This is a genomic window from Ruegeria sp. CDSA193, from assembly GCF_059611885.1.
In genome coordinates, this window is the sequence record NZ_JBXWPN010000014.1 from 1 (window position 1) to 57,066 (window position 57,066).

Sequence of the window (57,066 nt, forward strand, 5' to 3'; positions counted from 1 at the left end):
GAAGCCGAAGCCGAAGCCGAAGCCGAAGCCGAAGCCGAAGCCGAAGCCGAAGCCGAAGCCGAAGCCGAAGCCGAAGCATCTCTTATGTCGCCTGATCAGACCGTCGCAGAACCGCCGGTCGAAAAACGCGGCGGCTTTATCCCGGCTCTGATTGGCGGTGCGATTGCTGCGGCGGCCGGGTTCGCTCTGGGTCAAAGCGGCGCGTTCTCCTCGGGTGAGTCCGACGCAATCGCCGCGCTTGAGGCGAAGCTGACCGCACAATCCGATCAGATATCAACACTGTCGAAGTCTCTGACCGACGGGTCGGATCTGTCCCAGAAGATTGACACGCTGACCGGCCAAATCGCGCCAATCACCGCTGATCTGGATGGGGTGAAATCCAGAATATCCGATCTGACCAACAAGGTTGATCCGCTTGCCAGCCGTTTGGCCGAGTTGGAAAGTGGCGCGCTGACGCAGGGCGCTTCACCTGAAACCGGCGCGGCCATCGAGGCCGAGCTGAAAAAACTCCAGGACTCTTTGGCCGCGCAACGGGCCGAGGTGGAAAAGATGGTGTCCGACGCTCAGACGCTCGAGGCCGAGGCTGCAGCAAAATCGCTGGCGGCGACCAATGCAGCCCTTCTGTCACGGGTGCATGAACAGTTGAATACGGGTCAACCTTATGGCGACCTGATCGCCGAACTGAAGGCCGCAGGCGTAACCGTTCCCGAGGCGCTGGCAGCACCGGCAACCGAAGGTGTCGCGACGATTGCAGCACTTCAGGACAGCTTTGCGCCCGCTGCGCGCACGGCGTTGGCCGATGCGCGGGACGCGGACAAGGGCACCGGAATTGTCGCGTTTTTGCAGCGCCAGACAGGTGCACGTTCGGTTACCCCGCAAGAAGGTGACAGCCCCGATGCGGTCCTATCGCGGGCTCAAGCTGCTTTGTCGGGCGGAGATGTCTCTGCTGCCCTGGATGAGCTGAAATCCCTGCCCGATGCAGCCAAAGCTGCATTTGAAGGGTGGGAACAGGCGGCCCAGACGCGGGTTTCTGCTGTGGATTCTGCAAATGCGCTTGCCTCAAGCGCGAACTCGAACTGAGGGGCCTGCTATGCTGTGGTCACTGTTTAAGATCCTTGTTTTTGTTGCGATTGTCGGCTTGTTGGCTCTTGGCGCCGGGTTCCTTATGGAAACCAAAGGCGGGGTGCAGATCACAGCGGGTGGCACGGAATACACGCTTGGTCCGCTTCAATCGGTCATTGCGCTAGGCGTGATGATCATTGCGATCTGGCTGTTCTTCAAGCTGCTGACCCTGCTGATCGCCACGCTGAAATTCCTCAATGGGGATGAAACAGCCCTGTCGCGTTATTTCGACCGCAGCCGGGAACAGCGCGGATATCAGGCATTAACCGATGGGATCATGGCGCTTGCCTCGGGTGAGGGGCGGATCGCGATGAACAAGGCTGCCAAGGCCGAAAAGCTGCTGAACAAACCCGAGCTGACCAACCTGCTGGTGGCCCAGGCCGCCGAGATGAATGGCGATACCCAAAAGGCATCTGAAACCTATAAGAAACTGGTAACGAATAATGCCACGCGTTTTGTGGGGGTGCGCGGTATCATGAAGCAGAAGCTGGCCGAAGGCGATGATGACACCGCCCGGAAGCTGGCCGAAAAGGCATTGGCCATCAAGCCACGCCATCAGGAAACGCAAGATATCCTGCTGGGCCTGCAGACCAAGTCGCAGGATTGGGCTGGGGCGCGATCAACGCTGACCGCCAAGCTGAAATCCGGGCATTTGCCGCGCGATGTGTTCAAGCGCCGCGATGCGGTGCTCGCTTTGTCCGAGGCAAAGGGCATTCTGGACGAAAGTTCGACCGTAGAACAGCAGGAACAGGCAATCGAGGCCAACCGCCTTTCCCCTGATTTGGTGCCTGCCGCAGCGATGGCTGCCCGTGCCTATATCGAAAAAGGCAAGCCGCGTGCCGCAACGAAGATTCTGAAAAAAGCATGGGAGGCACAGCCACATCCCGATCTGGCCCATGCTTTTGCCGATATTGCACCGGATGAATCACCGGCCGAGCGCATCAAACGCTTTGCGACGTTGACCCGCATACACGCGCAGAATCCGGAAACCTGCCTGATTCTGGCCGAGTTGAACATCGTCGCCGAAGATTTCCCCGAAGCCCGCCGCGCGCTGGGGGATGTGGTCGAAAAACAGGCTGATGCCCGCGCCTACACGCTGATGGCAGCGATTGAACGCGGCGAAGGGGCCTCGGATGTGGTTGTGCAGGGCTGGCTGGCAAAGGCGCTGAACGCGCCGCGCGGGCCGCAATGGGTCTGCGATAACTGCCATGACATTCAGCCGGAATGGGGTCCGGTCTGTCAGAACTGCCACAGCTTTGACACGCTCAGCTGGCAAACGCCTCAAACTCCAGAGATCGCCTCGGCCACCGGTGTTCACATGCTGCCGCTGATCGTTGGCGCGCTTGAGGACAAGGCCGACACCGATATGGATGAGGTCGACGAGGCCGATGAGCCTGAGGTTATTGAGGCAGAGATCGAACCGGTTCGGCCTGATATCGAACCTGCCATCGACGAAAAGACCTAACGCGCACTTTCCACGTCGAAGGCGTCGTTCCACAGCTTAAACAGCTCGGCCCGTCGGTTCTGATCTCTGGCAACCAATAGAGCCGGCGACAGGGCGATGAACCTTCGGGCGCTGGGCGTTAAACCCGTATCGGCGGTGTCCATCTGGGCGACGAGACCCGAGGTGGCCAGCAGGGTCTGCCCCTGCGACGACAGCAGAAAATCCAGGAATTCCGTGGCGGCCTGTTTGTTCTGCGCCTGGCGCGGGATCATCAGGGCACGTGACAGGACCAGAGTATAGTCCTCGGGCAGGATCACCCCAATGCCCGGGGCTTTGGCATTGGCCACATAAGACCCCAAAACGTTATAGGCGATCAAAAAGCGCCCATTGGCCACATCGCGGATGATTTCCGCAGAACAGCAAGTGGCCACCGCGTCGATACGTGCAAAACCTTCGATCAAAGAGCCGAAAGTCGTGGCCTCAAGGCTGTCTCCATAGGAAAACAGATAACCTAGACCCGAGGCCGCGATGTCATAGGTTGCCACGCGCCCACGCAGTAGATCCGGCTGGGTCCGCATCATGTCCAGCAGGGCGAACCGGCTGCGTGGGACGTTCTGATCCTGTAACAAGGTCTTGTTATAGACGATGACGGCGGGTTCGGTGGTGATCCCCCACAGCTCATCCCGCCAGCGTCGCGCGGCGGGCAGGGCATTGGTAAGGTCGGATTGAAACCGGTGTCCGCAGGCCGAATTCACCAGCCAGACCATCTGTTGAATCGCGGATGAGAACACGATGTCTGCAGGATTCTCACCTGTTTTACAGACCGTGCGGCTGTGTTGGAACAGAGCGTTAGATCCCCATTGTTCATAAGTGACCTGCAGATTGGGGTTCAGCGCCGTAAATCGTTCGAGCACGGGGGCGATGATCGCAATGTCGGTGGTTGACCGGATCAACATCGGATCCTGACCTGCGCCGAATTCTGCGATGGCTTCTTGGGCGCGCGAAAGCGAAGGAATCAAACTCAGCGCTACAAGGGCTAGGGCTCGGATCATGTGCTGCTCTCATCTGTTCTGGCCGGGAAACTCAGCGCAGCGCGAAACCCGGTTTCATCCCGCCCCATCTCAACTCGGCCGTCAAAGGCCTCAGCGGTGGATTTCACGATGGACAGGCCCAGGCCGGTGCTATCCTCGCCCGAACCTGTGCTGCGATTGAACCGGTCCCCCAGCTGATCGGCGATTATGGTCGCAGGCCCGGGCCCCTGATCGCGCACCCACAGAACAGCGCGCGCGCCCTCTTGCGCGGCGCCAATACGGACGGGTGGCAGACCATGACGCAGAGCGTTGCCAAGCAGGTTCTTGGCGGCTTCGCCGATCGAAAAGGCATCGCCATTCACAAGAACTGGCGTATCGCCGATTTCCAGACGCACCTCGATAGTGGGGGCCATCAATTCATGATCGCTGTGTTCCAGCACGTCCAGCGCCACTTCGCGCAGGTCGACGGGCAGCCGCGGGGCGCTGTCGATACGGTGGATCACCATGGCGCGCGACAGCAACTGATCCAGCAGCGTGCCCAGTGACCGGGTGCGCCCCAACAGCCGATCCAGCGCGCGCGTGCGGGCTGGAAGGTCGGGATCGTCCTGCGCAATCTCGGCCTGTACCCGGATTGCGGCCACGGGTGTGCGCAGCTGATGGGCGGTGTCGGCAATCAGGTTGCGCATCGTGTCCACTTGCCGGTCCAGCCGCCCCATGAACCGGTTCATCGCGCTTAGCATCACCTGCAACTCGCGTGGCAACCCGTCGCTGGCCATCGGCGTCAGGTCATAGGGATCGCGGCGGGTCAGATCATCGGACAGCGCCTCAAGCGGGCGCAGTGCCGAGCGGGTGACAAACCACGACATGATCAGCAGCAACAGCCCGGCCAATGCCATCGGCAGCAGGGCATCGCGCATCAGGCCCACGGTCATGGATTGGCGCGCGCGTAGGGTTTGGCCGACCAGAATTTCGACCTCGCCCGAAAAATCGCGCTCGGCAAACAGGCGGGTAACGCGGACGAAACGGGCGGGTTCCCCGTTCAGATCAGAGGCGAAATAGACCGGCGCAGTGCCAGTCTGTGGCGGCACCTCGATCACGGTGTCCCGGTCCAGCCCGGTTATGAACGGGCCATCCGGTACCTGAACCGCATAGAAAATACGGTCATCAGGCGCCTGTGCCAACAGTTGAAAGGCCGAGACTGGAAGATCGACAAAGGGTTGGCCATCTTGAATGCGAACGGATTCGGCAATGTCACTGGCCGCGCCCAGCAGCAGCCGGTCATAGGCCTGCCGCGCAGCAAGGCGACCATTGGCCCAGATCGACAGGCCAACCAGAAACCCGCCCAGAACCAGGATCAGAACCACCGCGCTTAGAACGCGGGCCGTCAGGCTGTGGGGCAGGCGCAGCCTAGTCATTCAGACCGATCCGATACCCCACCCCACGCTGGGTGGTAATGCTGATGGCGCTGCCGGTGAATTTTTTGCGGAGCCGTGCGATATACAGCTCGATCGCGTTTTCCCCCACATCGGCGTCTTCGAACCCGTAAAGCGAGTTATACAGCCGGGATTTCGACAGATACTGACCTTCGTGCCGGATCAGGGCGTCCAGGACCGCCGCCTCGCGCGCGGTTAGGTTCAGGCGTTTACCGTTCAGCGTGGCGCTGCGATCCTTGGCGGCATAGATCAGCGGACCCAGCGTGATCTGTTCGCTTTTGCGATCGGCATCGCGCCGGACAAGGGCGCGCAACCGCGCCTCAAGCTCGCGCTGGTCAAAAGGCTTGCCCAAATAATCGTCGGCACCTTTGTCCAAAGCGGCGACACGATCTTCGACCGAAGTCAGTGCTGTCAGCATTAGCACTGGGGTGCGGTCGCCGCTGTCTCGGATTTTGCCCAGAAAGTTCAGGCCGGACCCGTCAGGCAGGTTTATATCCAAAAGCATCGCGTCATAGGTTTGAACTGCGCGGAAATCACCTGCGGATTCGACAGTGGTCGCCAGATCGCAGACAACGCCCGACCGCGCTAGATGAGCTATTACGCCTTCGGCCAGATCTACGGCATCCTCGATCATCAATACGCGCATTGTCCCCCCGCGCCCTGCCCTGAATTTCTGTGACAGGTTCGTGACAGCATTATTCTGTAAACAGTACCAGCCCGCAAGGACAGTCCCTTGCAGGAACAGGTTTCGGTTGCAGGACGCAGCCCAAAAAGACCAGAGGAGGAGACACGAATGAAACTGTTTGGAACAAGCGGCGCGATTGCGGCTGCTGTTTTTGCCCTGTCCGGCGTGAGCGCCAGCGCACAGGAATGTATTGCCCCGGCCAACCCCGGCGGCGGTTGGGATTTCACCTGCCGTCAGGTCGGTAAATCTCTGCAGGATCTGGGTCTGATCGACCAGACCATGCAGGTTGTGAACCTGGCCGGCGGCGGTGGCGGTGTTGCCTTTGCCGAGGTCGTCAACAAGCGCGGCGAGGATAATGAGCTGATCGTAGCGGCCAGCGCAGCCACGGCGACTCGCCTAGCGCAGGGCGCCTATCCAGGCAACACCATGGATCAGGTGCGTTGGCTAGCGGCCATCGGTGCGGATTATGGCGTGATCGCCGTTGCAGCCGATAGCGCGGTTAACACGCTGCCCGACCTGTTGGATCAGATCAAATCCGATCCGACGTCTGTGTCCGTGGCGGGCGGTTCCGCCGTGGGCGGTTGGGATCACCTGAAGGTTCTGATCGCGGCCAATGCCTATGGCATCGAGGACGTACGGTCGGTCAAATACATCGCCTTTGATGGCGGCGGCGAAGCTGTGACCCAGCTGTTGGCCGGTTCGGTTCAAGCCTTTACCGGTGACATCTCGGAAGCCAAGGGTTTTGTCGACTCGGGCGATATCAAAGTCATCGCCGTTTTGGCGCCTGAACGTCTTCCCGGCGAATTCGCCGATTTCCCGACGGCCAAGGAACAGGGCATTGATGCCATCGGCGCAAACTGGCGCGGGTTCTACGCCCCTGGCGGAATGAGCGATGAGGCCTATGGCGATTGGGTTGGTAAGATCGGTGATCTTTACGCCTCGGATGAATGGAAAGAGGTCATGGCCGCCAATGGTCTGGCCCCGCTGGACCTGCAAGGCGCAGCTTTCCAGGATTTTGTTGCGCAATCCGTGGGTCAGATCCAGACCATCTCGAAAGAGATCGGGATCATCAAATAAAACCAGCACTCACCTGAGAGCGGGGTGTCGCGCCGGGCGCGCGGCACCCCGACCAGGCCCATACTTCCCTTACATAGGAGATACCCATGAGTGACCGCATTTTCGGGGTCTTCGGCATTCTTCTTGCCATCGGCTTTGCCCTGTCAGCGTTGGTGATCGAAGAGAGCTTTCTGTCAGACGCGGTTGGCCCCAAGGCCTTTCCACTGATTGTCGCCGCCATCCTTGGCCTGTCCAGCGCGGTCATCGCCCTGCGCCCGGATGCCGAGCCTGAATGGCCCGCGCTGGGCCGTCTGGTCGAAGTCGGCGCCGCCGTTGTTGTGATGATCTTCTACGCCGAGCTGTTGCCGGTTCTGGGATTTGTCATCTCTACCGCCTTTGCCGCCGCCTATCTGGCCTGGCGACTGGGGTCCGGCCCGATCGAGGCCGTTGTGGTTGGGGTTGGAACCTCGGTCGGCATCTACGTCATTTTCCATCTGGTTCTGGGCCTGTCGCTGGCCCGCGGACCATTGGGTTTCTAAGGGGAACGTCATGGAAACTCTTGCATCCCTAGGAGACGGGTTTGCCATCGCATTGACATGGCAGAACCTGTTGCTGGCCCTGTTGGGCTGTTTCCTGGGTACGATTATGGGCGCGCTGCCCGGTCTGGGCCCGTCGAACGGCGTGGCCATTCTGATCCCGCTGGCGTTCACGCTGGGGCTGGGCGCGACGCCGTCTCTGATCCTGCTGACCAGTGTGTACTACGGGGCCATGTATGGCGGGCGCATCTCGTCGATCCTGCTGAACATTCCGGGGGATGAGCCCGCGATGATGACCTGTCTGGACGGGCATCCAATGGCCAAAAAAGGCCTTGCGGGCGAGGCGCTCTCGCTGTCCGGTATCGCCTCATTCATTGGTGCGTTTCTGGCCACATGGGGCCTGATCTTTCTAGCGCCGCAGCTCGTCAAGATCGCGCTGTTGTTTGGACCGGCTGAATATTTCGCCCTGTTCGCGCTGGCCTTCATGACGCTGGGCGGCGTGTCCTCGACCAATCAGGCGAAATCGGCTTTTGCCGCTGCGCTGGGCCTTGGGTTGGCGACCATTGGTGTCGATACCCAGACCGGCGTACCGCGGTTCACCTTTGGTGAGGTGCACCTGTATGATGGGCTGGATTTCCTTGTCGCCATTGTCGGCCTGTTTGCCCTGTCCGAAGTGTTCATCTTTCTGGAAAACCGTCATGGCGGGTCGGATGCCGCTGGGCGCAAGTTGAATATCGGGCGGCTTTACCCGCCGATGTCAATGATCAAGCAATGCATGCCGACCATGCTGCGCACCTCATTCCTGGGCTTTCTGGCGGGGGTTCTGCCGGGGGCCGGGGCGTCTTTGGGCTCGTTTATTTCCTATTCGATGGAGAAACGGCTGGTCGACAAGGACAACACATTTGGCACCGGTGATCCGCGTGGCGTCGCCGCGCCCGAGGCCGGCAACAACGCCGCCGCCGGGGGGGCCTTGGTGCCGATGCTGGCGCTGGGCGTGCCGGGGTCAGGGACCACCGCCGTGCTGCTGGCGGTTCTGCTGGCGTTGAATATCACGCCCGGACCGCTGCTGTTTACCCAGAACCCGGATGTGGTCTGGGGCCTGATCGCTGCGCTCTTCATTGCCAACTTCATGTTGCTCGCGATGAATATCCCGATGGTGGGCCTGTTCACCCGCGTCCTGATGGTGCCTTCGCGTATCCTGATGCCCGTCGTGGCGATGGTCAGCTTTGTGGGTATTTACGGCATCTCGGGGTCCAGCTTTGATCTACTGGTGATGATTGGGTTCGGTGTCATGGGCTGGGTTCTGCGCAAGCTGGACGTGCCGCTGGTGCCGATCATTCTGGGCACGCTGCTGGGCAACTCGATGGAGAATAACTTGCGCCGCGCAGTCACCATCGACAATGGCAACTGGTGGACGCTGGTTGACAGCCCGCTGGCCATCGGCTTGTGGTCCATTGCCCTGATCGGATTTGTTCTGCCTCTGATCGTAGGCGCGCGTGTCAAAGCCAAGATGCATCAGCGCCGCGACGAAGAGGGCGCGATCAGCGACTGACCGCATTGGGCGTCACCGCAAACCGGTGGCGCCCGATTAGGTAAGATTTGGGGTCGCGTATCCTGATCTGAAACAAAAAATTGAAACATTTGGCAAAAACCGCGTTATTGATAGGCACAAAGCTGTTGTGCGAAGGATGCCAGAATGGAACTCAGTGACGAAATCCGCATCGCTGCCCCGCGGGACGTGGTGTATGAGGCGCTGAACAACCCCGATATCCTGCAGGAATGTATCCCCGGCTGCGAAGAGCTGACCCAATCTTCGCCGCAAGACCTTGAGGCAAAGGTGGTTCTGAAAATCGGCCCGGTGAAAGCGCGATTCGCGGGTCAGGTCACGCTGGATAAATCCAAGGCACCGGACGGATTTTCGCTGCAGGGCGAGGGCAAAGGCGGGGCTGCCGGGTTTGCCAAGGGCGGTGCCGATGTGACCCTGACCGAAGACGGGTCCGAGACGGTTCTTGCCTATACTGCTAAGGTGGATGTCGGCGGCAAGATCGCCCAGCTTGGCAGCCGTTTGATTTCCGGGACTGCCAAGAAACTGTCGGGGAAATTCTTTACCCGGCTCGGAGAGATCGTCTCAGAACAATCCGGCAGCTAGCCAGTTTCGCGCATTTCAGTTGACGGCGACCTCATTCGGCGCAATCACAAGAAAAACTGGCGGGCCAAACCCGAAGCAGGAGGCCAGAGTGATGGATTACGCGCAGCTGGAACGTCTTGAGAAGCGGGTTTCACTCAAGCCCAATGACCGACAGGCCATCCGGCAGCTTGTGACGATGCTGGAATATTCCAACCTGCCGAAACAGCATCTGGGCGCCTACAGCAAAGCGCAGCTAGAGGTGACGGGCGGGTTGAAAAAGGGCTGGCAGGCAGCCCTGGTCGACACCGGACGGCAGACCGCCGCCTATTCCGGTTGGATGAAAGCCCTGGACACACAGAATATCCAGTTGGCCGTGCCCATCGCCCAGATCTATGTGGGTCAAACCATCACCATCAATGGCGAGCATGGGAATTGCGGCCAACGCCTGAATTTCTTTGAAGAAACCAAGGTGATTTGTGGCCTGTGCCACGAGTGCTACAAGGTGCAGATCCTGCCTGAGAACCTTGAGGGGATGTTTCAGGTCTATTTCTTGCTGCTCAACCTGCAGCTGCCCAGGGACAATGCCAGAAAAAGCATGATCGAGCTGCGCGAAGCGGTCAAGTTTCCCTATAAGGCGTATATCTATTGTGAGTCGATCGCAGAGGCGAAAGAGTGTCTTGCGATTTTCCGTGCCGCACAGGCGGAATTTGAGATCACCGGGGTTCATTCGAAAATATCCCACGGATGTTCTGAATACAGTATGGAATACCCCGAATTTAAGTATTCCGAGGGTGCGGGGGACGACTTTGAAACACCATCCGATTGGAGCGGGATCGAAGAGGCGTATTTCACGGACATTCCGATGCCTGCCCCGGAAAGACCAAGCAATTCCAAACCGATCCTCAGCTTGCGGGACGTTTTTGCCTTTCGCACATGGGTCAGGTTCGCTGAGCTGATCGGTGATAAATCCTGCGAAAAATATGGAACACGTCTCGGCCCGGAGCTGCCTCAGCCCTTCGTCAAGCGTGTACAGGGGCAGGCGCGGGACCGGCACAGGGAAATGGTGGAGCTTTGCGCACAGGGTTAGCAGCTGTAGCCCATGTGTCAGTGCTGACGCGCGACCGTGGTCTAGACCGGAAAGTCCAATCCCAAATCCACGGTGCGCGCCGAATGGGTCAATGCACCTGAAGAGATATAGTCAACACCCGTTGCCGCGATTGAGGCGATGCGATCCAGTTTCACATTGCCTGAGGCTTCGGTCTTGAGCCTGCCATGCACCATCGCCACCGCCTCGCGCAGCATGTCATTGTCCATATTGTCCAACAGGACGACCGAGGCGCCTCCGACCTCAAGCACTTGGGCCAGTTGGTCCAGGCGGTCCACCTCAATCTCGACGGCCATCATGTGGCTGGCATGTGCCTTGGTGGCCTCCAGCACCTGACGCACCCCGCCAGCGGCTGCGATGTGGTTGTCCTTGATCAGGATCGCATCTGACAGAGAGTAACGGTGGTTGAAGCCGCCGCCATGCAGCACGGCCAGTTTTTCAACCAGACGCATTCCAGGGGTTGTTTTGCGGGTGCAGGTGACGCGGGCATTTGTGCCTTTAGTTTCAGCCACGAAGCCGGCGGTCTTTGTGGCGATCCCGGTCAGGCGACCGGCAAAGTTCAGGGCCACCCGTTCGCCCGACAGGATTGAGGCGGCCGATCCCTTGATGGTCATCAGCGTATCGCCTGCCTTACAGGGTTGGCCATCGGCAATATGCGTGGTGATGTCCAATGAGGGGTCGATCAGGCGAAACGCCAGCGCCGCGACTTGCATGCCGGACACGACCGCATCCTCGCGCGCGTTCAGGCAGGCATCATAGGTGGTATCCGCCGGGATCACCGCGCGGGTGGTGACGTCGCCATAGCTGCCAAGATCTTCCATCAGGGCAATGCGGATCATCGGTTCAAGGACAAGATCGGGAACGGTAGAGAAGCTCATGATTGCTCCTTGCAGGCCTGCGCGCGGATGGCGAGTGCTTGGGAAAAGTACATTTCGGACCTTTTGCCGGGTCCGGCCGAGGGGTCGGGAAAATCGGATCGTTCATGCGCGCCGCGGCTTTCTTTGCGTGCCAAAGCGCCCGCGGCGATCAAAGTGGCGGTGGCACACATGTTCAGGAAAGACGGGTTGTCGCTGTTTGCCGCCTCGAGCCGCGCGATGGTGCCAAGCGCTTTGGTCAGGCCCTTGCGATCACGGATAACGCCAACATTGCGAGTCATGGTCTGGCGCAGCTCGGCCACGGCGGCGGGGTCTGACGGAGTGCCGCCGTCCTCGAAACTGATTTCCAGCGGCGGCGTCGCGCCGGTTGCTGGCAAGGTTCCGGCGATGCCTTCCGCGCAGATGCGGGCGTAGACCAGCGCCTCAAGCAGACCGTTCGAGGCCAGACGGTTGGCGCCGTGCAACCCGGTCGAGGATGCCTCACCGCAGACCCATAAGCCGTCGATACTGGCGCATCCGCTGGTGTCGGTCGCGATGCCACCCATGTGGTAATGCGCTGCGGGGGCGACGGGGATGGGCTCCTGCGCCGGGTCGATTCCATTGCGGGCGCAATATTCCGCGACCGAGGGGAACTGAGCCTTGATCTCCTCGCCCAGAACCTCGCGCGTGTCCAGCATGGGGCGGTTGCCCGCCTGAACCTGAGCATAGATGGCGCGGGCGACGACGTCGCGCGGGGCAAGCTCGGCATCCGGGTGGATGGCCTGCATGAACCGCGCGCCATGACGGTTGACCAGAATGGCGCCTTCACCGCGCAGCGCTTCGGTTGCCAGCGGCGCAGGGTCTTCGCCGACATCCATGGCGGTGGGGTGAAACTGCACAAATTCGGCATCCGAAATCAGCGCCCCCGCGCGCGCAGCCATACCGATGACCTGCCCACGGATACGCGGCGGGTTGGTGGTCAGCGCATAGAGCCCACCGGACCCGCCCCCGGCCAGCAACACGGCAGCCCCGCGCAGCATCACTGGGGCTGACCCGCCCTTATCCGCACGCTGAATGCTGACGCCGGTAACACGCCCATCCTCGACATCCAGCCCTAGGGCCATGGTGCCCTCCAGCACCTGGATCGAGGGTGTTTCCCGGACCTGCTCGATCAGGGCGGCCATGATCTGTGCGCCTGCCTGATCGCCCTTGACCCGGACGACGCGGGCAAAGCTGTGCGCGGCCTCGCGCGACAGCACGTAATCGCCGCCCGCGGTCCGGTCGAAAGGCGTGCCCAGCGTGGTCAGGTCCAGAATATAGTCGCGCGCCTGACGCGTCACCAATTCGGCCACCTGCGGGTCAACGGTGCCCGCACCGGCATTTACGGTGTCGTCCGCGTGGCTTTCCGGGCTGTCATGGGCGTCCATCGCCGCAGCCACTCCCCCCTGCGCCCAGGCGGAACTGGCACCGTCGCCCAACGCTTCAGGAGAGATCACCACCACCGGATGCGGGGCCAGTTTCAGCGCAGCATACAGCGCGCCCAGCCCGGCGCCCACGATGATAACGCGGTCGGTGGTGAGGGTTTCCATCTCGGATCAGAGACCCAGCTTTCGCGACAGGTCGATCATCGCCTGCACCGAATGGCGCGCTTTTTCCGCGATCTCGGCGTCAACCTCGACCTGACCTTCCATCGTGTGCAGCACATAGAGGATTTTTTGCAGCGTGATCTTCTTCATGTAGGGGCACATGTTGCAGGGGCCGACAAAGTCGACCTCGGGCAGTTCATCGGCGATGTTCGAGGCCATCGAGCATTCGGTGATCAGCATCGCCTTTTCGGGCTTTTCGGTGCTGACATACTTAATGATCCCGCTGGTCGAGCCAGAGAAATCGGCCTCGGCCACCACTTCGGGCGGGCATTCCGGGTGGGCTATCAACCGCGTGCCCGGATTCCATTTGCGAAAATCGCGCAGGTCTTGCGCGGTGTATTGTTCATGCACGATGCACGAGCCCGGCCAGTACACGATGTTCTTGCGGCTTTCATTTGCCACGTTCTGCGCCAGATACTGGTCCGGCGTCATGATGACGGTGTCGGATTCCATCGCATCGACGATCTGAACGGCATTGGACGATGTGCAGCAGATATCGGATGCCGCCTTCACCTCGGCGGTGGTGTTCACATAAGAGACGACCGGCGCGCCGGGATATTTGGCGCGCATCTCGTCGATTCCCTCGGCGGTGATGCTTTCGGCCAGCGAACAACCCGCGGCCATGTCCGGCATCAGCACGGTTTTCTGGGGGCTCAGGATTTTCGAGGTTTCGGCCATGAAATGCACGCCCGCCTGCACGATCACATCGGCTTCGACGTCGCTGGCCTTCATCGCCAGTTGCAGACTGTCACCCACAAAATCTGACACGCCATGGAAAATTTCAGGCGTCATGTAGTTATGGCCCAGAATGACCGCGTTCCGCTCTTTTTTAAGCGCATTGATCGCCTTGATATAGGGCGCATAGATCGCGAAATCCGGCGGCGTCACCACCCGGTCCATCCGGGCATAGGTCTCCTGCATTTCCTCAACCAATTCGGTCGAAGGTGTCAGGTCATAATGCTGAGAAAGCACATTGGTGATGCTCTGGTGAGTGACATTCATCTCGGCAGTCCTGCCTTGCGTATTGGGGTGGGAAAGGGGTCGGAATTCGTGCTGCCCGACCGTCCAAGAAAACGGTTGATTTCAAAGACGCACGCCTCTGATCGCACAATTCGAGCGGTTTTGGTCATGCGATCTGGATCATTCCGCATAACCGATGCCTTCGGTCGATACACATGCATAGCAAATCGGCATGAAAAACCGCTCTGAATGTCCTACTCAGTTGCGGGATGCATACGGTGAATTCCAGGCGCGGTAAACATACAAAACCCCAAGCCAATACCGGTATACGTGGATGAATGCGCTTACCTGCTGCAAATTTGCAGTTCGCGGAACAGTTTGTGGTCATCTCGGGCCGGGTCTCTGAGGAGGTGTATGGTCCGGGCGGCACGGCCCAACTTGTTACATTTCGTAAGAATTGAGAAAACATCAGGCAAAACTTGACGCTGATCGTGTCGACGTCCCTTAATCGGGGCGTTGGCGTCCGGGCCAGACCTGGACCCGCCATTTCCGGCCCGGGGAGGGGCCGGGTGGGGAGGAGAAAAAGATTGACTCAGACGCAGTCAGGCGCTGAAGGGATGCAGTCTCTTCCGGCGCTGCTACACCGCAATGTGACTCAGTTCGGGGATGCCCCGGCCTATCGCGAAAAGGAATTCGGGATCTGGCAATGCTGGACCTGGGCCGAGGCGGCCAAGGAAATCCGCGCCATTGCGCTGGGGTTTCTTGAGATTGGCGTTGAGAAGGGCGACCATATCGCCGTCATAGGCCGGAACCGCCCGGCGCATTACTGGTCGATGGTTGCGGCCCAAATGGTGGGTGCGATTCCGGTGCCGCTCTATCAGGACGCGGTCGCCGAAGAGATGACATATGTGATGGAACATTGCGGTGCGAAATATGTCGTCTGCGGTGACCAGGAACAGGTCGATAAGGTTATCGAGATTCAGGAAAAAGTTCACCAGATCAAACACATCCTCTACACTGACAAGCGTGGGATGCGGAAATATGATCATTCCCAGATGAACGCGCTGGACGACATCAAGGCCGAAGGCAGCGCAGGTCATGCTCGCTTTGATGCCGAGCTGGACGCGCGTATCGCTGCGATCACCTATGACGACACTTGTGTGATGCTGTATACCTCGGGCACCACCGGCAAGCCGAAAGGCGTGGTGCTGTCGAATCGCAATGTGATCGAAAGCGCCAGAAACTCATCCGATTTTGATCACCTGACCCGGAAGGAGGACATCCTGTCCTATCTGCCAATGGCTTGGGTAGGTGATTTCATCTTTTCCATCGGTCAGGCCTATTGGTGCGGGTTCTGTGTGAATTGCCCCGAAAGCGCTGACACGATGATAACCGACCTGCGCGAGATCGGTCCGACCTATTTCTTTGCCCCGCCGCGGGTATTTGAAACGCAGCTGACCAACGTCATGATCCGGATGGAAGATGCGGGCAAGCTGAAGCAGCGTATGTTCCACCATTTTATGGCCCATGCCAAAAAGGTGGGTGGGTTACTGCTGGATGGCAAAGCGGTCGGGTTTGGTGATCGGATCAAATACGCGCTGGGCAATCTGCTGGTCTATGGGCCGCTGAAGGATACGCTGGGGTATGGCCGGTTCCGGGTCGGTTATACGGCAGGCGAGGCGATCGGGCCTGAGATTTTCGATTTCTACCGCTCGCTGGGGATTAACCTGAAGCAGCTTTATGGGCAGACCGAGGCGACGGTCTTCATCACCGTGCAGCCCGATGGCGAGGTGCGCGCCGATACGGTTGGTGTGCCCGCGCCAGATGTCGAGCTGAAGATCGCCGAAACGGGCGAGATCTACTATCGCTCGCCAGGTGTGTTTGTCGAATATTACAACAACCCGGACTCGACCGCCTCGACCAAGGATGCCGAGGGTTGGGTGGCCACGGGTGATGCCGGGTTCATTGAGGAAAGCAGCGGCCATCTGCGGATCATCGACCGGGCCAAGGACGTCGGAAAAATGGTCGATGGCTCGATGTTTGCGCCGAAATATGTTGAGAACAAGCTGAAGTTCTATCCCGATATTCTTGAGGTCGTGCTGTTCGGCAATGGCAAGGATCGCTGCGTGGCGTTCATCAATATCGACCTTACCGCCGTGGGGAACTGGGCGGAGCGCAACAACGTCGCCTATGGGTCCTATCAGGAACTGACGGCACATCCGCAAGTGTTAGAGACAATCAAGTCCCATGTGGAAGCGGTCAACAAATCGGTCGCCGCCGATGAAATGCTGTCGGGCTGCCAGGTGCATCGCTTTGTGGTGCTGCACAAGGAACTGGATGCGGATGACGGCGAGATGACCCGAACCCGCAAGGTGCGCCGGGGCTTTGTCGAAGAGAAATTCCACGACATCATCACCGCGCTTTATGACGGGTCTTCAAGCGTTTCGACCACGACCGAGGTGACCTATGAGGACGGCCGCAAGGGTTCGATCAGTGCCACACTTGAGATCGTGGATGCGCCGGTTGTAACGGTCGCGCAACACAAGGTAGCGGCGGAATGAAGTCCGGTCCTGCGCCGCTCGACCTATGGTCATCGCCCGCCCGCCATTCCGTGTATTGCGTAAGTCAAGGAGGGGCTGATGTTGGATAGTTCCGAAGGATATGTCACCGAAGACGGCCGCAAGATCGGCGGCGTCGTGATGGAGATGAAGAACATCACTCTGCGCTTTGGCGGTGTGGTGGCGATCAAGGATATCTCGTTCGACATCCGTGAGGGTGAGATCCGCGCCATTATCGGTCCGAACGGGGCGGGTAAGTCCTCGATGCTGAACGTAATCTCGGGGTTCTATGTCCCGCAAGAGGGCGAGGTCTGGTTTCACGGGGCCAAGCGTCCTCCAATGCGGCCCTATGAGGTCGCGCGGCAGGGGATTGCACGAACATTCCAGAACATCGCCCTGTTCGAAGGGATGAGCGTTTTGGACAACGTCATGACAGGGCGCCTGAACTATATGAAGACAAATATCCTGCAGCAGGCTTGGTGGAAGGGTAAGGCCGAGGCCGAAGAGACCGAAAACCGAGAGGCAGTCGAACGGATCATCGACTTTCTCGAAATCCAGCATATCCGCAAGACGCCCGTTTCACGCCTGCCCTACGGCTTGAAAAAGCGTGTCGAACTGGCCCGGGCGCTGGCCGCTGAACCCAAGCTGTTGCTGCTGGATGAGCCGATGGCCGGGATGAATGTTGAAGAGAAAGAGGACATGAGCCGCTTTATCCTCGACGTGAATGATGAATTCGGCACCACCATCGCCCTGATCGAACATGACATGGGCGTGGTGATGGATCTGAGCGATCGGGTGGTGGTCATGGATTACGGCAAGAAGATCGGCGACGGCACGCCTGACGAGGTGCGCAACAATCAGGAGGTCATCGACGCCTATCTGGGGGTGAGCCATGATTAAATCTTCAATCGCAGCATCAGGGTTGGTCATCGCATTATCCGGCGCTGTACAAGCAGATCAAAGTGAAATGGACTGGGTACTCTCCACATTCTCAAGATGTGTGGAAACCACACGTCAAGGTGACGTTTTTCAATTCACGGAGAAGGGCTACAAGACGCGAACCTACAAGATGACCGAGTGCACGATTGACCATCCGAACTACAACGATGAGGAATGTCAGTCCGGTAAAGTACGCGATCTTAGACACGACAAGACTATGCCCTCAGGCGCACTCAGAAGAGTTTATACTTCCGGGCCAGACCTGCCGCGTTTTTACTGTGCTGTTACCTCTGAAATTGCAGATGCAAAACTGGTGAAGTCAAGTTTTCGCGCGTTCGCTAAATCTCCTCCGGTCGGAGTTCAGAATTGCCGATACGCGAAGGCAGCAGTCAAGTGCAAGATGGTTGTTAGAACACCGTCAACGGATTCACTGAGCGGCGATATGGTGCACAAACTGGAAGTCAGAGTGCGACGAGACACGGGTGGTTACGTGTCATTTCATCTCAATTGACGATGGAACGGGCCAATGACACGGACGAACGCAACTGAGGAAACAACCTATGCCTGAACAACTCGTATTTGCGATGGAGGTCATCCTCAATGGCCTGATGGCCGGAGTGCTGTATGCATTGGTCGCGCTGGGCTTTGTGTTGATTTACAAGGCCTCGGGGATTTTCAATTATGCCCAAGGGGTTATGGCCCTGTTTGCCGCGATGACTCTGGTCGGGATCATGAACGGGCAGGTGCCGTTTGCACATCTGATCAATGCGACTTTCGGGACGCATATCCATTACTTTGGCTGGAGTGTCCCTGCGCTGCTGGCGATTATTCTGACTATGGCGGTGATGGTTCTGTTGGCTTGGGCCGTGCAGCGGTTCGTGATGCGTCACCTGGTTGGCCAAGAGCCGATCATCCTGTTCATGGCCACCATCGGGCTGGCCTATTTCCTTGAGGGCGTGGCCGACCTGATGTGGGGGTCCGAGATCAAGACGCTGGATGTAGGCCTGCCGCAGGGCATCAACCTCTGGCTCGATGAAGCGACCTTTAACGTCTTCGGCTATGGGTTCTTCATCGACAATCTGGACATTGTGGCAACGGTAATTGCGGCGCTGTTGGTGGCGGCGCTGGTTGTGTTCAGCCAATATACCAAGCAGGGCCGGGCGATGCGCGCGGTGGCGGATGACCATCAGGCGGCGCTGTCGGTGGGGATTTCGCTGAACTTCATCTGGATCATGGTCTGGTCTGTGGCCGGGTTTGTAGCGCTGGTCGCGGGCATCATGTGGGGCACCAAGTCTGGCGTGCAGTTCTCACTGTCGCTGATCGCGCTCAAAGCGTTGCCGGTGCTGATGCTGGGCGGGTTTACCTCGATCCCCGGAGCCATCGTCGGAGGGTTGATCATCGGTGTGGGTGAGAAACTGTTCGAGTTCGCCATTGGCCCGATGGTTGGCGGTGCGACCGAGAACTGGTTTGCCTACGTGCTTGCGCTGATCTTCCTTGTGTTCCGGCCGCAGGGCCTGTTCGGCGAGAAGATCATCGAAAGGGTGTAGTCATGACCAAGCTCATCGCCATTCTCAACGTGATCGCATGGGCCGGGTTCTGGGCGTTTGGGTATATCGCCCTGACCTCGGACGATCTGACCGACAGCCAACTGACGATCGCCGCGATCCTGGCTTTTGCCGGGCTGGTCACCGGCGTCATGGCCTACATGAAACTTGTGCGCGCCTCAGAGGCGAGCGGATATGCCAAAGGCTCCAGCCAACTGAACACTGCTGCCCGCGACCGGGCGCAGGAAGAATGGGGAAAGTAAGACATGTTTTATCGCGAGGCCGGAGATTTCAAAACCTCTTACGTGGAAGACAGCCAGACCTTTCCGATCAAATTTGACCGGTATCGGTACTATGTGGTGCTGGCAGTGGCATTTGGGATCATTCCATTCATCATCAATGACTACTGGGCGAACGCGCTGCTGCTTCCGTTTCTGATCTATGCGATCGCCGCCATCGGTTTGAATGTATTGGTTGGCTATTGCGGGCAGGTGTCGCTGGGTACCGGTGGGTTCATGGCTGTGGGGGCCTATGCCTGCTACAAGCTGATGACGGCCTTTCCCGAAGTCAGCATGTTCATCCATGTCATCCTTGCGGGCGGGATCACCGCCATTGTCGGTGTTCTGTTCGGATTGCCTTCGCTTCGGATCAAAGGGTTCTATTTGGCCGTGGCCACGCTTGCGGCGCAGTTCTTTCTGGTGTGGCTGTTCAACCGTGTGCCGTGGTTCTACAACTACTCGGCTTCTGGGCAGATCAACGCGCCCGAGCGGGATGTGTTCGGCATCATCATCACAGGCCCGAATGCTCCGGCCTGGGCAACTTATCTGTTCTGCCTGATCTTCCTGACCTTCTGCGCCATCATTGCACGGAACCTGACTCGGGGAACGACTGGCAGGACATGGATGGCAATCCGCGACATGGATATCGCGGCCGAGATCATCGGGGTAAACCCGCTCAAGGCAAAACTGACCGCCTTTGCTGTCAGCTCATTTTTTGTAGGTATCGCGGGGGCGCTATTCTTTGCGGTCTATCTGGGCGCGGTTGAGGTTGGCGAAGTCTTTGGCATCCAGAAATCGTTCCTGGTCCTATTCATGGTCATTATCGGCGGATTAGGGTCTATCTTCGGCTCCTTCGCCGGGGCAGCTTTCTTGGTATTGCTGCCGGTTGTTTTGAAGGTGGTCGGTGTCGATCTACTGGGCTGGCCCACTGATATCGTTGCGCATCTCAATCTGGTGATCGTCGGCGCACTCATCATCATGTTCTTGATTCTGGAACCGCATGGGCTGGCGCAGCTTTGGCGTGTGGCGAAAGAGAAACTCAGACTCTGGCCGTTTCCGCACTGACGGGCAGGCCCAAAGACAAGACGGGTGCAAAGCCCGAATTCAACATCGGACCAATCAAGGGAGGAGACACCCGATGAAGACGAAACTGGCAACCCTGGCGCTGGGCGCCATGATGGCCGCAGGTCCGGCCATGGCCGACCTTGTGTTCCCGTCGCTCAGCTATCGGACGGGACCATATGCGGCAGGCGGTATCCCGTTTGCTGACGGCTATGCCGATTATTTTACACTGCTCAACGAGCGTGATGGCGGCATCGGAGGTGTTTCGGCCAATGTGATCGAATGCGAAACCGGCTATAACACCGAAAAAGGCGTGGAATGCTATGAATCCACAAAGGGCGAAGGCGCCTTGGTATATCAGCCATTGTCGACCGGCATTACCTACCAGCTGATCCCAAAAGTGACCGCAGATGGCATTCCGCTGCACACGATGGGCTATGGCCGGACCTCTGCTGCGAACGGCAAGGTATTCAGCCACGTGTTCAACTATCCGGCCAACTACTGGAACGGAGCGTCGGGCGCGATCAACTATCTGCTGAGCGAAAACGATGGTGACCTGAACGGTAAGAAAATCGCACTGGTCTATCACAACTCGGCCTATGGCAAGGAACCGATCCGCACGCTGGAAACCCTGGCTGAAAAGCACGGGTACGACCTGACGCTGCTGCCTGTTGACCACCCCGGTCAGGAACAGAAATCGCAGTGGCTGCAAATTCGCCGCGAAAAGCCTGATTATGTAATCATGTGGGGCTGGGGCGTGATGAACCAGGTCGCGGTGCAGGAAGCTGCGAACATCCGCTTCCCGATGGAAAACTTCATCGGTGTCTGGTGGTCTGGCGCTGAATTTGACGTGCAGCCCGCGGGCGACAAGGCAAACGGCTATAAGGCACTGACCTTTACCGGGCTGGGCATGGACTATCCGGTCTATGATGATCTGCAAAAATACGTGGTGGATGCAGGCAAAGCGGCGGGTGCGGGCGATCAGCTTGGCTCGGTTCAGTATAACCGCGGTCTCTATGCCGCTATGCTGGCCGCTGAAGCTGTGAAGACTGCGCAGGGAATCCACAATACCGCTGATATCGACGCATCCATGATGCGCGATGGTATGGAGGCGCTGGAAATGACCAACGCCAAGATGGAAGCGCTGGGCATGACCGGTTTCGGGCCTGAATTCTCGGTCTCGTGCGAAAATCACGGCGGACCCGGCCTTGTCGGCGTTGTGCAGTGGGATGCTGCGGCCGGAACCTGGAACCCGGTTCAGGACTTCCAGCCGACCGATGCAGATGTGATCAACACGTTGATCGAAGAAGATTCCGCAGCCTATGCAGCGGAAAACAACATCACACCCGGGTGTGAATAATGGCTGGCCCCGGTCTTGATCCGGGGCCGCGAAACTGACCAGAGCGGCGGGCAGCCGCCGCTCTATCCCAACGGTCCCTCGCGGGACAGTCATGAGGACACGCGCTGATGCTGGATGCGGCACAAACCACTGACGTGCAGGCGGAAACCCTGCTTGAGGTCAACAATATCGAGGTGATCTACAATCATGTGATCCTTGTGCTGAAAGGCGTCAGCCTAACGGTGCCCAAAGGGGGCATTACGGCCCTGCTGGGCGGCAACGGGGCAGGCAAGACCACCACACTCAAGGCGGTGTCGAACCTGCTGCATTCGGAACGGGGCGAAGTCACCAAGGGATCAATCAAGTATCGCGGGACCAGCGTGCATGAAAGTGAGCCTGCCGATCTGGTGCAAAAAGGCGTCATCCAGGTGATGGAGGGTCGCCATTGTTTCGAACATTTGACGGTCGAGGAAAACCTGCTGACCGGCGCCTATACCCGCAAAGATGGTAAGGCCGCGATCCAACAGGATCTGGACCTTGTTTACACCTATTTCCCACGTCTGAAGGAACGCCGCCGCAGCCAGGCGGGTTACACGTCGGGCGGAGAGCAACAGATGGTTGCGATGGGTCGGGCGCTGATGTCGCGGCCCGAGACGATCCTGCTGGATGAGCCGTCCATGGGGCTGGCCCCGCAGCTTGTCGAAGAGATTTTCGGCATCGTCCAAGATCTGAACGAAAAAGAGGGCGTCTCGTTTCTGCTGGCCGAGCAGAACACCAATGTGGCGCTCAGGTTCGCACATTACGGCTATATTCTTGAATCCGGCCGCGTGGTGATGGATGGCCCAGCTGCCGAGCTGCGCGAAAACCCCGATGTTAAGGAATTCTATCTGGGCATGTCGGATGACGGCCGCAAAAGCTTCCGCGATGTGCGCTCATACCGCCGCCGCAAGAGGTGGCTGTAGGCGGATGGAGGATTTGGCGATGACGAAATTCTACGATGCGCTAGAAACCCGCTCGGCCGACCAGCGCGCCTCTGAACAGTCTGAGGCGTTGCAGGTACAGATCACGCGCGCGAACTCGGCTCCGGGGTTTGCGGCGCATATGGCGGATGTTGATACGGCAGCTGTAAAGTCGCTGGACGACCTTGTGAAGCTGCCAGTTCTGCGCAAGGCCGATATGGCTAAGGCGCAGGCGTCGCGCCCGCCCTTTGGCGGGTTTACCGTCAAACCGGCCCGGCATTTCCATCATGTTTTCCAGTCGCCCGGCCCGATCTATGAGCCCGGCAGCACCGATCACGACTGGTGGCGGATGGGGCGGTTCCTGCACGCAGCAGGTGTCGGGCCCGGAGACATCGTTCAGAATTGCTTTGGCTATCACCTGACCCCGGCGGGCATGATCTTTGAAAGTGGCGCGCGGGCGGTGGGGGCTGCGGTGCTGCCTGCCGGCACAGGCCAAACCGAACTGCAGGTAACCGCCGCGCGCGATGTCGGCTGCACCGCTTATGCGGGCACACCGGATTACCTCAAGGTCATTTTGGACAAGGCCGATGAGATGGGCGTGGCACTGGATTTCGTGACTGCCGTTGTTGGTGGCGGTGCTTTGTTCCCGTCTTTGCGTCAGGAATACGCCAATCGCGGTATCGCCTGTCTGCAATGCTATGCCACCGCCGATCTGGGCAGCATCGCTTATGAAAGCCCCGCGATGGACGGGATGATCATTGATGAGCATGTCATCGTCGAGATCGTCACCCCCGGAACCGGAAACCCGGTCGCGCCGGGTGAAGTGGGTGAGGTTGTCGTGACCTCACTGAACCCCGATTATCCGCTGATCCGGTTTGCCACCGGTGATCTGTCGGCGGTTCAACCTGGTCAGTCACCTTGCGGTCGTACCAACATGCGCATCAAGGGCTGGATGGGACGCGCGGATCAGACAACCAAGATCAAGGGTATGTTCGTGCGCCCTGAACAGGTCGCGGCGCTGGTCGACAAGCATGATGAAATCGTCAAGGCGCGCGTCATTGCCGCCCGCCAGGGTGAGATGGACACGATGACGGTTCAGATCGAAAGCGCCGGCGGAAATGACTTGGCTTATGCGAAATCCGTCGTCGAGGTGCTGAAGCTGAAAGGCGCGATCGAAGTCGTGGCGCCGGGATCGCTGCCGAAAGATGGTTTGGTGATCGAGGATCAGCGCGTCTACGAATGAAGGCTGTGCAACTCTGCGGCAGTATGTGTCGCAGATTTGTTTCGCTGCCCACTGGTGTTTCCGAGCGTTTTGGTCGATTAAAGACGGACTCTGCGCCTTAGCCAGTTAAAGCCGGGATCATGGCCGATATCGAAATCTCTGAGCACGGACGGCGCAACCGCGGCGCTGTAGGTACACGCCTCGTCGGCGTGGTGGCCTGCCTTGTGGCGGCAGCCTGTCTGTTGCCGATGCTTGCGGTTGTTCTGGCCGCAACGACGGGCGGCACGGATACGGTTTCGCATCTCCTGGAAACTGTTCTGCCCGGCTATGCGATGACGACGCTGATACTGGTCGTGCTGGTGGCCACGGGCACGTTTTCCATCGGCGTGGGCGCAGCCTGGCTGGTGACGATGACGCGGTTCCCCGGCGTGCGCATTCTGGAAATTGCGTTGGTGCTGCCGCTGGCCTTTCCGGCCTATGTGCTGGCCTATGCCTATACATTCATTCTTGATCACCCGGGCATCGTCCAGACCACCCTGCGTCAGGTAACGGGCTGGGGCCCGCGCGACTATTGGTTCCCCGAGATTCGGTCGACCGAGGGTGCGGCGGTGATGTTGATCTTAGTCTTGTATCCTTACGTCTACCTGCTGGCCCGGGCCGCTTTTCTGCAGCAGAGTGCAACGGCCTTTCTGGCAGCGCGCGCGTTGGGCAAAAGTCCGTGGCTGGCCTTTTGGCACGTTTCGCTGCCGATGGCGCGTCCCGCGATTGCGGGTGGCGTGCTACTTGCCATCATGGAAACCATCGCCGATTTCGGAACCGTGGCCTATTTCGGGGTGCAGACATTTGCCACGGGTATCTATACCAGTTGGTTTTCGATCGGTGATCGGGTGGGTGCGGCGCAGCTGGCGCTCTGCCTTCTGGGCTTTGCGCTGGTCATGGCCGTGGCAGAACGGATGCAGCGCGGGAAGGCCAAATACTATCAGGCAGGCAAAAGCCACGCCTCGCTGCCATCCGCTCGGCTGAAGGGCTGGCAAGCGGGCGCGGCTTTTGCCCTGTGTGCCATACCGGTGCTGTTCGGATTTCTGTTGCCGGTGTTCATTCTGGTTCAGATGGGGATGGAGTCCGAACAGAACCTTCTGTCACGGCGCTATCTCGGGTTCATTCAGAATTCGCTGACGCTGGCCGGTGTGGCGGCGGTTGTCACGGTTTTTGCGGCCATCAGCGTTGGGTTCTTTCAGCGATTGCGGCCGGGGAGGGTGTCCTCTGGTGCCGGGTACATGGCGCGGCTGGGCTATGCGGTTCCAGGCGGTGTGATCGCCGTCGGGCTGATGGTGCCTTTTGCCAGTTTCGATAACGCACTAGATGCATGGATGCGGCAGAATTTCGACCTGTCGACCGGGTTGCTTGTTACCGGTTCGATCTGGCTGTTGGTAGCCGCTTATATGGTGCGGTTTCTGGCCGCCGCGCTCAGCGCATATGAGGGCGGGCAGAGCACGGTGCATGCCAATATGGATGCAGCCTCGCGGTCTCTGGGGCAGACGCCGCTGGGGACGTTGCGCCGGGTGCATTTGCCGATTCTGACGCCATCGCTGCTGACAGCGCTGTTGATCGTCTTTGTGGACGTGATGAAAGAACTGCCCGCGACCCTGATCATGCGGCCTTTCAATTTCGATACGCTGGCCGTGCAGGCCTATAGGCTGGCATCAGACGAACGGCTTGAGGGCGCCGCCGTGCCCTCGTTGGTGATACTGGCAGTGGGGTTGTTGCCGGTGATCCTGATCTGCCGACAGGTTGGGCGACAGCGCTAGCACCGACGAAAAAGTCACACCCGATTGCGGATAGGCTTGATTCGAACACGTTTTCCGGCAAGGCTTGGGGCATGAACATGCAGCCTCCCAGCCGGTTTTCTGCAAACTCGACCCAGATGCCCGTCGCGTTCGATCGGCACGAGATGTCCCAAATCCTTTCTGTCTATGGCCGGATGGTCGCCGCCGGAGAATGGCGCGACTACGGGATCTCGAACCTGCGTGATATGGCGGTGTTTTCCATCTTCCGCCGCACGGCAGAGCATCCGATTTATCGGGTCGAAAAAGATCCGCGTCTGCGCTCCCGGCAAGGGATGTATTCGGTGGTCGGTATGGATGGCCGCATCCTGAAGCGCGGCCATGATCTGCGCACGGTGCTGCGGGTGTTGGAGCGCAAGCTGATACGGTCGGTTGACCTGGATTAGAGCCTTTTATGGGCCGTCACAGGCCCATCGCCCTGTTCCAGAATGCGCGTGATTGCAGCATCCATCGGCTCAAAGGTTACATCCATGTGGAACGCGTTTGCATGCAGCAGAATATTGTCACCGTAGATCCAGGCAACATGCCCTTTCCAGAACAGCAGATCACCGCGCTGAGCGGGTGTGCCAGGAGTCAGCGCCTGACCCAGATCACGCTCCTGATCGCCACTATCACCGGGGCAGGGCAGCCCACAAGCCAGCATTCCGGCCTGAACCAGACCTGAACAATCAAGCCCGAACCGGCTGTTGCCGCCCCAAAGATAGGGCGTTCCCAGAAACAGTTCGGCCACGGCGATCGGATCGGTCAGGGTTACGTTGATCTGTTTGGCGTGTATGGCCGGGATAAAGCCTAGCTCCGTCTCAATAAATCCATTCTGTTCGGACATTGTCTGAACCTTGCTGCCAAAGCTTAACGAGGTTCGGTCCCGGGATTTCATGTTCGGTTGCTCATATGCATGTGTTGACGGTGCCGTGATCCAGTGGGTGGCAGGCACATCTGGGGCCAGACAGTCTGACCGGACCCAGCCCGCATAGCCGTCCTTGTCCGAGGTGATCCGGCTCCAGCCGTTGTTCTCTTCATGCGTGCAAACACCATCTCCATACAAAAGCTGGCGATCTCGCGGCCCGTCCGGGGCGCGTAACAGGTCGATGACCGGTTGTATGATGCGGTGCCGGGTCACAGGCCCAAAATCTCGGGCAGGGCAGTCAGAAGAGCGCGGGGGCCCTGACCGAACCCGCCCTTGCTGCGTCCGGGTTCCTTGCTGCGCTGCCACGAGAAGATGTCGAAATGCATATAGGGGCTGTCACCGACAAATCTGCGCAGGAACAGCGCGGCGGTGATCGAACCGGCAAAACCACCCGCCGGTGCGTTATCCAGGTCCGCAATACCGGGTTCAATCAGACCCTCATAGGGGTTATGGAATGGCATGCGCCAGACAGGATCGGCTGCTCTGCCTGCGGCGCGGGTCAAAGCATCAGCGGCGGCATCGTTGTCGGTATAGAATGGTGCAAGATCGGCGCCCACTGCCACGCGTGCCGCCCCGGTCAGTGTCGCCATCGAGATCACCAGATCCGGTTCGCCCTCATCCGCCAGCGCCAATGCGTCGGCCAGAACCAAGCGCCCTTCGGCATCGGTATTATTGATCTCAACCGTCAGCCCCTTGCGCGAGGTCAGAATATCGCCGGGCCGGAAGGCGTTGCCCGCAACGGAATTCTCTACCGCCGGGATCAGTACGCGCAGCTGCACGGGCAGCTCCAGCGCCATGATCATCCGGGCCAGCCCCAATACATTTGCAGCCCCGCCCATATCTTTCTTCATCAGCCCCATCGAGGCGCCGGGTTTCAGGTTTAGCCCGCCAGTGTCAAAGCAGACGCCCTTGCCGACAAGGGTCAGCTTTGGGCCTGTCACGCCCCAGTTCATCTCAATCAGACGGGGCGCTTGTGCGGCGGCGCGGCCAACCGTGTGGATCATGGGGAAGTTCTGCTCCAGCAGGGCGTCGCCCAGAACAACCTCGAAAGAGGCGCCGAATTCCTGTGCCAGGGCTTCGGCTGCGCTATGAAGCTGTTCCGGTCCCATATCAGAGGCCGGTGTATTGACCAGATCGCGGGTCAAGGCCTCGGCCCCGGCCAGAATTTCAAGCCGGGCTGCGTCGATACCATCGGGTGCAACCAATCGGGCCTTGGCCGGGGATTGGCTGGCATAGCGGTCAAAGGCATAACCGGTCAGCAACCACCCCAGGCATTCGGTTTCGAGATCCGCTTGGTCTATGCCCGATGCGATGTGATATGTGCCTTCGGGCAGAGCTTCGGCGGCGGCGGCCAAAGGAAAACGTTTGCGGGCCCGGCCTATGGTTGTGCCATACCCCGCCAAAGCAGACTGTATCGCACCGTCAGCGCCGGGAATCAGTAAGACCTGACCCAGTGCACCGGTAAATCCACTGATCTTGGCCCAGGTCGTCACGGCTTCGGGCTGACCCGCCAGCCAATCTTCCAGATCCGGCTGGGCAATGACGTGAAGGGGGACAGATGCGTCCGACGATGGAGCGAAAGACAGGGTCATGGAAATCTCGACTGTTGTGGCTTATGCCCAACCTAGCCGTCCATGGACCGTCCGCAAGCCCTGTCAGACCGAAAGATCTTGCTGATCCCAGATCACGGTCAGCGATTTCTCACCCACCCTGATCAGCCGCGACAGCGTGGCCCCGGCGGCGACCGAGTCGCCCGCATCCACATTCTGCGCCACATCATTCGCCACACGGGCCAGCGCCATCATTCCGATCTGTTCGGCAATGGCCACAATGGATCGCGCACATTTGCGCAGCCCGGCCCAGTCACGCTGTCTCCAGAACCGCTCGCAATTCGACAGGCGCACCGCCAATTCCTCGACCGTGCGACACAGCACGTCCAACGCGTTTTTCTCACCCAGTTGTCGATACAGCCCATTCAGACGATCCGAATCCAGCCGCACTGTTTCTTTGTGTTCAAGCGTGACGATCTTTTCCACCACATTCACCCCAATTCTATACGCCCCCACGGCATAGCCCGAATGTGGTGCGCAATTCCTTTGCAAAACCTTGCCATGGGGCAGGATAATGGCTCGAATTTTCTTCGAATTCAGGTTACAGCAGTCCACCGAGACATGAACAGGGACACAAGAATGGAATTCGCCAAACCTCTGCCAAACTATCTGGTCAATCGGTATCATGGCTGGAAAGCCACCACATATTCGGAAAACCAGGTCTGGTATCGCCGTCTGGCCACCGAAGGGCAGCGTCCGCGGGCCATGGTGATTTCCTGTTGCGACAGCCGGGTTCATGTCACCTCGATTTTTGGGGCGGATCAGGGTGAGTTCTTTATTCACCGCAATATTGCAAACCTGGTTCCGCCTTATGCGCCCGACGGTGATCATCACGGCACCAGTGCTGCCATCGAATACGCGGTGACCGCGCTGAAAGTGGCGCATCTGATCGTGCTGGGCCATTCCCAATGCGGTGGTGTGCAGGGCTGTATCGACATGTGCAAGGGCCAGGCACCACTGCTGGAAGCCAAAGAAAGCTTTGTTGGTCGCTGGATGGATATCCTCAAACCAAAATATGATCTGGTTGCCGATATCGAAGACAGCACCGACCAAGCGCGCCAGTTCGAACGGCAGGCGGTTGTTGCTTCGCTCGAAAACCTGATGACCTTCCCCTTCATCTCCGCGGCGGTAGAGAGCGGCTCGCTCAGCCTGCACGGTTTGTGGACAGATATCGGTGAAGGTGGCCTTCAGTGTTATGATCCCGGCGAAAAGAAATTCGTGGTCGTCTGACCCGGCGGATTTTCGACAATTTCAGGCAGCGCGGATCAGACTACTGATTCTGCGCTGTTTTTTTGATAAGTTTGGGATGTCATTTTAGGGATTCGGAGCATTCCATGCGATTGATCAAACGTGTTCTTGTCACCTTGCTAGTCTTGATTCTGGTTCTGGTAGGGGTGTCCTTTATATTGCCAGGCAAAGCAGATGTTTCGCGTAGCATCACGATTGATGCCTCGCCCGAGGTCATCTTTCCTTATGTCAACTCCATGCAGGAGACCGAGAAATGGTCGCCATGGTTATCTCGTGATCCCGAGACGAAGCTGACCTATGGCGGGCCTGATTCCGGGGTCGGGAATGTGCTGAACTGGTCGTCGGATCACCCGCAGGTCGGCACCGGTTCGCAAGAGATCACCGAAAGCGTTGAAAACCAGATGGTCAGAACCGCCTTGGATTTTGGTCCAATGGGCACTGCCATTGCCATGTTTGAACTGCAGTCGGAGGGCAGCGGCACCAAAGTGACCTGGGGGTTTGAATCCGAATTGGGTATGAATCCCATGTCCCGCTGGATGGGGCTGATGATGGATAAATGGGTTGGCGGAGATTACCAGCGCGGGTTGGATAATCTGAAAGCGCTGGTCGAAGGGTAAACGAGGTCAAACCCTTGACCGGAGTGATCAGCCGAGGGCCGGATTGGCCAGTTGAAACTCAAAAAGCCACCATTATTTCATTTTCTGAACACCGTGTTGGGACATTTAACGCGCTTTTTCCTCGATAAACACATGTTAAAGCAGCAGGGTTAGGTAGACCGCCATGAGTATCAATCGTCGTGTTTTCGCCTCCGGAGCGTTGGGAATCGGGCTAACGGCATTCTTACCGGTTGGGGGCTATGCGTTGGCTATGGCCGCGGGTCAGGTTGCGCACCGAATTCTGGCCGCTGAAAAGCTGAGCTTTCTGTCCGAGAAGGTCGCCAAATCCGCAGTTCTGGTCAGCATCGGCGGAGCAGTTGATCGGAACCTGAGTGAATTGCAGCAGGCGCATGATGAATTTGACGATATCCTGCTTGGCTTCAAAGAAGGCAAAGGGTCGTCCGGTATTGACCGGGAAAGATTCTATTCCGTCAACAAAGCGCTTGAGGAAGTCGCCAGCGTTTGGGTGCCATACCGGACCGCGGTCGAAGACATCGTTGCTGACAAGTCGATCAACGAAGCGCAACTGAACATGATCGTGGGCAATGTCGAGGCACTTGAAGAATCCTGCCACATCGTGGTCCGCAAGCTAGAAGCGGCCTATGGCGAGGTCGATATTGAACCGTCGATGGCCCTGGCATTGGAATTCGCAGGTCGTCAGCGGATGATCACCCAGAAGATCTGCAAAGAAATTGCGCTGGCCGCCACCGGAAAAGAAACCGCAGAACACCACGAAAAGTTCAAGAAGAATGCTGCCAAGTTTGGCAAGATCGTCGATGCGTTGATTGGCGGTGGCAATGACTATCTCAAGATGTCTGAACCACCCAGTGACGCCTCGCTTGAGGCGCTGAAACAGGTAAAGGCCCAGTGGAACGATCTGCAGCCAACCGTCGAGGCCCTGAACGCCGCAGAGGTGCCAAGCCTGGAGGATGTTGTGCAATTCTGCGCAAAAATGGACGTGCTCGAGAAGGAATCCGAACGGGCGGTTTTGCTGTACGAGGATGCGATCAAGATCGCCTCTTGATTGGGGCTGCGCCGTACCGGCGGGCTACACGAACACCAATCACTTTAATCTGATCCGGGTCCACTACAGAGATGGGCCCGGATTTCTTTTTGCGGCCTAAGAAAAAACAAACCCCGCAAGCGGCGCTGCGGGGTTTGGTCAATCACATAAAGAAAGGGTATCAGTTATCCCTTCTTCAGGACCTCACGGCCCAGCAATTCGGCGATTTGTACCGCGTTCAGCGCTGCGCCCTTGCGCAGGTTGTCACTGACGCACCACAGGTTCAGGCCGTTCTCGATGGTTGAATCCTGACGGATGCGGCTGATGAAGGTGGCGAAATCACCCGCGCATTCGATCGGCGAGACGTAGCCGCCCGGTTCGCGCTTATCGATCACCATGATACCTGGTGCTTCGCGCAGGATGTCACGGGCTTCGTCTTCGTCCAAGAATTCCTCGAACTCGATATTCACGGCCTCTGAATGGCCGACAAAGACCGGAACGCGGACGCAAGTGGCTGTAACCTTGATCGACGGATCGACGATCTTCTTGGTCTCGACAACCATCTTCCACTCTTCCTTGGTCGAGCCGTCTTCCATGAAGACGTCGATCTGCGGAATGACGTTGAAGGCGATCTGCTTCTGGAACTTGTTCGGCGGAACTTCGGTGGTGGGGTTATAGATGGCTTTGGTCTGATCCCACAGCTCATCCATTCCCTCTTTGCCTGCACCGGAAACCGACTGATAGGTCGACACGACGACGCGCTTGATCTTGGCGCGGTCATGCAGCGGTTTCAGCGCGACAACCATCTGCGCGGTCGAGCAGTTGGGGTTGGCGATGATGTTCTTGTTCTTATAGTCGTGGATCGCCTCGGGGTTACATTCCGGCACGATCAGCGGAATTGCAGGGTCATAGCGATACAGGGACGAGTTGTCGATCACCACGCAGCCAGCCGCCGCCGCCTTGGGGGCATAGACCTTGGTCGCCTCGGATCCCACGGCAAACAGCGCCATGTCCCAGCCGGTGAAATCAAACGTGTCCAGATCTTTGGTCGTGAGTGTCTTGTCGCCAAAGCTTACTTCGGTTCCCAGCGACCGACGGCTTGCCAGCACGGCAAGTTCATCGATGGGGAACTGGCGTTCTGCCAGAATGTTCAGCATTTCGCGGCCCACATTACCTGTGGCGCCGACGACTACGACGCGATAGCCCATTTCATGTCTCCAAAGTTAAGGACGCGCGTTCATAGCCGCGTTGCAGCAAAGAAAAAAGAGGTTTCGCGGGATATTTCCCCCAATGACACCGATTTGACGCGGTGCATCGTCTCAGGCGTCGGTCAGAAGCCGTTCATAGAGCGCCACCAAGGTCTTTGCCTCGCCGTAGATGTCGAAATTCTGTTCCACATGGACGCGGGCGGCGCTGCCGGATAGCGCCAGCGACTCGGGGTTCGACAGCATTTCAGCAGCGGCATCAGCCAGGGCGGGAATGTTCCCCGGTTCGACCACATGGCCCAGTGAGGGGTCAGTCACGATCTCTGCAAAGGCACCGACATCGGTTGCCACCACAGGCACGCCGCAGGCCATCGCCTCGAGCGGGGTCAGGCCAAAGCCTTCCCAGCGTTGCGGCGCGATGAACAAGTCCAGCACCTGGTACCACTCGGCGATCTGATCCACCGTGACCTCGGGTTTGAATAGGATGCGGTCAGACAGGCCCGCCTTGGCGACCTTGTCTTTCAGCTCGGCCAGAAAGCCGGTGTGTTTTTCGGTCGCGCGGCCCATGACGATGCCATGGACGTCTTCGAAACGGCCACAAAGGTTGATCATCGCATCGACGAAAGCATCGGTGCCTTTCTGGTGCCGGATACGGCCATAGCACCCAAGCAGCAGACCACCTGGCAGGCCGAGTTTGCCCCGCAGGGTGTCTTTGTCCGCGGGCGGGGTGAAATCCTGCAGGTTGATGCCATGCATGATGACCTGCGCGTCCCGCTCAAGATATCCGGCGGTTTTGTGCGAGGTGGCAACCACCGCGTCCATCTGGTCGATCAGCCATTTGGTATAGCCCGTATGCGCCCGCTGCGAGGCGCTTGTGAACAGTAGTTTCAGGCGCAGACGAAAGACATTGCGCAGGATCAGGCCCAGCAGCATCTCGGTATTGCGCCGCGCGTGCCAGACGCGCGTGGTCTTGCGCGACAGAAATGGCAGACAGCCCAGCGGGATATGGGGCAGATCGGCCGGTAGTCCCGGTCCGGTCGCGGCGATGTCGATCCATTGCACTTGCAACGGCACCAGCCGCGCGATCGTCGCGGTCACGCCGGAAAGCCTTCGCTTGAGGTTCGGTGCGATGACAACAGGGTCGGACATGGGCTCTCCCGATGGTTCCAGCGTCAGTCAACGCTGTCGCGGCTGAATAGGTAAATCACGCATCCAATGGCAAGCGTGACTGCAAAAAAGCCGAATATCGCTGTGTAGGGCGCGGTTGGACTGATGTCCACTGTCGCGGCATGGACGCGGCCGGTGACAAATTGCGCCAGACCCACTCCGCCGATGCCGAACAGATTCAACAGGGTCATGCCACGCCCGACCAGATGCGGCGGCACGAAGGCGCGGCCATGGGCCATGATGACCGGAAAGCTGGCGCCCATGAAACCGATCACCGCCATCAGACTTACTGACACCCAGACTGCCATGTCGATCCACAGGCACAACAGCCCCAGCGCCGCCGCGCCCAAGGCATTGCCGCCAAAGATCACCCATTTCCGTGTGCCCAAAAGCCGGTCGAGCGGCCCATAGGCAAAGGTGCCGGCAATCATAGCCGCCCCCATGACCAGCGTCGCGGTTCCGATCTGCGTGGTGCTGAGGGCGAAAACGTCGTTCAGATATGGACCTGCCCACAAGCCTCGTGTCGCAGCCGCGGGGGCGTAGGCCACCAGCATCAGCGGCAGGATGGCCCACAGGGCAGGTTCTTTCAGCAGGTCCAGCACTGACCCGCGATGCTCGGTCTCAACCGGTTTGGGGTCGTGAACGCTGATCCAGATGCCCGCTGCGATAATGGCCGAAACGACGGCCAGTGTAGCCATTGTGGCGCGCCAGCCCATCAGTTCGACCGCAAGTGCTGTGGGGTAGGAGGCCACCAGATTGCCGACCGACCCAACGCCCAGCATGATGGCTGCTAGCGTGGCAAAGCGGGCGGGCGGGTATTCGCGGGCAAAGATGTAATAGGATGCCATCAGAACGGGCGAGCACCCGACTCCGATCAGCCCCATCGCGACTGCGATATGAAACGGGGTGCTGGCCACTGCAAACAACGCAGCGCCGCCCGCGCCACCTGCCAGCAACAAAACCGCAGCCGTCAAACGCGGCCCGATCCGGTCCAGCGCCCAACCCACTGGCAGTTGCATGGCGGCAAAGACCAGAAACCAAAGCCCCGAGGCAAAGGCCAGATCTTCGGGCCTTGCCCCGATGTCACGCCCCAGATCGACGCTGAGAACGGCAAGAAAGGCGCGAAAAAATTGGCTGAGCACATAGCCCAGACACAGAACCACCAGTCCGGTTTTCATGAGACGCCTCTTTCGCCCAACCCGCCAGCAAATGCTTGGCATGTCCCCGTGATATGTACAAGCGCGTGTGCTATGATGTTTTCAGCGGACATCGAACAAATTTGGGCTATCTGAAGGTCTATTCATATTGTCGAGGAACCAATGAAAGATGCACAGGCCGCATTTTATGACAGCCTTCCGCTGTTGCGGGACTTTAACAATCTGACCGATCCTGAACGCTTTACCGCGGTGCCGACGGAATGGGTTCTTGGTGTCGCAGATGTCGTGGATTCCACTGGTCAGATAGAGCGGGGACGATACAAGGCCGTGAACATGGTTGGGGCCGCGGTGATCTCGGCCATGATCAATGCGCTGCGCGGGCAAGAATTTCCCTATGTCTTTGGAGGTGATGGTGCCGGGTTCGCCGTACCGGCAAGCGCGGCAGAGGCAGCACGTAGCGTTCTGGCCGATTTGCGGCGCTGGGCGGAAGAAGAGTTCGAGATCGCACTGCGCGGGGCCGTCGTGCCCGTCGCCGAAATCCGGCAGGCGGGCAAGGATCTTCGGGTTGCGCGTTACGCGCCATCCGAGGGGGTGGATTATGCGATGTTCTCGGGCGGTGGTCTGGCCTGGGCCGAGGCCGAGATGAAAGCAGGCGGGTTTGAGGTTCCGTACGCAGCCCCCGGTGCGCTGCCGGATTTGACCGGGCTGTCCTGCCGCTGGTCCAACAGCAAGGCGCAGAATGGTCAGATTGTCTCGGTGGTGGTGCAGCCAACTGCCCGCGCTACCGAGACCGATTTCGCCGACCTGTCACGGGCTGTTCTAGTGGCCGCTGAAGGATTGGACCGGTCCGGCCACCCGATGCCGGAAAGCGGCCCTCCGATCCGCTGGCCGCCGCCTGGTTTGGCGCTGGACGCCCATGTGTCCCGTGCGGGTCGCAATCTTTTGCTGCAGAAAATCAAGCTGTTGGCGCAGAATTTGATGATCGGGCTGCTGTTCAAATCTGGCAAGCGATTGGGGAATTTTGAGCCGGAACACTATAAGCGCACGGTCAGTCGCAATGCGGATTTCCGCAAATTCGATGACGGGCTGAAAATGACGCTGGATTGTGACCCAGCCACCCTGAACCAGATTCAGACCGTTCTTGAACAGGCCCGGAAACAGGGCAGGATCCGATACGGGCTGCACGCGCAGGATGAGGCGATGATGACCTGCTTTGTCCCCTCGGCCACCCGTGACGATCACGTCCATTTCGTCGATGGTGCCTCGGGCGGGTATGCTCAGGCGGCCTCGGCGATGCGGGCTTAGGCCTTCCACCTTGCGGCCAGGGCACGCGCCGCCTGTGTCAGCAGCATCACGTCGATCCCCACCGCCTGGAACTGGGCGCCCATGTCCTTATAGGCCTGCGATGCCTCATCCGTGACACCAAGAATGCCCGGGGCTTTGCCTGCTGCAACGATGCGCTTCATCGCGTCGGCGATCACCGCCTGGACCTCGGGCGCGGCACTGTTTCCCTGAAAACCCATGTCAGTGGACAGGTCAGACGGACCTATAAACACGCCATCCACGCCTTCTACCTGTGCAATGGCATCCAATGCGGCGATACCGGCGCGGTTTTCCACCTGTAACAGCAGACATATCTGATCGTCTGCGGTCTGAATGTAGTCCTGAACCGTTCCGTATTGCGTTGCGCGTGAGGCCATCGCGCCGACGCCCCGCACACCTTGGGGCGGATAGTGGCAGGCACGAACCAGATCGCGCGCCTGTTCGGCACTTTCCACCATCGGTACCAGGATTGTCTGAGCACCTGCGTCCAGCACCATCTTGATCAATGCGGTGTCGCCCACCGGGATTCGCACGACGGGATTTGTCGGACTGGCGGCCAGCGCGATCAGCTGATCCCGGATGGACCGGATATCATTCGGCGCGTGCTCACCGTCGATCACCAGCCAGTCAAATCCGGCAGTGCCCATGATCTCGGCTGTTACCGCCTCAGCAAAGCTGGACCAACAACCAATCAGATGGTCGCCGTTTTTCAGGGCTTGTTTGAACGTGTTGACGGGTGCGGACATGTGGAACCTCTAGTTTAGCGAGCGGGCGATTTCAGTGATCACGTCAAATGCCATTTGGACGTCTGCCTGCGTGGTTTCAAACTGACCGGCCTGAAAGCGGATCACCAAGTCGCCATCAACGCGGGTTTGAGTCAAGTAAATGCGGCCATCATCATTGATCGCATTGACCAGCCGTAGGTTCAGATCGTCCAGATCGGTTGACCCAAGGGGGGCATAGCGGAATGTCCACAATGACCACATAGGGTTAGTGGTGATTTCGAAATCGGATTCAGCTTTCAGCCGGTCATGCAGAGCCACTGACCATGTTATATGATTGCGCAACCTTTCACGTAGCCCTTCCAGACCATAGGCGCGGATGACGAACCACAGTTTCAGGGCTCGGAACCTGCGGCCCAGCGGTACCGACCATTCAGAATAATTTATGATCCCGTCCTTGCCGTGGGTCTTCAGGAATTCCGGGCTGATCGCGAGTGTCCGTACCAGATCATCGGGGTCCTTCAGAAAATGGGCGCAGCAATCGAACTGAACGCCCAGCCATTTATGCGGGTTGAACACGATGCTGTCGGCTTGCTCGACTCCCTCCCAGTAATGGCGGTATTCGGGGCATATCATGGCCGAGCCAGCCCAAGCTGCATCGACATGCGAATATAGCCCGTATTTTTGCGCAATCTTCAGACATTCCTCTACCGGATCGGCCGCGCCGGTTCCGGTGCCGCCGACGCAGAGGATCACGCCGGTTGGTTGATAACCAGAGTCTAAATCGGCTTGGATTGCTGTTTCCAGCGCCTGTGGGTCCATCCCGCGCCAGTCGCCTTGTATGGGCACCCGCACCAGATTTTCCTGCCCGATCCCCGCAACCCATATGGCACGATCAACCGAGGTATGGACCTCGGCCGAGCAATATACGCGCAGCGGTTTCTGTCCGAACAACCCTTGTTGGTTGCCCTGCCAATTCAGCGCCTTTTCCCGCATGGTCAGCACAGCGGCTAGGGTCGCGGACGAGGCGGAATCCTGAATGACACCTGCAAAGCCCGTGGGCAGATCCAGGGCCTGCCGCAACCAATCCATCATCCGCGTCTCCATCTCGGTCGCGGCGGGGGATGTCTGCCACAACATGCATTGCGGAGCGATGGCGCTGGTTAGAAACTCCGCCAGAACCGACGGGGCCGAGGCGTTTGCATTAAAATAGGCAAAAAAGCGAGGATGTTGCCAATGGGTAATCCCAGGCATCACGATCTGTTCGAAATCGTGAAAAATTTCCTCCATCGCCTGGGAGCGCTCGGGAGGGCGCGCGGGTAAGGCGTTAAGAATATCACCGGGTTCCGTTCTGGCCCGAACTGGATTGTCGCCGACAGTCAGATGGTAATCCTGTGCCCACTCAGCAATCTTGGCGCCCCAATCCGAGAATTCATCCCAGTTCATTTTATCTTCCAATCTTCTCTGAACACCGCTTTCGATCCTGTGCCAGTGATGAATATCCGGTTTGAAACGTCAACGCCCTTTGCAGGAATCCAGTGGTCTGAGTTTTTCTGAATATGTTTTCGCAGAGAGAAATGGAACAATTTAGGCTCTAATAAACGATATATGCCTAGAATCCCGAACACGGAAAGGTCAGTTGAAGAATGAACCGAATTCGGCCAGAATTTAACATGGCTCATGAAATTCCATTGACGTCCCGGTCTTTGCCTATTGCGCTGTTGCGCGCGAGGGAACGGGTTATGGGGCCTATCCGTAGAATGCTTGTCGAGGCGGGCGTAACCGAACAGCAATGGCGGGTTCTGCGGGTGCTGGAAGAGGAAGGCCCGCAAGAGCCCACCCATATTGCTGACCGTGCCTGTCTGCTTTTGCCCAGCCTGACCCGCATTCTGCAAAAGCTTGAGGCCAAGGGCCTTGTCGTGCGGAAAAGCCATCCGGTCGACAAGCGCAGGCAGATTGTTGAGATCACGGTCAAAGGGGCAGGAATTATCCGCGATAACATCGACTATACGTTGCTTTTGGCTGAAGAAATCCGCAACACGCTGGGACCAGCGCGGCATGAGGCGTTGCTGGATCTTCTCAACGATCTGCACCAGTTGAAATTACAATCAGATTCTCGGGACTAACAGTGTGTGGGCCCCGCCAGAGGGCCTTTGTGACCTCTCTGGCGGAGTGGCCAGGCCCGAGTGGACCATGTGCCTGGCCTACAGCCGGATACGAGGGGTGTTCAAACGATCCGGCAACGTTTCAGAGAACATCAGATCCCGAAAATCGGGTTTTCTCAGACGCAAACTTACCCAGGGGGATGGGTGTTTGGCCGTGGTCCTCTGAATACTCGCACCCGGATTTTAGCGATTTCTGCCGTCCACGCGGGTGTCTTCGCAAGAAGGCGAAGGATTGGTGGTCCGCCGCCTTTGTGAGTGGTGACGTCTCAGTGCTGAACGCTTTCTGTTAGCAACAAGCTAGCGCGATACAGCCGTTTTCCAAGGTTTGACGGCTAAAAACTGAATGAGCTGTAGCTGTGTTTTCAGTCGCATGTTGAAAGTAAGCCCAGCGCCATAAGTAGCCATGTCTGCGAATTTTGAAACACGCGCAGGCTTACCGGTTCGATTTGGGCAAGCCTGTGCCGAATTATCCCCGAATTGTCGGCAAAAACCGGCGTGCGGGTTTCCAAGGATTGCGACTTGCTCTGGTTTATGCCCTTTAATATCCACTTTAACTGACCTGTATTATGGCGGTATGATGATGGGTAGCCTGTTCTCTATTCCTGATCCGATCGCTTTGCCGGTTACCGGCGAGGACGACACATACCCGGTTGGGCGAATCTTTTGTGTGGGCAGGAACTATGCCGCACATGCGGCTGAAATGGGACATGAGGTCGACCGTGAGGCCCCTTTCTATTTCACCAAGGCCGCTGCAAACGCGGTCCTGTCTGGGGTGACGACGGCTTACCCTCCGGGGACCGAAAATTTTCACCATGAGATGGAGCTGGCTGTTGCAATCGGAAAGCCGGTTTTTCAAGCTGATACTTCTCAGGTGCAGGAAGCGGTGTTTGGCTTTGGCTGCGCCCTGGACATGACCCGACGTGATCTGCAAATTCGCGAGCGCAACAAACAGCGCCCTTGGGATCTTGGAAAAGATTTCGAGAATGCAGCCGTATTTGCCCCTCTGACCCGCGTGAGCGATTGGCAACCTGATCCGCAAAAGCGCATCGTTTTGCGCGTTAACGGCGAAATCCGTCAGGACGCAACCTTGGAGGAGCTGATCTGGTCGATCGATGAGATCATCAGCCACCTGTCCGGCTATTACCACCTGCAACCGGGCGATCTGATCCTGACCGGAACGCCCGCCGGTGTCGGGCCGGTCCAGCCCGGAGATTCACTGGAAGGTGAGGTTGACGGGTTGCAGCCGGTCAAATTGAGTATATCAGACCCTAAATAGGGTCTTTTTGCCAATTCTCGGCAAATTCTATGTCATCCAACCCGGCAAAGCGACGAACCCGGTCCAGTTCGGCCTGTAGGCGGCGCGTGCGGGCATCTGACCACCGTACTGTTCGTTCTGGCCACAGGGCGCTGACCCGCAGCACCGACTGATCGCGATGGGCCTTCATGTCGATCCGGCCAATCAGCCGGTCGCCTTCGAGAAGCGGGAAAACATAATAGCCATAGGTGCGTTTAGGGGCAGGAACAAAAACCTCGATCCGGTAGTGAAACCCAAACAGCCGCTGCGCACGGTCACGGTCACGCAGCATGGGGTCAAACGGGCTCAGCACTCTGATCCGACCCGGCGCTGGGGCGATCTGCGCGGCTTGTTCAGCAACACCCGGGCGTGCAAACAGTTTCCTGACCTGACCATTGGCACATTCGATCTCGATCTCTTCGACATGGCCTTCGGTCAAGGCGGTTTTGCACCAGTCTCGGGCTTCTGCGCTGCTGACGGTATCCCAAAACGCCGCCAATTCGCCCGAGGTCGCAAACCCCTGCCGGTCAAGTGCCGCATGGCACAGCCAATCCACGGTATGTTCGGCGTCATAAGGCATATTGCCGGGGCAAAGATGCGTTTCAATCACCCGTTCGGTCAGGTCATAGCGTTTCTGGAACCCCTGCCTGCCGATCACGGTCAGCGCGCCCGAGCGCCAGAGGAATTCAAGCGCGGTTTTCGACGGGTGCCAATCCCACCATCCACCGGAGCCTTTCTTTTCGTCTTTTCCCACATCCGACGAGGAAACTGGCCCATGATCGCGTATATGCTGCAATACGGTTTCAAATTGCTGCTCAAACCCATCGCGACGCCAGTTTTTCCAGCGCGATTTCAGCAGGTCAGCGTCGCGCTGAAACCGTAGATGCCAATGGGGGTAGAACTCCATCGGAATGACTGCGGCATCATGGGTCCAATGTTCGAACAGCCCACGGTCACGTTCATACACATGCTTGAGGTTTTTGGCGCGATAGGCGGGCCTGCGGGAAAACAGGATCATGTCATGGGCGCGGGCGACCGTGTTGATACTGTCCAGCTGAACAAATCCCAGACGCCTGATCAATTCAAGCAGGTCAGGCCCTTTCGCAACCCCTGACGGCTGTTCTGCCAGCGCGTGCCGGTCCATGAACAGGGCGCGGGCCGCCCGATTGTTCAGCCTTTGCATCGCCATGGGTCAGCGGCGTTTCAGCGTATCGCCATAACTGATCTTGGGGGTCAGAGTTATGCGGTTTTCGACCTCGGAAGCGGGATCGGAAAGCTGAACGGCGATTATCTCGGCTGCCTTGCGCCCAATCTCGTGTCGACATGCATCCATTGTGGCCAGCTTGCGCGGCAGACCCTGTAACAGTTCGACATTGTTGAACCCTGCCAAACCGATCTGGCCTGGAATGTCTATCCCCTGGTCCAACAGATACAGCAATCCACCAGCACCAATCATGTCGTTGGAATAATACAGGAAATCCAGATCCGGTGAGCGTTCCAACATGGCTTGAGTCATCTCGCGGCCTTTGGCCAAGGCCGAGCCCCCGGAATAAAACTCGCGGTCTTCGATCTCGATCCCATGCTTGCCCAGCACTTCGGTAAAGCCTTCGAACCGTTTCCGAGCGCGGTGATCCAGGGGCATTTTGGTGCCCATAAAGCCGATATGTTCATAGCCCGCTTTCAGGATCGCCTGTGCCATCTCACGTCCAGCGCGGCGATGGGAAATCCCGACCATCGCGTCCACCGGCTTACCATCGGTGTCCATGATCTCGACCACCGGAATCCCCGCCGAATCCAGCATGGCGCGTGCGGCATCGGTATGTTCCAATCCGGCGATGATCACGCCCGAGGGCCGCCACGAGAGCATCTCGTACAGGACTTTTTCCTCTTTTTCGGGCAAATAATCGGTGACGCCGACCACTGGCTGTAGCTCGGTATCCTCAAGAATCTGATTGATCCCGGTCAGCACCTCGGGGAACACCATGTTCGACAGCGAAGGGATGATCACCGCCACAAGGTTCACCCGGCTTGAGGCAAGCGCACCAGCGATTTTGTTCGGCACGTATCCCAGCTCTTTTGCTGCGGCCAGAACGCGTGTGCGGGTCGCATCCGACACGTCACCCCGATTGCGCAGAACCCGGCTGACCGTCATCTCAGACACTCCGGACGCTTCAGAAACATCACGAAGGGTGAGCGGGCGTTTGTTTTCTGTGGTCACGGGGTGCACCTGCGTTGTTGTTTTGTCCGATGGTAGCGTGAACAGGACGCATTTTACAACTGCCCTTCAAAGCCGATGACAACCCGAAAAAACCACGCTACAGAGAGTTTTGCGCGGCCCCGTGGCTCAACTGGATAGAGCAGCCCCCTCCTAAGGGGCAGGTTGCAGGTTCGAATCCTGCCGGGGTCGCCAAGATATCTAATGAAATCATTTATTTTCCGAACTTTAGATAATTCACTCGCTTCGAAAGGTGACACATGACTAAAAATTGGTTCGGATGAGCCAATCAAAACATCCATCGCCGAGAATGAATTTCTTTTGGGGCGAGTGCGGCAAAACAAATTACTGGTCCGAAAGTCGACCGGATATTGTCCGTTCTTGCTCTGTGACGGGGCCAGCCTCGCGAATTTGTGGCATTCGCCAGCTTAGGCCACCGGTCCTGTTGCGCACCCAGCCAATGAGCGCGGCGCTAGATTTATTCTTCGCTGATCTCAGATTGCATAACACCAGTCTGACCACGGCCGGCCTCCCAAAGCCTTATAAAAAACTGGCTTCAATAGGGGGGTAAAAGAAAAAGGGCCCCCAAGCGGCGGCCCTTGATCGTTTTGCAGTGAAAGCTGGGATCAGCCGTTCACGCTGTCCTTCAGCGCCTTCGCAATGGTCATTTTGACCACTTTGTCGGCTTCTTTCTTGAACTGCTCGCCGGTGGCAGGGTTACGCACCATGCGCTCGGGGCGCTCGCGACAGTAGATTTTGCCGACACCAGGCAGGGTCACCGCGCCGCCCGCCGACACTTCGCGGGTGATCAGGCCGGTCATGGCCTCCAGCGCAGTGTTCGCAGCTTTCTTGTCGGTTCCCATTTCCTCAGCGAGAGCAGCAACCAGCTGAGTCTTTGTCATAGGCTTTGCCATTTCTTGGTCTCCTTAACGTGCCCGATAAATAGGGCCTCACCGCGTAACTGTAACGGGATATTGTAGGTGAACACAACGAATAGTAGCGTCGAAAACCCTAAAAATAGGGGGAATTCGTTGCTTTTTTGCTTCAGAGAAAGGCCGTTTCATCAAAGGAACGCAATTTCCGGCTGTGCAGGCGCTCCAGCGGCATGCCCCTCAGGTGCTCCATCGCACGAATTCCGATCGCGAGATGGCGGCTGACCTGCGTGGTATAGAAGGCAGAGGCCATGCCAGGAAGCTTTAATTCGCCGTGCAACGGCTTGTCTGAAACACAGAGCAACGTGCCATAGGGAACACGGAACCGATAGCCGTTGGCGGCAATGGTCGCGCTTTCCATATCCAGCGCGATTGCCCGTGATTGGCTGAGTCGCTGTACCGGGCCGGATTGGTCGCGCAGTTCCCAGTTGCGGTTATCGACCGAAGCGACGGTGCCTGTGCGCATGACCCGTTTCAGCTCATAACCTTCCAGCTCGGTGACCTCGGCTACAGCCTGTTCCAGCGCAACCTGAATCTCGGCCAAAGGCGGAATCGGCACCCAGACCGGCAGGTCATCATCCAGAACCTTGTCTTCGCGCAGATAGGCATGGGCCAGAACAAAATCGCCCAATGCCTGTGTGTTGCGCAGCCCGGCACAGTGGCCAACCATCAGCCAGGCATGCGGGCGTAGCACGGCGATATGATCGGTCGCGGTTTTGGCGTTCGACGGACCGACGCCGATGTTGACCAGCGTGATACCCGATCCATCCGCCCGCTTTAGGTGATAGGTCGGCATCTGCGGCAGCTTCAGGGGTTGTTCCAGCGTTCCGCCTTCGGTGGTGATCTCGACATTTCCGGTCGAGACAAAGCTGGTATAGCCACTGTCTGGTTCGGCCAGCTGCGCGCGTGCATAGTTTTCGAATTCCGAGACGTAGAACTGATAGTTGGTGAACAGCACATGGTTCTGGAAATGACTGGGATCAGTCGCAGTGTAATGTGCCAGCCGGGCCAGTGAATAGTCGACCCTTTGCGCAGTAAACAAAGACAGCGGGCCGTCTTCTTCCTCGTGGTCATGGACGCCATTGACGATGTCGTCATGGGTGGTTGTCAGGTCCGGTACGTCGAATACATCGCGCAGGGTAAATCCGGCGGCGCCCTGATGCGGAACGATCAGATCAGGATTGTTGGCCACGGCGAAATGAACCGGAATGGGTGTGTCCGAAGCCCCGATCGTGACCGGCTGGTCATGGTTTCTGATCAAAAGGGCAATCTGTTGGGTCAAATAGGACCGGAACAGATCTGGCCGCGTTACAGTGGTCGAGTGGATGCCCGGTTCCGAGACGTGACCAAAACTTAGCCGGCTGTCGACCCGCGCATAGGAGGAGGTTTTGATGCGAATTTCCGGGTAATAGGCTCTGAAGCGTTCAGTTGGTGCTCCGTGCTCGATCACATTGGCAAAGTTCTCGCACAGGAAGCTGGTGGCTTGCTCGTACAGTTCTTCCAACCTTGCGACCGCGGCTGCGGGATCGGTGAAGTTCTCGGGCGCGGGGGCCTTAGGTGCTCGTATTATTGTCATGCAAGGGGTTCCAAAAGATCGATCTTTTCAAATTTGCGCACATCCACCAGCCCGACATCCGAGATCCGCAATTCTGGGATCACCACCAGGGCCAGCAATGAGTGCTGCATATAGGCGTTGTTCAGTTTACAGCCACAGGCCTGCATGGCCCGAACCATTTGTTCGGCCTTGGCGGCCACTTCGGCTGCCGGGCTATCAGACATCAGTCCAGCGATGGGCAGTTCCACCAGCGCCAGTTCCTCACCGTCTCGGAAAATGGTGATGCCACCGCCGATCTCGGCCAGCCGATTTGCGGCAAGGGCCATCTGTTCGCGGTCGGTCCCAACAACAATCATATGGTGACTGTCATGGGCAACGGTCGAAGCCATTGCCATGCGCCCCTGATATCCAAACCCCGAGACAAAGGCGTTTGTGACCCCGCCCGTTGCACGGTGGCGTTCGACAAGCGCAATCTGGCAGACCTCACCCTCGGCTTCGACCAGGCCGCCAATGATGGGCAGTTCGGCCTTTAACGCTTTGGTCGGGGCCTGGTTTTCGACCACACCAATCACATTGGCCTGAACGCGGTTCGCCCCTTTGGGGGCCTCGATCTGAAAATCCGCGCTGGTCAGGGCATGGCCCAGATGCACGGTGTTTCGAGCGGCTGCAGGCCAATTCAGATGCGGGCAGTCCACAGTGATCTTGCCGTCCTCAGCCACGATTTGGCCGCGCGCTATGACAAGCTCGATGGGCAGGTCCTTCAGGTCCGAGCTGAGGATGATATCCGCCCGGCGCCCGGGCGTGATCGAGCCGATATCGCGCTCCAACCCGAAATGCGTAGCTGTATTGATCGTTGCCATCTGCAGCGCCACCAAAGGGTCACAGCCACAGGCAATCGCATGGCGCACCACGCGGTTCATATGCCCTTCATTGACCAATGTGCCGGAGTGGCAATCATCCGTGCACAGGATGAAGTTGCGCGGATCCAGCCCTTTCTCGGTGATGGCGGTAATCTGACTTTCGACGTCATACCAGGCCGATCCCAACCGCATCATGGATCGCATCCCCTGACGCACCCGCGCGATGGAGTCGGCTTCGCAGGTGCCTTCGTGGTCATCCGCCGGGCCGCCTGCCACATAGGCAGCAAAGTCAGGCCCTAAATCAGGCGAAGCATAGTGCCCGCCAACGGTTTTCCCTGCCCGTTGGGTCGCGGCAATCTCGGCCAGCATCTTGGGATCGCCATGAATGACGCCTGGGAAATTCATCATCTCGCCCAGTCCGATGATGCCCGGCCAGTTCATCGCCTCGGCCACGTCTTCGGGGGTGATCTCATAACCGGTGGTCTCAAGCCCTGGCGCCGACGGCGCGCAAGAAGGCATCTGGGTGAAAATGTTAACGGGCTGCATCAGCGCCTCGTCATGCATCATTCGAACGCCGTCCAGGCCCAGCACGTTGGCTATTTCGTGCGGGTCAGTGAACATGCTTGTCGTGCCATGAGGGATAACGGCCCCCGCAAATTCGGCCGGGGTCAGCATTCCTGATTCGATATGCATATGCCCGTCGCACAGGCCGGGCAGCATATACCGCCCCTCTGCCTCGATGATCCGGGTGTTCGGGCCGACGCAGTGCGAAGCATCGGGGCCAACATAGGCGATACGTCCATCGACAATCGCGATGTCATGATCGGGCAGGGCTTCGCGGCTGTGCACGTTAACCCAGATCCCGCTGCGGACAACAAGGTCAGCGGCTTGACGCCCTGCGGCGACAGCGATCAAACGGGGGGCGGTATCGGGCCAGCTTGGGAAAGGTGTGAATTCCATGGCCCAACTTTCCCGAACGCACGGAAAGGTGCAACCCCTGCTCGGCAGTTATCATGATTCCGTCATGCAGCGCGTCAGCGGTGTTGTGCCTAGCCCCGTGAAGGTCCCGTAAGAGCCGCTATGCTAGGTAGGAGAGCCACGGCCTAGCCAGGGAACGTTTTCGCAATCTCGCGCCGGACCCATTCGGCAAAGGCAATCGCTCCTGGTGACTCTTCTGCCTGAGGCGACAGCAACAGGTAATAAGCCTCTGGTACAACTGCGCGATATTCGAATGGTGCAACCAATCGACCTTCATCAATCAAGTCGCGCGCGATTGTGTCATGCGTCAGGCACAAGCCACCCCCGGCCATCGCAACCGACAGGCTGACCAGATAGGTGGTGGAATATGTGATCGGAGGATTTTCCCAAATTAGACCCTGATCTTCGATCCAATTCTGCCAATTCGACAGCAGGTTTGAGCAGTCATACAAAGGGGTTCGCTGTAGTGTATCCAGCGACACCTCATAGCCCGGCGCGCAAACCGGATAATAATGATCGGATCGCAGCAGTTCGGTTCGCACCGTGTCCGACGGTCTGAGCGAAAACCGAATTTCTACTGCAGCCCCCTCCGCCATTTCCCGGGGCTCCCACAACTCGGTGAATATGTTCAGCTGTACAGACGGGTGTTCGGCCTGAAACATTGGAAGGCGGGGGGCCAGCCAGTTGACCGCAAAAGTGATGTTGCATTGTACCTGCACCGCGTTCTGCTGGGCCCCGGTCACGGCCCGCGTTCCGCGCAGTAATGTGCGAAATGCCTCACGCACGACAGGGAGATAGCTGATCCCGGCCCCGGTCAATTCAAGTGCGCGGGGACGGCGCAGGAAAAGCGGTTGGCCAAGATAGGCCTCAAGCGACTTGATTTGCTGGCTGACTGCACTTTGTGTCATGTTCAGGTCGCGCGCTGCCGCGGTAAAGGACAGGTGGCGGGCCGCGGCCTCGAAAGTCCGAAGCCAACCCAACGGGGGCAGCTGTTTTTGCATGGGCATAACCTGGCCATTAGTTCAGCTTATGAAATAGGCGCGATTTTTTCGTTGGTCAATTTTTTCTACTGCGGGCACGGTTTTCCAATCAAGCAATCCGCTGACAGGAGACGGAAATGAGCGTTGCCAGCTTGCGCCCCAATATTGACCATTGGCCTGAACGTGTGGATTTGGCGGCCACATTTCGATGGGCTGAACGTCTGAATATGCACGAAGGGGTCGCAAACCATTTTAGCTTGGCGGTGAATCAGGACGGCACACAATTCTTGATGAACGCCAATCAGATGCATTTTGCACGAGTTAAAGCATCGAACCTGCTTTTTCTGGATGCCAAAGACGCTGATGTCATGACCCAACCCGGCGCACCGGACCCAACTGCCTGGGGCCTGCATGGTTCGATTCACCGGCACTGTCCTCATGCCCGCTGTGTAATGCATGTGCATTCCATCTTTGCCACGGTTCTGGCCTCGTTGGCCGACAGCACATTGCCGCCGATCGATCAGAACACCACTACGTTTTACAACCGTTATGTGGTCGATCACGAATTTGGTGGACTTGCTTTCGAAAGCGAGGGGGAACGTTGCGCAACCATGCTGGCAGACCCAAAAAAGAAAGTCATGATCATGGGTAATCATGGGGTTTTGATTTTGGGCAGTAACCCGGCAGATGCCTTTAATAGACTCTATTATTTCGAGCGCGCTGCCGAAACGTATATCCGTGCCTTACAGACCGGCCAACCCCTGCGCGTTTTGTCAGACGAGATTGCGGAAAAGACCGCGCAAGAGTTGGAAGATTATCCCGATCAGGCCGAGGCACATCTGCGTGAGATCAAAGCGCTGTTGGATGCTGAAGGCTCGGATTACGCAAGCTGACGAGATACCCGGATGACGGATTCTGATCAAAATCCCGAAGCAGCCCGCTGGCACTATCACCCTCAGGGGCCGGTGGCTTTGAACCCGTTGTTCAACTGGCCACCCCGCCCATCAGCGGTGTTGAGGTGGTATGGTGGCGCGTGGCTGCAAATTACTTCTCTGACGCTGTGCATGGGGCTTGCTGCAACGGTCTATGTGCTGTTTTTCCCTGGTTTAGAGACGATGAAGACCTTTCAGCCCGGCTGGATGTTCCGAATCTGGTTGCTGAACATGGTGCCTCAGATTCTGGTCGCGGGCGGGCTGCATTGGTGGCTGTACATGCGCAAAGGGCAGGGCATGTACAAGAAGTTCGACCGCCGGGATCTGACCCGGGACAACGGGACCTTCACTTTTCGCAATCAGGTCTGGGACAATATCTGGTGGACCCTGGGCAGCGCCATGAGTGTCGCCACGATTTACCAATGGGGGATCTATTGGGCGATGGCCAATGGCTATGTGCCCACGGTCACATGGTCCACCGCGCCGGTCTGGTTTGTGGTCTGGATGTTGCTCATCCCCATGTGGTCGGGGCTGCATTTCTATTGGGTGCATCGGCTGGAGCATCACCCGAAGCTCTATAAACATGTCCACGCCGTGCATCACCGCAACGTCAATATCGGGCCGTGGTCGGGGATATCAAATCACTGGTTTGAGAACCTGTTGTACTTCACCACCTATTTCATCCACCTGATCGTGCCGTCGCACCCGATACATTTGTTATTCCACGCCTATTTCCAGCAGGTCAGCCCGGTTCTGTCCCATTCCGGGTTCGAAAAGCTGAAAGCCGGGGAGACCGAGGCCGCCCGCGCAGGCGATTTTTTCCACCAGCTGCATCACCGGTATTTCGAGTGCAACTATGGCACCTCAGAGATCCCGTTCGACAAGTGGTTTGGCACCTATCATGACGGCTCGGCCGAGGCGACAACGCGCACGCGGGCTTATAAAAAGCAGATGTATACCTAGCCGACCCGTAAGGCACGGGGGGTGATCCCGAATTCGGCCCGGAAGGCGCGGGTCAAGGCGCTGGGATCGTCGTATCCGGCCCGCAGGGCGATCTCGCTGACAGTCAGGTCGGTTTCTGCCACCAGCTTCCGCGCCAAATTCAGGCGCAAGCGGCGATAGACCTGGGCCGGACCCGCCCCCAGTTCGGATTGCATCCTTGTGGACAATGCCTTGTGCGAGCGTCCGACCTGTCGGGCGATATCCGTAATGGGCAGCGGGGTTTCAAGATTTTCCTGCATCAATGCCAAGGCCTTGTTCACATACCCACTGGTTGCCCCGACCCCTCCAGAATGAGACCGAGCGGAATCGCGGGACATGAACAACTGCGCGACTTCCAGGGCCAGTGCCTGCCCGTGGTCATGACCGATAAGATGCAACACAAGATCAAAAGCTGCCATGGCGCCGGAACAGGTAATGCGATTCCGGTCTAGGACATACCGCTCGCGCCGGGCGTCGATTTCGGGGAACCGCTCGGTAAAGCCGGTCAGCTCTTCCCAATGGATGGTGGCGCGATACCCGTCCAGCAGTCCGGCCAGCGCCAGCAGCCAGCTTCCGGTGTCCAGCCCAGCCAGAACGTCATAGCGATTTGCGGCGGATCGCAATCCGGTCAGCGTCGGCCAGCCGCCATGCGCGCGAAACCCATATGATGGCATCACCATCAATGTACCGCCGCGGGCAGATTGCAGTCTTGCGTGCGGCGTAACCTGCAACCCCGAGGATGATGTGACCGGCCCTTCTGTCAGCGACAGGAATTCCCAGTCATACAGTTTTCGTCCAGCCAGCGAATTGGCCGCGCGCAGGGGTTCGACGGTGTTGGCAAGGCAATGGTTTGAAAACCCATCAAAAAGCAGAACCCCGAATTGCTGCATCGCGGCAGGCGATTTTGTCCATTTTCGCATGGTTAACGTCTATTTCTGCACGATAAACTTTGCAACCCGGGCCACGATATCGCAAGCCCAAGATGTGGAGACCGCAGATGCAATATGGCCTGACCGACGAGCAAGAGATGATCGCCGCGACTGTTCGCAGTTTCGTCGAGAAAGAGATCTATCCACATGAAGAGCTGGTTGAACGTACCGGCGAGGTTCCGCAGGAAATAGCGGATGAGATCAAGCGCAAGACCACTGAATTGGGTTTCTATGCCTGCAATTTTCCAGAAAGCGTCGGATGTGCCGGGCTGAACCATCGGGAATTTGCACTGGTCGAGCGCGAACTGGGCCGGGGTTCGATGGCCTTGAACCACTTCTTTGGCCGTCCGCAAAACATCCTGATGGCCTGCGAGGGCGAGCAAGTCGAACGCTATCTGATGCCCGCAGTTCGGGGCGAAAGGATGGATGCACTGGCGATGACCGAACCAGGTGCAGGTTCGGATGTGCGTGGTATGAAATGTGCCGCAGTTCGAGACGGCGGAGATTGGGTCGTCAACGGGACCAAACATTTCATCTCGGGCGCGGAGCATGCCGATTTCATCATCGTTTTCATCGCGACGGGTGAAGATCAGACGCCAAAAGGTCCAAAGAAACGGATCACAGCCTTTCTTGTGGATCGCGGCACGCCGGGATTCACCATCCGGGACGGGTATAAATCGGTCAGCCACCGGGGCTATAAGAACATGGTCCTGGATTTTGACGATTGTCGCCTGCCCGACAGTCAGGTGTTGGGCGAGGTCGATGGCGGGTTCGAGGTGATGAATACCTGGCTATATGCCACCCGCATCACCGTGGCGACCATGTCGGTCGGACGCGCACGTCGCGCCTTTGACTATGCGCTGGACTATGCAGCCACGCGTGAACAATTCGGTCAGAAAATCGGCAAGTTCCAGGGCGTGTCATTCCAGATCGCCGATATGATCACCGAAATCGATGCCGCTGACCTGTTGACACTGGCAGCGGCCGACCGGCTGGACAAAGGGCTGCCTGCAAACCGCGAGATTGCCTCGGCCAAGCTCTATGCGTCCGAAATGCTGGCACGGGTGACTGACGCCGCGATTCAGGTGCATGGCGGCATGGGGCTGATGGACGATTACCCGCTGGAACGGTTCTGGCGCGATGCGCGTGTCGAACGCATCTGGGACGGTACAAGCGAGATTCAGCGTCACATCATCAGTCGTGAGCTGTTGCGGGCACTTGGCGCATGACAACGGCGCTGGCACGGGCGTTGAACCCCAGCTCCATTGCTGTGATCGGTGGTGGGGCTTGGTGCGCGTCAGTCATTCAACAGGCGCGCAAGTTCGGGTTTCAGGGCGATATCTGGCCGGTCCATCCCAAAGCCGCCGAGGTCGCCGGAGAGCGCGTTTTTGCGCGGCTCGAGGATTTGCCCACAGCCCCGGATGTGGCCTTTGTGGGCATCAATCGTCATGCAACAATCGAGGCGGTTCAGGCGCTGGCAGCGATCGGGGCAGGGGGTGCGGTTTGTTTCGCGTCGGGGTTCACCGAGGCGCGAGCCGAGGATGATCTGGGCGCCGATCTGCAGGACCAGTTGATTGCAGCCGCCGGGGAAATGCCTGTTCTGGGTCCCAACTGCTATGGTTTCGTCAACGGGCTGGACCAAGTCGCAGTCTGGCCGGATCAGCATGGGATGCAACCGGTGGAACGAGGCGTAGCGATCCTGACGCAAAGTTCGAATATTGCAATCAACATGACCATGCAACGCCGGGCCCTGCCGCTGGCGTTCATGCTGACCTGCGGGAATCAGGCGCAGACACATCAGGCTGACGTTGCCTCAACACTTCTGGACGACGACCGGATCACCGCTATCGGTGTTCATATCGAGGGGTTTGGCGATCTGCGAAAATGGGAGGCTTTGGCCGACAAGGCACGCAGACGGGGCGTATCGGTCGTTGCTTTGAAAATGGGCCGCTCCTCCCATGCGCAGGCGGCGACGATTTCGCATACCGCGTCTTTGGCAGGTGGTGATGCGGGCGCGCAGGCGTTTCTGGACCGGTTGGGAATCGCCCGGCTGGACGACATTCCCAGCTTTTTGGAATGCCTCAAGCTGTTGCATGTCACGGGTCGGTTGGACGGCACCGGGTTGAGCACGATCAGCTGCTCGGGTGGTGAGGCCAGCCTCGCCGCCGATATGTCAGAGGGGCGTGATCTGCATTTCCCCCCCTTGACCGAGGCACAGAAAACTGACCTGCGGGCGGCTTTGGGCCCAATGGTGGCGTTGGCGAACCCGCTAGACTACCACACCTATATATGGCGCGATACCGAAGCGATGACCCGCGCGTGGTCGGCGATGACCGGGCCGGAACAGGCCATTACCATCGCGATTGTCGACTATCCTCATACCGACGCGTCGGATTGGGAGTGCGCCACCCAAGCGGCGTTGAACTGCGCTGCCCGGACCGGGCGACCCTTTGCCGTTGCCGCGACATTGCCCGAACTGATGCCCGAGGATGTGGCGAAGCGCCTGCTGGACGGCGGTGTGGTGCCCTTTGCCGGTCTGCATGAAGCCTTGGCTGCGGTTGAGGCCGCCGCGCGGCCGGTTGCGGCACCGGCTGATCCGGTACTGTTGCCCTCGCAGGCTGAGGCAGACCATGTCTTGACCGAAGCAGAAGCCAAACGGGCGCTGGCAGATCATGGTCTGCGGATTCCTCAATCCGTAGTGACGCGTCCGGACAAGGCTGCGCATGCTGCATCGAATCTGACCGCGCCTTTCGCGGTCAAGGGCGTCGGGCTTGCGCATAAATCCGAACACGGTGCGGTGCGCCTTGGCGTCGGCTTGGACGATCTGAGCGCGGTTGCGACCGAGCTTGGAACCGACGAAGTTCTGATCGAAGAGATGGCCCAAGGCGGTGTTGCCGAGTTATTGATCGGCGTCACCCGTGATCCGGTCCATGGCTATGTTCTGACGCTAGGGGCTGGAGGCGTGCTGACCGAAATTCTGCGCGACAGTGTTTCAGTGCTGATCCCGTCATCCCGGGACGTGGTCCGTCAGGCGCTGGGCAAGCTGAACTGTGCGCCGTTGCTGGAGGGGTATCGCGGTAAACCGGCGGCGGATACCGAGGCGATCCTGAATGCAGCCGAGGCTGTGCAAGCCTATGTTATTGCCAATGCAGCCCATGTCAGCGAAGTTGAAATCAATCCACTCATCTGCAATCCCGATGGCGCTGTGGCTGTGGATGCTCTGATCCGAAAGGCACGTATATGAACCCGGTTAAAACCAAGCGCGATGGCGCGATTCTGCAGGTCACTCTGGACCGACCCAAGGCAAATGCCATTGATCTGGCCACCAGCCGGATCATGGGTGAAGTGTTCCGCGAATTCCGCGATGATCCTGAGTTGCGCGTGGCCATCCTGACCGGTGGTGGCGAAAAGTTCTTTTGCCCGGGGTGGGACCTGAAGGCCGCCGCGGACGGAGACGCCGTGGACGGAGATTATGGAGTCGGCGGTTTTGGCGGGCTGCAGGAATTGCGGGATATGAACAAGCCTGTCATCGCTGCGGTGAACGGGATTGCCTGTGGTGGCGGGCTGGAACTGGCGCTGAGTGCGGATATGATCATCGCTGCAGAGCATGCCAGCTTTGCCCTGCCCGAAATCCGGTCGGGCACCGTGGCCGATGCGGCCAGTGTAAAGCTGCCAAAACGCATCCCCTACCATATCGCGATGGAGCTGCTGCTGACTGGCCGCTGGTTCGATCCGGTTGAGGCAAAAGGGTGGGGCCTGATCAACGAGATCGTCCCAGGTGATCAGCTTTTAGACCGGGCATGGGAACTGGCCCGTTTATTGGCCAGCGGCCCCCCGCTGGTTTACGCGGCGATCAAAGAGATCGTGCGCGACGCCGAAGATTCCAAGTTTCAGGATGCCATGAACCGGATCACCGGGCGGCAGTTGCCGACGGTGGACATTCTATATGGTTCTGAAGACAACCTCGAAGGCGCGCGCGCCTTTGCCGAGAAACGCGACCCGGTCTGGAAAGGGCGCTGAGCGGGTTCAGATCTTCTCGAACATTGCGATAAGGGCGGTATCGTCCCGGTTGGGCCCGGCAGCCAGGTTGCCGTAGATTCGAACTTCGGCCAGGGACAGGTTTTGTATCTGCCCATGGGCAAGCTGGTGCAGTGCGTCAGCAAATCCCAGAGATTCGTAGTGTTTCGCGTTAATCGACAGAGCGAATTGCGCGCCTGTCCGGGCCACGTTCAACAGCGCGGGCAGGGCCTCGGGGCCGAGATGGCCATGGGTAAATGTGCCCGAGGACACAATGCCCGAATAGCTGTCGCGCGGCACCGGGATGCCCTGGTTCAGGTCAGCCTCAATCGCGTCGCGGTAGATGTCTTTGCGCAGGGCCTGATCCAGCATCTCGGCGCTGATATCGGTGGCGTCGATCGGACCAACGCCCAACCCGGCCAGTACCGCACCGCAAAGCCCGGTGCCTGCACCGACATCCAAAACCGGACCCTGTCCCCCGGCGCTGACAAAGGCGCGGGCGGTGTGGATATGCAACTGATAGTCCTCGCGCGCCGCAAAACCGTCATCATAGTCGCCGGCCCATTCGGCATAAAGCCGTTTGTGGTCCTCGGGGCTGTCTAGCGCATAAGCTGCATGCAGGTCGGGCGATTTTGTACTCATGACTCATGAAAGGCGTATGTGGGGATTCGAATCAAGTATCCAGTGGCGGGTGCTTGCATCTTGGACCATTGGCGATCATCAAGAAGGATATGGTTAAGACACTCTTTTCATTCGGTCACGGATATTCGGCGCAGGCCCTGTCGCGGCATCTTGAACCGGCGGGTTGGCGCGTATTCGGAACTACGCGCGATCCGGCGCAATCGGGTGCGGTCCGCGCATCCGGTGCCGAACCGGTGATCTGGCCAGGTCAGACGGTTGATTTGGACGGGGTAACACATCTGTTGATTTCGACCGCGCCGAATGCGGGCGGAGATCCAGTGCTGGCGGCGCTTGGCGACAAAATCGCTGACCGCGCAGGTCAGTTCGATTGGGTCGGATACCTTTCCACAACCGCAGTCTATGGGGACCACAAAGGCGGTTGGGTGGACGAGGCGACCCTTCCTTCACCAATGGCCGAGCGCGGCAGGTGGCGCGTCCGGGCCGAGACACAATGGCAAGACATTCCGGGCCTGCCCGTCCACATCTTTCGCCTTGCCGGGATATATGGCCCCGGGCGCGGCCCATTTTCCAAACTTAAACGGGTGGGAATGCGCCGCATAATCAAACCGGGGCAGGTGTTCTCGCGCATCCATGTGGCGGACATCGCGCAGGTGCTTGCGGCGTCGATGGCATCGCCAAACCCAGGTGCGATTTACAATGTCTGTGACGATGAGCCGGTGCCGCCACAGGATGTCATCGCCTATGCGGCTGAGCTGCAAGGCCTGCCTCTGCCCGCTGCGGTTCCGTTCGACCAGGCCGATATGTCCCCGATGGCCCGAAGTTTCTATAATGAAAACAAGCGGGTCAAGAATGACCGGATCAAGGATGAACTGGGTATCCGGCTTTTGTATCCGGATTACCGCGCTGGACTGCAGGCCCTGATGAAGGACGGCTGAGCCCTTATCGGGCGGTGGCTTTGATCAGGTCCGCGGCTTTCTCGGCGATCATGATGGTTGGGGCGTTGGTGTTTCCCGAAACCAGAGTAGGCATGACCGATGCATCGACCACGCGCAGCCCCTCGATCCCGCGCACACGCAGTTCGGGGTCAACCACGGCCATCGCATCCACACCCATTTTGCAGGTTCCGACCGGGTGATAGATCGTATCGGCGCGAGCGCGAATATGGTGCTCCCAATCCGCATCGGTCTGAGCGTCATCCATGCCGTACATCGCTTTGTGCCGGAATTTACTGAAGGCCGGCGCGTGCAGAATGTCTTTGGTCATACGCGCGCCCTTGATCAGCGTGTCCAGATCGCGGTCATCGGACAGGTAAGCCGGATCAATGGCCGGAGCGGCAAAGGGATCGGCGCTGTGCAGCCCGACCGTGCCACGGCTTTCGGGGCGCAATTTGCACACATGGCAGCCGAACCCATAGCCATAATGCAGCTTCCTTGCATGATCATCGGCCAAGGAAATGACGAAGTGCAGCTGGATGTCGGGGCGATCCAATTCCGGGGAGGTTTTCAGAAACGCGGCGCCCTCGGCAAATGGTGTGGCCGCCATCGACTTGCCGGTCTTACGCCAGCGCCAAATATGTCCTGCGAAATTCAGTGCGGCAGCGACACCGATGCCGAATGTGTTGGTGTCCCGGGTTTTATAGAGCAGCGTGAAATCCAGATGGTCCTGCAGGTTCTTGCCAACGCCCGGCAGGTCGTGCCGCACCTCGATCCCATGTTTGACCAGATCATCAGCGGCACCAATCCCGGATAGCTGCAACAACTGCGGAGTTTGAAGTGCACCGGCGCAAACCAGAACCTCGCGCCTGGCGGAGACAGTGATATCCGCACCTTTGGCCTTTTTCCTG

At 58.5% G+C, this 57,066-nt stretch carries 53 protein-coding genes and 1 tRNA gene (1 of these 54 only partly in view); 31 read left to right on the plus strand and 23 right to left on the minus strand.

Features of this window, described 5'->3' with window-relative positions; all coding sequences use genetic code 11:
* Together AC2FLG_RS20090 and AC2FLG_RS20095 are read left to right on the plus strand one after the other, a co-directional pair.
* Positions 1-1,080, plus strand: a 1,080-nt coding sequence (locus tag AC2FLG_RS20090; RefSeq protein WP_496707720.1) for a COG4223 family protein, incomplete at its 5' end; no start/stop codon positions are given.
* A 10-nt stretch (positions 1,081-1,090) separates the two neighbouring features.
* Positions 1,091-2,587 (plus strand): heme biosynthesis protein HemY, encoded by a 1,497-nt coding sequence (locus tag AC2FLG_RS20095; RefSeq protein WP_271950672.1) that lies wholly within the window; start codon positions 1,091-1,093, stop codon positions 2,585-2,587.
* Here the strand turns inward: AC2FLG_RS20095 and AC2FLG_RS20100 are convergent.
* From AC2FLG_RS20100 to AC2FLG_RS20110, 3 genes are read right to left on the minus strand one after another with little or no spacing between them, the layout of a single operon-like run.
* Positions 2,584-3,618, minus strand: a complete 1,035-nt coding sequence (locus AC2FLG_RS20100) for an ABC transporter substrate-binding protein (protein ID WP_496707722.1) — start codon at positions 3,616-3,618, stop codon at positions 2,584-2,586. The two genes, AC2FLG_RS20095 and AC2FLG_RS20100, sit on opposite strands and share 4 nt — an antisense overlap.
* Positions 3,615-5,012, minus strand: a complete 1,398-nt coding sequence (locus AC2FLG_RS20105; protein ID WP_496707723.1) for a sensor histidine kinase — start codon at positions 5,010-5,012, stop codon at positions 3,615-3,617. The genes AC2FLG_RS20100 and AC2FLG_RS20105 overlap by 4 nt, the downstream gene beginning before the upstream one ends.
* Entirely contained in the window at positions 5,005-5,676 is a 672-nt protein-coding gene (locus AC2FLG_RS20110; RefSeq protein WP_142637501.1) for a response regulator transcription factor, read from the minus strand. Before AC2FLG_RS20110 ends, AC2FLG_RS20105 begins: the two co-directional genes overlap by 8 nt.
* A gap of 147 nt (positions 5,677-5,823) precedes the next feature.
* Here AC2FLG_RS20110 and AC2FLG_RS20115 point away from each other — a divergent pair, with 147 nt between their 5' ends.
* From AC2FLG_RS20115 to AC2FLG_RS20135, 5 genes are all read left to right on the plus strand, one after another.
* On the plus strand, positions 5,824-6,792 hold the full coding sequence (locus tag AC2FLG_RS20115; RefSeq protein WP_142637503.1) for a Bug family tripartite tricarboxylate transporter substrate binding protein: 969 nt from the start codon (positions 5,824-5,826) through the stop codon (positions 6,790-6,792).
* An 86-nt stretch (positions 6,793-6,878) separates the two neighbouring features.
* The gene (locus tag AC2FLG_RS20120; RefSeq protein ID WP_496707724.1) at positions 6,879-7,310 is read left to right on the plus strand and encodes a tripartite tricarboxylate transporter TctB family protein; all 432 of its coding nucleotides are present in this window, start codon (positions 6,879-6,881) and stop codon (positions 7,308-7,310) included.
* Positions 7,311-7,320: 10 nt separating this feature from the next.
* The gene (locus tag AC2FLG_RS20125; RefSeq protein ID WP_142637508.1) at positions 7,321-8,859 is read left to right on the plus strand and encodes a tripartite tricarboxylate transporter permease; all 1,539 of its coding nucleotides are present in this window, start codon (positions 7,321-7,323) and stop codon (positions 8,857-8,859) included.
* Positions 8,860-9,003: 144 nt separating this feature from the next.
* Positions 9,004-9,456 carry an SRPBCC family protein gene (locus AC2FLG_RS20130; protein ID WP_496707726.1) on the plus strand — a complete coding sequence of 151 codons (453 nt, stop codon included), beginning with the start codon at positions 9,004-9,006 and terminating at the stop codon, positions 9,454-9,456.
* Between the two features lie 91 nt (positions 9,457-9,547).
* Positions 9,548-10,522 carry a hypothetical protein gene (locus AC2FLG_RS20135; protein WP_496707727.1) on the plus strand — a complete coding sequence of 325 codons (975 nt, stop codon included), beginning with the start codon at positions 9,548-9,550 and terminating at the stop codon, positions 10,520-10,522.
* A gap of 41 nt (positions 10,523-10,563) precedes the next feature.
* Here the strand turns inward: AC2FLG_RS20135 and nadC are convergent, their stop codons facing one another.
* From nadC to nadA, 3 genes are read right to left on the minus strand one after another with little or no spacing between them, the layout of a single operon-like run.
* Positions 10,564-11,418, minus strand: a complete 855-nt coding sequence (gene nadC / locus AC2FLG_RS20140; protein ID WP_496707729.1) for a carboxylating nicotinate-nucleotide diphosphorylase — start codon at positions 11,416-11,418, stop codon at positions 10,564-10,566.
* Complete coding sequence (locus AC2FLG_RS20145; protein WP_496702958.1) at positions 11,415-12,983, minus strand: L-aspartate oxidase; 1,569 nt, start codon at positions 12,981-12,983, stop codon at positions 11,415-11,417. Before AC2FLG_RS20145 ends, nadC begins: the two co-directional genes overlap by 4 nt.
* Positions 12,984-12,989: 6 nt before the next feature.
* Entirely contained in the window at positions 12,990-14,042 is a 1,053-nt protein-coding gene (gene nadA / locus AC2FLG_RS20150) for a quinolinate synthase NadA (protein ID WP_496707731.1), read from the minus strand.
* Between the two features lie 575 nt (positions 14,043-14,617).
* On the opposite strand from nadA, the gene AC2FLG_RS20155 reads away from it, so the two are divergent.
* From AC2FLG_RS20155 to AC2FLG_RS20205, 11 genes are all read left to right on the plus strand, one after another.
* Entirely contained in the window at positions 14,618-16,561 is a 1,944-nt protein-coding gene (locus AC2FLG_RS20155; RefSeq protein ID WP_496703628.1) for an AMP-binding protein, read from the plus strand.
* A 78-nt stretch (positions 16,562-16,639) separates the two neighbouring features.
* Positions 16,640-17,458, plus strand: coding sequence for an ABC transporter ATP-binding protein (locus AC2FLG_RS20160; RefSeq protein ID WP_142637523.1), 819 nt, complete (start codon positions 16,640-16,642; stop codon positions 17,456-17,458).
* Entirely contained in the window at positions 17,451-18,008 is a 558-nt protein-coding gene (locus AC2FLG_RS20165; protein ID WP_496707733.1) for a hypothetical protein, read from the plus strand. Before AC2FLG_RS20160 ends, AC2FLG_RS20165 begins: the two co-directional genes overlap by 8 nt.
* Positions 18,009-18,057: 49 nt before the next feature.
* A complete protein-coding gene (locus AC2FLG_RS20170) occupies positions 18,058-19,044 on the plus strand; it encodes a branched-chain amino acid ABC transporter permease (RefSeq protein WP_142637525.1) in 987 nt (328 codons plus the stop codon).
* 2 nt (positions 19,045-19,046) lie between these two features.
* Positions 19,047-19,304, plus strand: a complete 258-nt coding sequence (locus AC2FLG_RS20175) for a hypothetical protein (protein WP_271950685.1) — start codon at positions 19,047-19,049, stop codon at positions 19,302-19,304.
* Positions 19,305-19,307: 3 nt separating this feature from the next.
* Positions 19,308-20,384, plus strand: coding sequence for a branched-chain amino acid ABC transporter permease (locus tag AC2FLG_RS20180; protein WP_142637529.1), 1,077 nt, complete (start codon positions 19,308-19,310; stop codon positions 20,382-20,384).
* 73 nt (positions 20,385-20,457) lie between these two features.
* Positions 20,458-21,741, plus strand: coding sequence for an ABC transporter substrate-binding protein (locus AC2FLG_RS20185; protein WP_271950686.1), 1,284 nt, complete (start codon positions 20,458-20,460; stop codon positions 21,739-21,741).
* Between the two features lie 107 nt (positions 21,742-21,848).
* Positions 21,849-22,682, plus strand: coding sequence for an ABC transporter ATP-binding protein (locus AC2FLG_RS20190; protein ID WP_496679309.1), 834 nt, complete (start codon positions 21,849-21,851; stop codon positions 22,680-22,682).
* A 19-nt stretch (positions 22,683-22,701) separates the two neighbouring features.
* Positions 22,702-23,922, plus strand: a complete 1,221-nt coding sequence (locus AC2FLG_RS20195) for a phenylacetate--CoA ligase family protein (RefSeq protein WP_496707735.1) — start codon at positions 22,702-22,704, stop codon at positions 23,920-23,922.
* A 119-nt stretch (positions 23,923-24,041) separates the two neighbouring features.
* The gene (locus AC2FLG_RS20200; protein ID WP_271950692.1) at positions 24,042-25,709 is read left to right on the plus strand and encodes an ABC transporter permease; all 1,668 of its coding nucleotides are present in this window, start codon (positions 24,042-24,044) and stop codon (positions 25,707-25,709) included.
* Between the two features lie 71 nt (positions 25,710-25,780).
* Complete coding sequence (locus AC2FLG_RS20205; RefSeq protein ID WP_142637539.1) at positions 25,781-26,131, plus strand: DUF2794 domain-containing protein; 351 nt, start codon at positions 25,781-25,783, stop codon at positions 26,129-26,131.
* On the opposite strand, the gene AC2FLG_RS20210 is transcribed toward AC2FLG_RS20205, so the two are convergent.
* The 3 genes from AC2FLG_RS20210 to AC2FLG_RS20220 form a co-directional block, all read right to left on the minus strand.
* Positions 26,128-26,865, minus strand: coding sequence for a C40 family peptidase (locus AC2FLG_RS20210; RefSeq protein ID WP_496707737.1), 738 nt, complete (start codon positions 26,863-26,865; stop codon positions 26,128-26,130). The genes AC2FLG_RS20205 and AC2FLG_RS20210 overlap by 4 nt on opposite strands.
* Positions 26,862-28,244, minus strand: coding sequence for a leucyl aminopeptidase family protein (locus tag AC2FLG_RS20215; protein WP_496707738.1), 1,383 nt, complete (start codon positions 28,242-28,244; stop codon positions 26,862-26,864). Before AC2FLG_RS20215 ends, AC2FLG_RS20210 begins: the two co-directional genes overlap by 4 nt.
* Before the next feature lie 63 nt (positions 28,245-28,307).
* Positions 28,308-28,697: a hypothetical protein gene (locus AC2FLG_RS20220; protein WP_496707765.1), complete on the minus strand. Its 390-nt coding sequence runs from the start codon at positions 28,695-28,697 to the stop codon at positions 28,308-28,310.
* A 144-nt stretch (positions 28,698-28,841) separates the two neighbouring features.
* Here AC2FLG_RS20220 and AC2FLG_RS20225 point away from each other — a divergent pair, with 144 nt between their 5' ends.
* From AC2FLG_RS20225 to AC2FLG_RS20235, 3 genes are all read left to right on the plus strand, one after another.
* Complete coding sequence (locus AC2FLG_RS20225; RefSeq protein WP_142637545.1) at positions 28,842-29,492, plus strand: carbonic anhydrase; 651 nt, start codon at positions 28,842-28,844, stop codon at positions 29,490-29,492.
* 104 nt (positions 29,493-29,596) lie between these two features.
* Complete coding sequence (locus AC2FLG_RS20230) at positions 29,597-30,127, plus strand: SRPBCC family protein (protein ID WP_496707740.1); 531 nt, start codon at positions 29,597-29,599, stop codon at positions 30,125-30,127.
* Positions 30,128-30,290: 163 nt separating this feature from the next.
* Positions 30,291-31,190, plus strand: a complete 900-nt coding sequence (locus AC2FLG_RS20235; RefSeq protein WP_496707742.1) for a type IV pili methyl-accepting chemotaxis transducer N-terminal domain-containing protein — start codon at positions 30,291-30,293, stop codon at positions 31,188-31,190.
* 164 nt (positions 31,191-31,354) lie between these two features.
* Here AC2FLG_RS20235 and AC2FLG_RS20240 read toward each other — a convergent pair whose 3' ends face one another.
* The 3 genes from AC2FLG_RS20240 to AC2FLG_RS20250 form a co-directional block, all read right to left on the minus strand.
* Positions 31,355-32,377, minus strand: a complete 1,023-nt coding sequence (locus tag AC2FLG_RS20240; RefSeq protein ID WP_142637551.1) for an aspartate-semialdehyde dehydrogenase — start codon at positions 32,375-32,377, stop codon at positions 31,355-31,357.
* Positions 32,378-32,488: 111 nt separating this feature from the next.
* On the minus strand, positions 32,489-33,523 hold the full coding sequence (locus AC2FLG_RS20245) for a glycosyltransferase family 4 protein (RefSeq protein ID WP_496707744.1): 1,035 nt from the start codon (positions 33,521-33,523) through the stop codon (positions 32,489-32,491).
* A gap of 23 nt (positions 33,524-33,546) precedes the next feature.
* Positions 33,547-34,719, minus strand: coding sequence for an MFS transporter (locus AC2FLG_RS20250; protein ID WP_496679284.1), 1,173 nt, complete (start codon positions 34,717-34,719; stop codon positions 33,547-33,549).
* Positions 34,720-34,860: 141 nt separating this feature from the next.
* Here AC2FLG_RS20250 and AC2FLG_RS20255 point away from each other — a divergent pair, with 141 nt between their 5' ends.
* Complete coding sequence (locus AC2FLG_RS20255; RefSeq protein WP_496707746.1) at positions 34,861-36,003, plus strand: DUF3095 domain-containing protein; 1,143 nt, start codon at positions 34,861-34,863, stop codon at positions 36,001-36,003.
* On the opposite strand, the gene AC2FLG_RS20260 is transcribed toward AC2FLG_RS20255, so the two are convergent.
* Positions 36,000-36,767: an HpcH/HpaI aldolase family protein gene (locus AC2FLG_RS20260; protein WP_496707748.1), complete on the minus strand. Its 768-nt coding sequence runs from the start codon at positions 36,765-36,767 to the stop codon at positions 36,000-36,002. The genes AC2FLG_RS20255 and AC2FLG_RS20260 overlap by 4 nt on opposite strands.
* A gap of 9 nt (positions 36,768-36,776) precedes the next feature.
* Positions 36,777-38,189, minus strand: a complete 1,413-nt coding sequence (locus AC2FLG_RS20265) for a pyridoxal phosphate-dependent decarboxylase family protein (RefSeq protein ID WP_496693084.1) — start codon at positions 38,187-38,189, stop codon at positions 36,777-36,779.
* A 227-nt stretch (positions 38,190-38,416) separates the two neighbouring features.
* Between AC2FLG_RS20265 and hpaR the strand changes: the two genes are divergently transcribed.
* Positions 38,417-38,869 (plus strand): homoprotocatechuate degradation operon regulator HpaR, encoded by a 453-nt coding sequence (gene hpaR / locus AC2FLG_RS20270; RefSeq protein ID WP_496707750.1) that lies wholly within the window; start codon positions 38,417-38,419, stop codon positions 38,867-38,869.
* A 616-nt stretch (positions 38,870-39,485) separates the two neighbouring features.
* Positions 39,486-40,184, plus strand: coding sequence for a fumarylacetoacetate hydrolase family protein (locus AC2FLG_RS20275; protein ID WP_496707751.1), 699 nt, complete (start codon positions 39,486-39,488; stop codon positions 40,182-40,184).
* Here the strand turns inward: AC2FLG_RS20275 and AC2FLG_RS20280 are convergent.
* On the minus strand, positions 40,177-41,391 hold the full coding sequence (locus AC2FLG_RS20280) for a winged helix-turn-helix domain-containing protein (RefSeq protein WP_496703614.1): 1,215 nt from the start codon (positions 41,389-41,391) through the stop codon (positions 40,177-40,179). The two genes, AC2FLG_RS20275 and AC2FLG_RS20280, sit on opposite strands and share 8 nt — an antisense overlap.
* A gap of 3 nt (positions 41,392-41,394) precedes the next feature.
* Entirely contained in the window at positions 41,395-42,420 is a 1,026-nt protein-coding gene (locus AC2FLG_RS20285; RefSeq protein ID WP_496690504.1) for a LacI family DNA-binding transcriptional regulator, read from the minus strand.
* Positions 42,421-42,535: 115 nt separating this feature from the next.
* On the opposite strand from AC2FLG_RS20285, the gene AC2FLG_RS20290 reads away from it, so the two are divergent.
* Positions 42,536-42,612, plus strand: a tRNA-Arg gene (locus AC2FLG_RS20290).
* 431 nt (positions 42,613-43,043) lie between these two features.
* Here the strand turns inward: AC2FLG_RS20290 and AC2FLG_RS20295 are convergent.
* The 4 genes from AC2FLG_RS20295 to AC2FLG_RS20310 all read right to left on the minus strand — a co-directional run bounded on the left by AC2FLG_RS20295 (position 43,044) and on the right by AC2FLG_RS20310 (position 47,743).
* A complete protein-coding gene (locus AC2FLG_RS20295; RefSeq protein ID WP_142637567.1) occupies positions 43,044-43,331 on the minus strand; it encodes an HU family DNA-binding protein in 288 nt (95 codons plus the stop codon).
* A 130-nt stretch (positions 43,332-43,461) separates the two neighbouring features.
* Positions 43,462-44,925: an AMP nucleosidase gene (locus AC2FLG_RS20300; protein WP_496707753.1), complete on the minus strand. Its 1,464-nt coding sequence runs from the start codon at positions 44,923-44,925 to the stop codon at positions 43,462-43,464.
* Positions 44,922-46,724: an adenine deaminase gene (ade, locus tag AC2FLG_RS20305; protein ID WP_496707754.1), complete on the minus strand. Its 1,803-nt coding sequence runs from the start codon at positions 46,722-46,724 to the stop codon at positions 44,922-44,924. Before ade ends, AC2FLG_RS20300 begins: the two co-directional genes overlap by 4 nt.
* Positions 46,725-46,867: 143 nt before the next feature.
* Entirely contained in the window at positions 46,868-47,743 is an 876-nt protein-coding gene (locus AC2FLG_RS20310; protein ID WP_496693079.1) for a LysR family transcriptional regulator, read from the minus strand.
* 116 nt (positions 47,744-47,859) lie between these two features.
* On the opposite strand from AC2FLG_RS20310, the gene AC2FLG_RS20315 reads away from it, so the two are divergent.
* Both AC2FLG_RS20315 and AC2FLG_RS20320 read left to right on the plus strand, forming a co-directional pair.
* Positions 47,860-48,615 (plus strand): class II aldolase and adducin N-terminal domain-containing protein, encoded by a 756-nt coding sequence (locus AC2FLG_RS20315; RefSeq protein ID WP_142637575.1) that lies wholly within the window; start codon positions 47,860-47,862, stop codon positions 48,613-48,615.
* Between the two features lie 12 nt (positions 48,616-48,627).
* A complete protein-coding gene (locus tag AC2FLG_RS20320) occupies positions 48,628-49,617 on the plus strand; it encodes a sterol desaturase family protein (RefSeq protein WP_282022513.1) in 990 nt (329 codons plus the stop codon).
* On the opposite strand, the gene AC2FLG_RS20325 is transcribed toward AC2FLG_RS20320, so the two are convergent.
* Positions 49,614-50,555, minus strand: a complete 942-nt coding sequence (locus AC2FLG_RS20325) for a GlxA family transcriptional regulator (protein ID WP_496707755.1) — start codon at positions 50,553-50,555, stop codon at positions 49,614-49,616. The two genes, AC2FLG_RS20320 and AC2FLG_RS20325, sit on opposite strands and share 4 nt — an antisense overlap.
* Before the next feature lie 77 nt (positions 50,556-50,632).
* Here AC2FLG_RS20325 and AC2FLG_RS20330 point away from each other — a divergent pair, with 77 nt between their 5' ends.
* Genes AC2FLG_RS20330 through AC2FLG_RS20340 form a run of 3 tightly spaced genes read left to right on the plus strand, consistent with a single transcriptional unit; the run spans position 50,633 to position 54,584 of the window.
* Entirely contained in the window at positions 50,633-51,793 is a 1,161-nt protein-coding gene (locus AC2FLG_RS20330) for an acyl-CoA dehydrogenase family protein (RefSeq protein WP_496707756.1), read from the plus strand.
* A complete protein-coding gene (locus AC2FLG_RS20335; protein WP_496707758.1) occupies positions 51,790-53,808 on the plus strand; it encodes an acetate--CoA ligase family protein in 2,019 nt (672 codons plus the stop codon). The genes AC2FLG_RS20330 and AC2FLG_RS20335 overlap by 4 nt, the downstream gene beginning before the upstream one ends.
* Entirely contained in the window at positions 53,805-54,584 is a 780-nt protein-coding gene (locus AC2FLG_RS20340; RefSeq protein ID WP_281973956.1) for a carnitinyl-CoA dehydratase, read from the plus strand. Before AC2FLG_RS20335 ends, AC2FLG_RS20340 begins: the two co-directional genes overlap by 4 nt.
* 6 nt (positions 54,585-54,590) lie before the next feature.
* Here AC2FLG_RS20340 and AC2FLG_RS20345 read toward each other — a convergent pair whose 3' ends face one another.
* Complete coding sequence (locus AC2FLG_RS20345; RefSeq protein WP_496707760.1) at positions 54,591-55,223, minus strand: class I SAM-dependent DNA methyltransferase; 633 nt, start codon at positions 55,221-55,223, stop codon at positions 54,591-54,593.
* An 89-nt stretch (positions 55,224-55,312) separates the two neighbouring features.
* Here AC2FLG_RS20345 and AC2FLG_RS20350 point away from each other — a divergent pair, with 89 nt between their 5' ends.
* Complete coding sequence (locus AC2FLG_RS20350; protein ID WP_271952583.1) at positions 55,313-56,158, plus strand: SDR family oxidoreductase; 846 nt, start codon at positions 55,313-55,315, stop codon at positions 56,156-56,158.
* 4 nt (positions 56,159-56,162) lie between these two features.
* Here AC2FLG_RS20350 and AC2FLG_RS20355 read toward each other — a convergent pair whose 3' ends face one another.
* Positions 56,163-57,066, minus strand: the 3' portion of a protein-coding gene (locus AC2FLG_RS20355; protein ID WP_496707762.1) for a GMC family oxidoreductase. Its footprint extends 716 nt past the window's final position; 904 of the gene's 1,620 nt are visible here — the last part of the coding sequence; the start codon falls outside the window, past its right edge; it ends in the stop codon at positions 56,163-56,165.

Bases quoted from the DNA above. Each gene is read 5' to 3' on its own strand.
- AC2FLG_RS20095 (WP_271950672.1), top strand. From the start codon at position 1,091: ATGCTGTGGTCACTGTTTAAGATCCTTGTTTTTGTTGCGATTGTCGGC.
- AC2FLG_RS20100 (WP_496707722.1), bottom strand. From the start codon at position 3,618: ATGATCCGAGCCCTAGCCCTTGTAGCGCTGAGTTTGATTCCTTCGCTT.
- AC2FLG_RS20105 (WP_496707723.1), bottom strand. From the start codon at position 5,012: ATGACTAGGCTGCGCCTGCCCCACAGCCTGACGGCCCGCGTTCTAAGC.
- AC2FLG_RS20110 (WP_142637501.1), bottom strand. From the start codon at position 5,676: ATGCGCGTATTGATGATCGAGGATGCCGTAGATCTGGCCGAAGGCGTA.
- AC2FLG_RS20115 (WP_142637503.1), top strand. From the start codon at position 5,824: ATGAAACTGTTTGGAACAAGCGGCGCGATTGCGGCTGCTGTTTTTGCC.
- AC2FLG_RS20120 (WP_496707724.1), top strand. From the start codon at position 6,879: ATGAGTGACCGCATTTTCGGGGTCTTCGGCATTCTTCTTGCCATCGGC.
- AC2FLG_RS20125 (WP_142637508.1), top strand. From the start codon at position 7,321: ATGGAAACTCTTGCATCCCTAGGAGACGGGTTTGCCATCGCATTGACA.
- AC2FLG_RS20130 (WP_496707726.1), top strand. From the start codon at position 9,004: ATGGAACTCAGTGACGAAATCCGCATCGCTGCCCCGCGGGACGTGGTG.
- AC2FLG_RS20135 (WP_496707727.1), top strand. From the start codon at position 9,548: ATGGATTACGCGCAGCTGGAACGTCTTGAGAAGCGGGTTTCACTCAAG.
- nadC (WP_496707729.1), bottom strand. From the start codon at position 11,418: ATGAGCTTCTCTACCGTTCCCGATCTTGTCCTTGAACCGATGATCCGC.
- AC2FLG_RS20145 (WP_496702958.1), bottom strand. From the start codon at position 12,983: ATGGAAACCCTCACCACCGACCGCGTTATCATCGTGGGCGCCGGGCTG.
- nadA (WP_496707731.1), bottom strand. From the start codon at position 14,042: ATGAATGTCACTCACCAGAGCATCACCAATGTGCTTTCTCAGCATTAT.
- AC2FLG_RS20155 (WP_496703628.1), top strand. From the start codon at position 14,618: ATGCAGTCTCTTCCGGCGCTGCTACACCGCAATGTGACTCAGTTCGGG.
- AC2FLG_RS20160 (WP_142637523.1), top strand. From the start codon at position 16,640: ATGTTGGATAGTTCCGAAGGATATGTCACCGAAGACGGCCGCAAGATC.
- AC2FLG_RS20165 (WP_496707733.1), top strand. From the start codon at position 17,451: ATGATTAAATCTTCAATCGCAGCATCAGGGTTGGTCATCGCATTATCC.
- AC2FLG_RS20170 (WP_142637525.1), top strand. From the start codon at position 18,058: ATGCCTGAACAACTCGTATTTGCGATGGAGGTCATCCTCAATGGCCTG.
- AC2FLG_RS20175 (WP_271950685.1), top strand. From the start codon at position 19,047: ATGACCAAGCTCATCGCCATTCTCAACGTGATCGCATGGGCCGGGTTC.
- AC2FLG_RS20180 (WP_142637529.1), top strand. From the start codon at position 19,308: ATGTTTTATCGCGAGGCCGGAGATTTCAAAACCTCTTACGTGGAAGAC.
- AC2FLG_RS20185 (WP_271950686.1), top strand. From the start codon at position 20,458: ATGAAGACGAAACTGGCAACCCTGGCGCTGGGCGCCATGATGGCCGCA.
- AC2FLG_RS20190 (WP_496679309.1), top strand. From the start codon at position 21,849: ATGCTGGATGCGGCACAAACCACTGACGTGCAGGCGGAAACCCTGCTT.
- AC2FLG_RS20195 (WP_496707735.1), top strand. From the start codon at position 22,702: ATGACGAAATTCTACGATGCGCTAGAAACCCGCTCGGCCGACCAGCGC.
- AC2FLG_RS20200 (WP_271950692.1), top strand. From the start codon at position 24,042: ATGGCCGATATCGAAATCTCTGAGCACGGACGGCGCAACCGCGGCGCT.
- AC2FLG_RS20205 (WP_142637539.1), top strand. From the start codon at position 25,781: ATGAACATGCAGCCTCCCAGCCGGTTTTCTGCAAACTCGACCCAGATG.
- AC2FLG_RS20215 (WP_496707738.1), bottom strand. From the start codon at position 28,244: ATGACCCTGTCTTTCGCTCCATCGTCGGACGCATCTGTCCCCCTTCAC.
- AC2FLG_RS20225 (WP_142637545.1), top strand. From the start codon at position 28,842: ATGGAATTCGCCAAACCTCTGCCAAACTATCTGGTCAATCGGTATCAT.
- AC2FLG_RS20230 (WP_496707740.1), top strand. From the start codon at position 29,597: ATGCGATTGATCAAACGTGTTCTTGTCACCTTGCTAGTCTTGATTCTG.
- AC2FLG_RS20235 (WP_496707742.1), top strand. From the start codon at position 30,291: ATGAGTATCAATCGTCGTGTTTTCGCCTCCGGAGCGTTGGGAATCGGG.
- AC2FLG_RS20240 (WP_142637551.1), bottom strand. From the start codon at position 32,377: ATGGGCTATCGCGTCGTAGTCGTCGGCGCCACAGGTAATGTGGGCCGC.
- AC2FLG_RS20245 (WP_496707744.1), bottom strand. From the start codon at position 33,523: ATGTCCGACCCTGTTGTCATCGCACCGAACCTCAAGCGAAGGCTTTCC.
- AC2FLG_RS20250 (WP_496679284.1), bottom strand. From the start codon at position 34,719: ATGAAAACCGGACTGGTGGTTCTGTGTCTGGGCTATGTGCTCAGCCAA.
- AC2FLG_RS20255 (WP_496707746.1), top strand. From the start codon at position 34,861: ATGAAAGATGCACAGGCCGCATTTTATGACAGCCTTCCGCTGTTGCGG.
- AC2FLG_RS20260 (WP_496707748.1), bottom strand. From the start codon at position 36,767: ATGTCCGCACCCGTCAACACGTTCAAACAAGCCCTGAAAAACGGCGAC.
- AC2FLG_RS20265 (WP_496693084.1), bottom strand. From the start codon at position 38,189: ATGAACTGGGATGAATTCTCGGATTGGGGCGCCAAGATTGCTGAGTGG.
- hpaR (WP_496707750.1), top strand. From the start codon at position 38,417: ATGGCTCATGAAATTCCATTGACGTCCCGGTCTTTGCCTATTGCGCTG.
- AC2FLG_RS20275 (WP_496707751.1), top strand. From the start codon at position 39,486: ATGATGGGTAGCCTGTTCTCTATTCCTGATCCGATCGCTTTGCCGGTT.
- AC2FLG_RS20280 (WP_496703614.1), bottom strand. From the start codon at position 41,391: ATGGCGATGCAAAGGCTGAACAATCGGGCGGCCCGCGCCCTGTTCATG.
- AC2FLG_RS20295 (WP_142637567.1), bottom strand. From the start codon at position 43,331: ATGGCAAAGCCTATGACAAAGACTCAGCTGGTTGCTGCTCTCGCTGAG.
- AC2FLG_RS20300 (WP_496707753.1), bottom strand. From the start codon at position 44,925: ATGACAATAATACGAGCACCTAAGGCCCCCGCGCCCGAGAACTTCACC.
- ade (WP_496707754.1), bottom strand. From the start codon at position 46,724: ATGGAATTCACACCTTTCCCAAGCTGGCCCGATACCGCCCCCCGTTTG.
- AC2FLG_RS20310 (WP_496693079.1), bottom strand. From the start codon at position 47,743: ATGCAAAAACAGCTGCCCCCGTTGGGTTGGCTTCGGACTTTCGAGGCC.
- AC2FLG_RS20315 (WP_142637575.1), top strand. From the start codon at position 47,860: ATGAGCGTTGCCAGCTTGCGCCCCAATATTGACCATTGGCCTGAACGT.
- AC2FLG_RS20320 (WP_282022513.1), top strand. From the start codon at position 48,628: ATGACGGATTCTGATCAAAATCCCGAAGCAGCCCGCTGGCACTATCAC.
- AC2FLG_RS20325 (WP_496707755.1), bottom strand. From the start codon at position 50,555: ATGCGAAAATGGACAAAATCGCCTGCCGCGATGCAGCAATTCGGGGTT.
- AC2FLG_RS20330 (WP_496707756.1), top strand. From the start codon at position 50,633: ATGCAATATGGCCTGACCGACGAGCAAGAGATGATCGCCGCGACTGTT.
- AC2FLG_RS20335 (WP_496707758.1), top strand. From the start codon at position 51,790: ATGACAACGGCGCTGGCACGGGCGTTGAACCCCAGCTCCATTGCTGTG.
- AC2FLG_RS20340 (WP_281973956.1), top strand. From the start codon at position 53,805: ATGAACCCGGTTAAAACCAAGCGCGATGGCGCGATTCTGCAGGTCACT.
- AC2FLG_RS20345 (WP_496707760.1), bottom strand. From the start codon at position 55,223: ATGAGTACAAAATCGCCCGACCTGCATGCAGCTTATGCGCTAGACAGC.
- AC2FLG_RS20350 (WP_271952583.1), top strand. From the start codon at position 55,313: ATGGTTAAGACACTCTTTTCATTCGGTCACGGATATTCGGCGCAGGCC.